Raw genomic sequence first — 54,064 nt, 5'->3', positions numbered from 1 at the left:
TACAGAAGCAGGTTCCCGGCGAGAGGATGCCGCAAAAAGGGATTGACTAACCAAGGCCCGTTACAGAAGCCCGGATGAAGCGAAGCGCAATCCGGGATAGCGCCGCAGCCGAGCGAGCGGCCCCGGATTACGCTTCGCTTCATCCAGGCTACCAGTCGTCAAAATTTCACTTAGCTAATTGGCTAACAATTGTTGACGCCAGACGGCGACAGGCCTATAGTTAGCTCCATGGCTAACCAATTATCCCGACTCGATCAGGTTTTCGCGGCCCTTGCCGATCCCACCCGGCGGGCGATCGTGATGCGGCTCTGCGCCGGCGAGGCGTCGGTCGGCGAGCTTGCCGATCCCTTCGAGATGGCGCTGCCGAGCTTCATGAAACACATCCACGTGCTGGAGACGAGCGGGCTGGTCCTGTCGGAGAAATCCGGCCGGGTGCGCACCTGCCGCCTCAGTCCTGACGCGCTCCTCAGCGCGGAGGACTGGTTCCAGCACCAGCGTGCGATCTGGGAGGCGCGGCTCGATCGCTTCGAAGCCTATGTGATGAAGCTGAAGAAAGAGCGGACGGCTGCCAAGCGGCCGTCCAAGACAAGTAACAAGACAACCAAACGGAAAGGTTCGGAGTGATGACGAATTCTGCCAATCCCGTCCTGTCGCAATGGTCGCTCGACCGCGAGATCGTGATGTCGCGCGTGATCGATGCGCCGCGCGATCTGGTGTTCGAAGCCTGGTCCGACCCGAAGCACCTGCCGCAATGGTTTGGGCCGAAGGGTTTCAAGCTCGAGACCTTCGAGATCGACGTGCGGGTCGGCGGCGTCTGGCGCTTCAACATGATCGGCCCGGACGGCACGGTCTACCCGAACCGCATGCGCTTCCGCCGCATCGAGCGACCGTCGCTGATGGAGATGGATCACGGCGACGACCAGGACGAGGATCCCGGAATGTTCCGTTTCACCGTCACCTTCGCCGAACAGAGCAACGGCAAGACGGTTCTGATGATGCGACAGCTGGCGTCGAGCACGGCGCAGCGCGACGGCATGATCAGCTTCGGTGCCGTCGAATACGGCTACCAGACGCTCGACAAGCTCGCGGCCTATGTGGGCGGAATGAAGAGGTAGGGCGAGCGGCCACCTTCCTCCCTCATGCCGGGGGAGGCCTCGGAGCGGCCGCCTCGGAGCACTAAGACTACCGGGGGGCCTGCATTCTTCATCCGCGCGCCCCTCAGGAAGAGGGGCGCTTCATTCCATCGCCTCGTCCGTGACGATATCGCCGAGTTTCTGCCAGCGCTGGCCGTCGAACTGTACCATCTGGAACTGCTTGTTGACGCGGTAGTCGGTCGGCGTCGTCGTCACCGAGATGCCCGGCAGCGTCAGGTCGAGTGTGATGTTGTTCAGGCTGGCGGCGTGGCGCATCACGTTCTCGCGCGTGAGATCGTCGCCGCATTGTTTCAGCACCTGCACCAGCAGCTGCGCGGTGATATAGCCGTAGACGTTCAGGTTCGAATCCTTGTCACCTTCCGGGTAGTATTTGGCCATGAAAGCGAGATATCGCTTCATGCCGGGATCGTCCTTCCATTCGGGATCGGCTGAATCCTTGACATAACCGACGCTGACGACGCCCTTGGCGTTGTCGAGTCCGGCGGGTCTCAGCACCGCGCTGACCGAGGAGGCGTTGATGTCGATGATGTGCAGCGGCTTCCAGCCGATCTCCGCGACCTTCTTGATCGCCTGCGCGGCCTGTTTCGGCGTCGTGGCGCTGAACAGCACGTCGGCACCTGCATCCTTCAGCCGCAGGATCTGCGAGTCGATGGTCGGCTCGGTGATCTCGTAGGACGTCTCGGCGACGATCATCTTCGCCTTGTCACCGAGGCCTGCCTTGAAGCCGGCGAGGTAGTCCTTGCCGAGATCGTCGTTCTGATAGAGTACGCCGATCCTGGCGTTCGGATGGTTCTTCAGAAGATATTGGGCGTAGATCCGGCCCTCGACGAGGTAGGACGGGTTGAAGCCCATGGTCCAGGGGAAGTTCTTCGGATCGGTGAAACGCGCCGCGCCCGTTGCCGCGAAGAGCTGCGGGACTTTCTTGGCGTTGAGATATTTTTGCACAGCGACGTTCGGCGCCGTGCCGATGATCTGGAAGGTCAGCAGCACCTCGTCGCTTTCGACCAGCTTGCGGGTCTGCTCAACCGTCTTCGGAGGCGAGTAGGCGTCGTCATACTGGATCAGATTGACCTTGCGGCCGTTGATGCCGCCCTGGTCGTTGATCATCTTCATGTAGGCGGCCTGGGTCTTGCCGATGACGGCATAGGCCGAGGCCGGCCCGCTGAGCGGGACGGTCTGGCCGACCTTGATCTCGGTATCGGACGCGCCGGGATCGTATTTCTTCTGCGCCTGTGCTGCCGGGATCGATAACGCGAGAGCGATCGCGCCTGCCGCGACACGTTTGAGAAGTATGTTTTTCATTTCCATTCCCTGTTCCGACTGTCACTCGCCCTTGAGGCCGGCCTCGCGGATTAGCCCAGTCCACTTTTTTGTCTCGTTGTCGATGAACTGGCCGAATTCGGCCGCGGTGCCGGCGCGCACTTCGAGGCCTTGGGCGGTCAGCTTGTCCTTGATCGCCGGCTCGGCTAGCGCGCGCAAGACTTCGGCCTGCAGCTTGTCGATGATGGCGCGCGGCGTCGTCGAAGGCGCCATGAAGCCGTACCAGCCGGCGGCGGCCACGTTGGGAAAACCCTGCTCGCGCAGGGTCGGCGCTTGCGGATAGAGCGCGCTGCGTTCGGCGGAAGCGACGCCGAGCACGATGAACTTGCCGCTCTGGATGTAGGGCAGTGCGGTCGGCAGCGCCGTCAGCGTGGCATCGACGCGGCCGGCGAGCAGCTCGGTATAGGACGCCGCATCGCCACGGAAGGGAATGTTGAGCCCCTTGACGCCGGCATCCCTGAACAGGAGTTCGCCGGCAAGATGCGGCTGCGAGCCGGCGCCGGGCGAGGCGAAGGTCAGGCCATCCGGCTTCGATTTGCCGTAGGCGATCAATTCGGGGAGCTTCTTGAACGGCGCGTCTGCGCTGATGATCAGGAACAGCGGCGCGATCACCGCCATCGCGACGGGCTGCAGATCCTTGCGCTCGTAGGTCAGCTTGCCGAACAGCGCTTCGGCGGTGGCGTAGGGGGCCGCGACATAGAGGAGTGTGTAGCCGTCGCCCGGCGCATGCGCGACCGTGTCGTTGGCGATGCGGGTGCCGGCGCCAGGCTTGTTCTCGACGATGAACTGCTGGTGCAGGTTGCGGCCGAACTCTTCGGCCAGCAGCCGCAGCGAGATGTCGTTAGAGCCGCCGGGCCCGTAAGGGGAGATCAGCCGCACCATGCGCGACGGCCAGGCGTCCTCAGCGCGTGCGGAGAATGGAAGTCCGGATAGCGAAAGGGCGAGGGTGCCCAGGAATGTTCGCCGTGTTACGGTCATGGTGGCCTCCCGGTGGCGGAGCGCCGATTGTCTTGTTCATCGCTTGGCGCTCTTCTTGTTTTGCTTTTGTGTTTCGGTGGCCGGCGCCGCCCCAATCATGGTGCGGATGCTGTCGGCAAGAGCGGCAATGCGCGGGCCGATCTCGCCCTCCAGCTGGCCGGGCTGGAGCCGGAATGCGGGAATACCGCAATTGATCGAAAAGGCCTGCTTCGCCTCACGCGCATGAAACAGCGGCGCGGCGACCGCATGGATCGAGGCGATGTACTCGCCGAAGCACGTGCAGAAGCCGCGGCTGGCGCATTGTGCGAGGCCGGCGCGGTAGGTCTCGCGGAACGCCGACCACAGCTCGGTGTCCTCGCCTGCAATGCGCTCTTCGAGCTGTGCGACATCGGCCTGCGGCAAGGTCGCCGCCGCGGCACGGCCCATCGCCGTCATCACCACGGAGATGGGCATGCCGATGTCGGGGACGTGTGGGCCGACGTCGCCGGAGCGCGCGGTCTCGACATAGATCATGGAGGTCGCATCGAGCAGGCCGATCGAGACCGTGCCGCGCACGCTTTGCGCCAGCTCCTGCATCATGGGACGCGCGACCTGGCGGAACTGCATGTCGGCGAGCAGCGGATGCGCCATGCGAAGTGCGCGCGCGCCGACGCGATATTTGGCGCGTTCGGAATCGTAGCGGAGGTAGCCGAGCTCGGCGAGCGTATGCGTCAGCCGCGCCACCGTCGGGCGCGGAATCCCGGTCAGCGTCGACAGCTCCATGTTGCCGAGCTGCGTTGCCCCCGCCTTGAACGCTTCGAGCACCACGAGGCCCTTTGCGAGCGTCGTCGCGAACGCCGCGTCGTCGACGCTGTCCGCCAGCACGGCGGCGGCGGACGAGGAGGCGCGGATCGGTTTGGCGGTGGTTCTGGCCATGCAGGATTAATGAACCCGGTCGAACCAGTTGTCCAATAGATTCAGGAAATGTACTTTCATGTCCACTATACGGACACGCGGCGGCTGCGCCGGTAGGGCAAAAATGTCCGCGAAGAGCCCCGCCGCACACAGATTTTCGTCGCGATTCCGTGGCTTGTTGTGACAGGATTATTACGACTGAATGTCATATCGATTACAGCGGAGCGATTCATGTTGCAGTGGCAGGCGCGGACAAATCCCCTCGCGTGGTGGTGGGGGTCCCTGACGCTGGTCAGTGCTGCCAACATTCTCGTCTGGTTCATGCTGTACCGCGAGTTCTACCCGACGCCCGCCGGCAGCATCAGCGGTGGCTCCGACATCGGGCTGATGTTCCTGCTCTGCGCCGGCTATGTCTTCGGCTGCGCCTTCCGCTCGTTCCTGCCGCGCGCCGACGTGCAGCGCATCTGCCTGTTCGACACCTGGCTCTCCAGCGTCTTCGTCGGCCGCACGGTCGCGACGATTGCCGAACTGTGCTTCGCCGCGCAATGGGCGGTCATTCTGCATCAGCTCGGGACTATGACGGGCGCCGAGACGGTCGTGAACATCGCCTGGGTGATCGTACCGATCATCATCATCGCGGAGTGCTTCTCCTGGTATGCGGTGGTGACGACCAACTTCCTCTTCAACGCGATCGAGAACTCGCTGTGGGCGGTGACGTTCTTCCTCGCGGGCATCGCGCTGTGCCGGCTCATGCCGGAATTCCAGGGACCAGTGCGTTGGGCGCTGATTGCCGGCATCGTCGGCATCGCCTGCTTTCTGGCCTTTCTCGTCACTGTCGACGTGCCGATGTATCTCAGCCGCTGGCGGGCAGGGCATGAAGAGGGCAACAGATTGCTCGGCTTCCTCGAAGGCCTGCATGACGTCTCGACCCGGTGGGTCGTGACCCACGACATCGCGCACTGGAAGGGCGAGCTGACCTGGATGTTCCTGTATTTCACCGCCGCCGTGTGGTCGAGCCTCGCGCTCTGTGCGCTCTACGCGATGGAAGGTTATCTCACGCGCTATCTGGCCTGAGCGATCAGGCCTCGCCGAGATCGACCTCCGTCAATATGCCCTGGCGCAGCGCCAGCCGGACCAGCTCGATGTCGGAGCCGACGCCGAGCTTGTCCTTGATCAGGGAATGCAGGTTCGCCACCGTCTTCGGGCTGACATGGAGCGTCTCGGCGATCTCCTCTGTCGTGTTCTCGGCGAGCAGCAGCCGCAGGACCTCGAACTCGCGCGGCGTGAGGACGTCGGCGGCCGAGCTTTCCCCGGCGAGCCGGCTCAGCGCGAGCTCATGGTCGATGTCGGGGCTGATCGCGATCTTGCCGGCAAGCACGTCCATCACGGCGCGCACCAGCGTCTCCGGGGGACTGGTCTTGGTGACGTAACCCCTGGCCCCGGCGCGGATCGCCTGCACGGCAAAGCCGGCATTCTCGTGCATGGTGAAGACGAGGATCCTCGCGCCCTTGTCCCATTGCCTGATGCGCCTGACCGCCTCGATGCCGCCGATACCGGGCATGCTCAGGTCCATGATGACGAGGTCGGGTGCCTCCGATTTGTAGAGACGGTAGGCCTCGGCGCCGTCGGCGGCTTCGGCGATGACGCGCAATCCCGGCTGCTTCTGGAGCACGGAGCGATAGCCCTCGCGGACGACGGAATGGTCGTCGACCAGCAGAATGGTCGCGTCGGCCGCGCTCATGCGGCATGCTCCAGCGACGGCCGATCGGCGGCTGCGAGCGGAATGACCACGCGCAGTGCGGAGCCGCCGTTCGGCGCGGCCTCGAAACTCAATTGGCCGCGCAGGGCTGCGACGCGCTCGCGCATGCCGAGCAGGCCCATTCCGGATTTCGCGACGGGATCGCTCGCGCGTCCGTCATCGTCGATCGCAAGCGCGATCTCGCTGGCCCTCATCGTCAGCTCAAGGCTGACCCGCGTGGCGACGGCATGCTTGGCGGCGTTGGTGAGCGCCTCCTGCACGATCCGGTAGAGGCTGGCGCTGATCGTGGCCGGCAGGGTCTCGAATGCGCCGTCGAACCGGATCGAGAAACGCGTCTCGCCGCGGCTGCGCCCGTTCCAGCCCGCGACGAGGCCTTCGAGGCTGGCGACGAGCCCGAGCTCCTCGACATCGGGCGGCCGCAGCCGGAACAATGTGCCGCGCAACGTCTCCATCATGCCGGTTGCGGTCCGCGCGATGCCGTCGCATTCGCCAAGCAGGGAAGGGCAGTCCTGCGCGGCGGTCTGGCGGGCAGAGGAGGCGAGCGCGCGGATTGCGGCGAGAGACTGGCCGAACTCGTCATGCAGCTCGCGCGCGAGATGGCGGCGCTCCTCGTCCTGGAGCGCGATCAGCTTCCGCGTCAGCTCGCTGCGTTCGGCAAGCGCGGTCTCGAGGCTTTCGGCGAGATGGTTGAAGCCGTCGCGGATCGCGGAGAGCTCGGCAAGGTCGAACGGCGGCAGCCGCGTGGTGAGATCGTTGGCGGCAATCCGCTCGAGGCCGGTGCGGATCATGCGGGTGGGGCGCAGCGCGCGTGCCAGCGCGGCGTAGACCAACGCGCAGAGCAGCGGTAGCGCGATCGCCAGCGCGAGCATCAGGCGGCCGGCCTCGTGCCAAGCCTCCGCGGTCTGCACGGCCGGCTCGACCGAGACGACGGCGTCGCCGAGCTTCGCTCCGCGCACGATCACAGGCCGCGCGGCTTCGCGGCCGGGGTCGAACAGGCTGCGATAGAAGGCCGTGAAGGCTTGCGGTGGCGGGTTCGCCGGGGCGGGCGCACCGCTGCAGAAACGCTGGAGGGTGTCGCCGCTCGTGCCGCGGAACGCCAGGCACAGGCCGGGCGTCATCACATAAGCCGAAACTGGGTCGAGATTGGGAAAGTCCGAGCGCGGGCTGGCCACCCACTGGATCTTGCCCTGCTGCAGCTCCAGCGTCTTGGCCACGATCGCGGCGATATCGTCGAGGCGCGCATGCGCCGCGCGGTCGGCCGTAATCAGGAAATAAGCGGAGATCGCGGTGAAGCAGGCGGCCGATATCGCGGCCACGCGCAACGTCAGACGGACTTTGAGATCGAACCTCGGGCGGTTCCACATCGGCAGGCACCTGGTGCGAACGGGTTTGTCGCGTCCGCATTAAACGGCAGATCGCATCCGGCGCAAAGCCGCCAGGCGTGAGTGCGGTGCACCGTCGTGAAATTTTCCCGGCCATCGCCGGGACCGGCGCCGCTGCATGGCCTCATTGCGCCGTCCAGATTGGCGCGCCGCTCCGTCATACGAGGCCCGCTCATGCACCTGCGCCGGTTGATCTTGTCTGCTTGTCTCCTCCTCCTTCTCCCGGCGTCTCATGCGCCGGCCGGCGCCGAGACCGCCATCGGCATCGCCATGGACGATTTCAGTTACACCGATACGTCGGCTGAACCCGCCAACCAGACCGCCGCCCACGAGCGACGGCTGGCGGCCTTCATGGCCGCGCTCCGGCAAGACATCGGCGGGGACCGGCGCTACCGGCTCGTGCCGTCGGCCCAGGACGGCGCGGCGTTCAAGGTCATCGGCGGCATCCAGAAGACGAGCACGCTGGTACAATGGGCCAAGGTCGCCGTGATCGATGTCGGCGCCAAAAAGGTCGTGATGGACAAGCTCTACACCTTCCGTGGCGACAATGATGAATCATGGCAGCGTGCCGAGATCTTCGTGTCGCGCGAGATCATGGCCGCACTCGGCACACCCGCGCCGATCGCACTCGCGGTGTTCGAATTCGAGCTCGACGTCAACACCGCGGCGCCGGCCGCCGGCCTCGCGGCCGCGGATGCATCCTATCTGGCCGAAGTGACCGGGAGTGTCCGCGACGCCCTCGGCCGATCCGGCCGCTACCGCCTCGTCGATGTCGGCAGCACGAACGAGAAGGCGGTGAAGGCACGCGCTTTACGCGACTGCGGCGGCTGCGAAGCGGCGATTGCGCAAGGGCTCGGTGCGGATCAGTCGCTGATCGGGGTGGTGCGGCGGGTCAGCCGTACCGAATATACGCTCGGCTTCCAGGTGCGCGATGCCAGGACCGGCGCGGTGCTGGCACGCGGCGACAGCGGCCTGCGCCTGGGCGCGGACTATTCCTGGAAACGGGGCGCGGTGCGGCTGGTCAGTGATCGCATGATCGAGAACCAGCCGCAGCAATAGGCCTCAGGCGCGGCCTCAGAACGTCAGCTGCACCTTCATCGACTGCGAGCGGTCGCTGGCGAGCTCGAACGCGGCGACCGCGTTCTCGAACGGCATGGTCGCCGTGATCAGCGGCTTGACGTCGATCAGGCCTTCCCCCATCAGCCGCACCGCCAGCTCGAATTCGGAGTCGAAGCGGAAGGTGCCGCGCAGCTGCAATTCCTTGGCGACGATGGAGTTGATCGGCAGCGTCATCTCGCCGCCGAGGCCGAGCTGCACCAGCGTGGCACCGGGCCTGAGCACGTCGAGCGCGGTGCGGAGTGCGGCCTGGTTGCCGGAGGCTTCGAACAGCGTGTCAAATACTCCCTTGCCCGTGCGCCAGGGATCGAGCGCCGTGGCATCGGCCGCGACATTGATGGCATGACTGGCCCCCAGCTTCCTGGCGACCGCAAGCGGCGCCTCCGCGACGTCGGTGACCACGATCTCGGCCGCGCCGCCGAAGCGCGAGACCAGAATCATCAGCGCGCCGATCGGGCCGCAGCCGGTGATCAGCACGCGCTTGCCGAGCAGGGGCCCGGCCTGGTTGCCGGCATGCAGGCACACCGCGAGCGGCTCGGCGACCGCGGCTTCCGCCAGCGACAGCTTGTCGGTGATCGGAACGGCCTGCGCCGCATCGACGGTGATGAATTCGCGAAAGCCGCCCTGCACATGGGGAAAGCGCATCGCGCTGCCGAGGAAGCGCATGTCGAGGCACTGGTTGCGCATGCCTTCCTGGCAATGCAGGCACTGGCCGCACGGCTTGCTCGGATTGACCGCGATCCGGGTGCCCGGCTTCACGTTGGCGACGCCGTCACCGACGGCTGCGACCACGCCGGCGATCTCGTGCCCCAGCGCCATCGGCTGCTGGATGCGCACGACGCCGAAGCCGCCGTGATGATAGTAGTGCAGATCGGAGCCGCAGATGCCGCCGTTCGCGATCTTGACGCGGACTTCACCCGGACCGGGCGCCGTGTCGGGATAGAGGTCGATCCGCAGATCTTTCGGTGCGTGGATGACGACGGCGCGCATGGTTGGCTCCCTCAGCGTTTCGCGGCTTACATCGCAGCGATCATGCCGCCATCGACATAGATGATCTGGCCGTTGACATAGGTCGAAGCATCCGACGCCAGGAAGATCGCAGCGCCCACCAGCTCGTCCGGTCGGCCCCAGCGCTTGGAGGGAACGCGGCCCATCAGCCAGGTGTTGAAATCGGTGTTGTTGACCAGGGCCTCGTTCATGTCGGTCAGCATATAGCCGGGACCGATCGCGTTGGCCTGGATGCCGTGCTGGGCCCATTCCACCGCCATCGAGCGGGTCAGGTTCTTGATGCCGCCCTTCGCCGCCGTGTAGGGCGCGATGGTGGGACGCGCGAGCTCGCTGCCGAGCGAGCCGATATTGATGATCTTGCCGTGCTTGCGCGGGATCATGCGCCTGGCCGCCTCGCGGCCGATCACGAAGGCACTGGTGAGGTTGGTCTCGATCACCTTGCGCCACTCGTCGGTGGTGAACTCCACCAGCGGCTTGCGGTGCTGGATGCCGGCATTGTTGACGAGGATGTCGACCGCGATGCCCTTGTTGTCGAAGTCGTTGAAGGCGGCGACGATCGCAGGCTCGTCGGTGACGTTGAAAGCAGCACCCTCCGCCTGGTGGCCGGCAGCGCGAAACTCGGCGACGGCCTGCTCGACGCGCTTGGGATCGACGCCGTTGATGATCAGCTTGGCGCCGGCCTTGGCCATGCCCTCGGCGATGGCGCGGCCGAGCCCGCGGGAGGAGCCGGTCACGAGCGCGGTGCGGCCGGAAAGGTCGAACAGGGCGGTGCTCATCTCAAAATATCCTTAAGAGTTGGAACGGCGCACGGTCAGATCGGACCGGTCGAATACGGCGGGCAGAAGGTCGACGCCGAGGCCGGGGCCTTCCATCGGATAGACAAAACCGTCCTTGATCGTGGGCATGGTGGTGACGAGCTCATTATACCAGCCCTTGTAGAAGGCGCGCACCGATTCCTGGATCAGCGTGTTGGGCTGGCTGAACGACATGTGGATGGCGGCGATGAAGCCGATCGGACCGATGCAGTCGTGCGGTGCGAAGGGCCGGTGATAGGTCTCGGCCATCGCCGCGATCTTTCGGCCTTCGGTGAGGCCGCCGGTCCAGCACAGATCCGCCATCACCACGTGCATGGCGTCGCGGTCGAGCATGTCCTTGTAGGGGAAGCGCGACCCCAGCGTCTCGCTGGCGCAGACCCAGACGTCGGTGCAGCGGGCGTATTCGGCCAGCGCTTGCGGCGAGTTCATCCGGATCGGGTCTTCGTACCAGGTCGGCTTGTAGGGCTCGAGCGCGCGCGCAATCTGTTTCGCGGTCGGCAGGTTCCAGAGCGAATGAAGCTCGACCATGATCTCCATCTTGTCGCCGACGGCCTTGCGGATTTTTTCAAACGGCTCGATCGCGTGCTTCATCTGGGCGGCGGTGATGTACAGGCCCTTGTTCTCCTGCGCCGCCGGATCGAACGGCCAGATCTTCATCGCCGAGATGCCGCTCTCCAGCAGGTTTTCGGCAAGCGCATCGGCGTTGTTCATGAAGCCGTCGAGGTCTTCGTAGGGCCCCTGGGAGCCACCGAGATTCCAATTCGCGACCGGGCTGATATTGGTGGAGCGGACATATTGGGTGCCGGCGCAGGTGTTGTAGATGCGCTGCTTGTCCCGGCAGAGGCCGCCGAGCATCTGGTGCACCGGCTGATTGCAGACCTTGCCGAACAGGTCCCATAGCGCAATGTCGATCGCCGAAGCCGCGCGATATTCGACGCCGGTGGACGACTGCGCCATCGGCAGGTTCAGCATGTCGCGATGGATCGCCTCGATGTGCAGCGGATTGCGGCCGAGCAGGCGGCCGGCAAAGGTGTCGTGGATCTGGGCCTCGACCGCGCCGGCGCCGTAGAAGGTTTCGCCGAGACCGATCATGCCCGTGTCGGTGTGGACGCGCACCCAGATGACGTTGGAGAATTCTTCGGTGCGCAGCGTCTCGATCGACGTGATCTTCACGGCAATACTCCTCCCATCGCAGGCGCGCGCAGCGCCGTTTTGTTGTCATTCCGCACCGCAACATGGTGCGGGCAGGGGTCAAGTCTTACGCTCGCTTGTAATATATCACAACATGTTTTAGGGATATCACCAACAAGGCGCCGCCCTGCAACGACGGCGCGGGCTGAGGGGAGAGACGACATGGCAACGCGCAAGCGCGCGCTCGAGGTGGTGAGGAACGACGACGGCGAGGGCAAGCCCTCCCGGCGCAACCGTCTCAACTTCTTCGAGCTGGCGTATCAAAGGATCGAAGAGCTGCTCGTCCATTGCGAGCTCAAGCCCGGCCAGTTCATGACGATGCTGGAATTGCAGCATATCACCGGCTTCGGCCGCACGCCGGTTCATCACGCCGTCAATCGTCTCTCCGCCGATACATTGATCATCATCCGTCCGCGCCACGGTCTGCGCATTGCGCCGATCGATCTGGCACGCGAGCGCATGCTGCTGGCCTTGCGCCGCGACATGGAGCGCTTCGTGATCCGGCTCGCGGCCGATCGCGCCAGCCTCTCGCACCGCAATCAGGCGCTGCACATCGAGCGACTCTTGCGCGAGCGCCGCGCCAATCTGACCCTCGACGAGTTCAATCATATCGACCGCCGCATCGACGCGCTGGTGCTGGAGGCGGCAGGCGAGCCGTTTCTGGTGCACACGCTGCGGCCATTGCACACGCTGTACCGGCGCATCGGCTACATCCACCACCGTTTCATGCCGGGGCAGGCCGAACTGTCAGGAACAATCGATCATCATCTGGCTATTCTTAATGCGGTTGCCAATCGTCGCGTCGAAGACGCGGTGAAGGCCAGCGATGCACTGATCGACTACATGGGCGAGATGTTCACCGGCATGGAGGTGGGGATCGACCCGCGCCTGCTCGATTGCAGCATCGAGCCGCTGCTCGGCACGTAAAAATTCAGGAGGACCAAAGATGTCGACGATGGCGATGCCACAACCGACCGCGAGCGAAGCCGCGGTCCGCTACCTCATCACGAACTACAGTCCCAAGGGCAACAAGGTCGGCTGGCTGATGATGGCCTCGATCCTGGTCGAAGCCTGGGACCTCTATTCGATCGCCTTCGTGCTGATCTTCATCAAGGAGCAGTTCAATCCCGATCCGCTAATGCTGGGCCTGGCCGCGGCCGGTACGCAGGGCGGCGCCATGATCGGCGCACTGCTCGGCGGCTGGCTCTCCGACAAGATCGGCCGCCGTGTCATGTTCCTGGTGACGATGGTGATGTTCATCGTGCTGGCGCTGGCACAGGCCTTCGTGCCCAGCGTCGGCTGGCTCGTCGTGATCCGCTTCCTGCTCGGCATACCGCTCGGTTCGGACATCTCGACCGGCTACACCTACATCATGGAATCCATGGCCAAGGGTGAGCGCGAGGTCATGGGTAACCGCTGGCAGTTCATGTTCGCGGTCGGCGAGGTCTTGACGATCGGCGTCATCGTGATCTTCCTGCTGTTCGACATTCACCACGAGACGCTGTGGCGGGTGACGCTCGGCCTCGGCGCGCTGCCGGCGCTGATTATCCTGATCATGCGGCACGACGTGCCTGAGACGGCGGTGTGGCTGGTGCAGAAGGGACGCTACCGCGAGGCCAAGCAGGTCGCGCGCGAGATGTTCAACGACGATCTCGCCATGCTGCCGGACCGTGACGTGGAGGTGCCCAAGGTCTCCACCCGTGCGTTCCTCGCCGACCTCAAGAAGGATCCGATCCGCTGGCGCGCCACGATCTACGGCTGGATCGCCTGCTTCGCGCAGGCCAGCGAGTTCTCGACCTTCGCGTTCTACCTGCCGGTGCTCTTTGTGATGGTCGGCGTGTCGAGCGTGCTCGGCATCAATCTGGTGACGATGGCGCTGTTCTCCTTCGCCGCCGTGTCGGGCTGGGTCGGTCCGCTGCTGACGCCGAAGATCGGCCACCGCGGCATCTCGATCGCGGGCTTCTCGATCGTGCTGGTCTCGCTGCTGGTCGCGGCCTTCGCGCTCTACACCGACAACAAGATCCTGCTGCCGTTCGCGGCTGCTGCGATGCTGTGGGGCCATTATTGGGATGCGTCGAACTGCATGACGATCCCGACCATGGTCGCAAAGCCGAAATATCGCGGCACCGCCAGCGGCTTCGCCTACATGTTCGTGAAGCTGCCGTCGTTCCTGGCGATATTCCTGTTCCCGACGGTGTTCGCTGCGATCGGGCAGGCCAATGCCACGCTGATGGTCGCGATCTTCCCGCTGATCGGATTGCTCGCCGCAATCTTCATCCTGCCGGAAGTCTACGGCTACGAGAACGATTGACGATGCGTGACCCCGGTCGCGGCCGCGATGGCCGCGATCGGGCTTTTCCTGTGGACGTGGCGCGCCAAGGGCTACGGGCTTAGGAAGATGGGATCGATCCCAGCACCGTGGCCGAGCAGGCCGATCACCTGAAGCTGTGCGCTGTGCAGGTCGATCTCCACGATGGCGAACAGGGTCAGCAGCACCACGACCGAAAAGACCAATAGCGGGTGGGATGCTTCACCCCGGCCTTGGTCCGCTGTGGTGAAGCCTTGAAACGTGCGGCGCAGGGAGAAGCTCTGCGGCAATGCCTTCGACTGGATCTGCATGATGAACCTTCCTTGCCGCGCGGTATCAGGCCGCGCGACAAGGTGCAGTATAGGCCCGGCGTCAGCGGCGACATTGATGCGCCGCAAACTGCGCGCGATTACCGGATCGCGGCCGCAAGCGCCGCGATCAAGGCGGGCGGCGTCACCATCACTCCGAGCTTCAGGAACGGCCAGGCGCCGACCTCGATCTTTTCCCGCCGCAACGCCACCAGCCACAGGATGGTGGCGAGCGAACCGGTCACCGACAGATTCGGCCCGAGATCGACGCCGATCAGGATGGCGCTCACGACCGGCGCGGGCAAGTGATCGCTGGCGGCGACCGAGCCGGCAACGAGGCCGACGGGAAGATTGTTGGCGATGTTGTCGGCGATCGCGGTGGCGATGCCGACGCTCCAGGCCGCCTTCGTCACGGATTGCCCGACAGCTTCATGCAGCAGCGCGCTGAGCTGCCCGATCACGCCGGTCTTGATCAGCGCTTCCACCATCACGAACAGCCCGCCGACCAGCGGCAGCACGCTCCAGGAGACGCCGCGCAGCACGGGGAGCGGCGATTGCCGGTTGAGCAGCAGCACGATTGCGGCTGTCACCACGCCGCAAACGAAGGTCGGCAGGCCCAATTGCTTGTCCAGCGCGGAGGCGGTGACCAGCACGATTCCGATCGCCACGATACCGATGGCCGTCAGCTTGCCGCCGCGGCCGAGCTTTGGATGCGGCACGCTGCGCGCGATCGTCTCTTCCTTCAAGGCGCGGTGCTGGGTCAGGCGCAGCACGACATAGGTCAGAAGGATCGAGGCCGCCGAGGGCAGGGCGAACAGGCGCAGCCATTCGGTGAGCGCAGGCATGTGGGCCCCGAACACGACGAGATTGGCCGGGTTGGAGATCGGCAGCACGAAGCTTGCGGCGTTGGCGATGAAGGCGCAGACGAAGAGATAAGGCAGCGGCTTGGCGCCGGCGGCGCGCGTCGCGGCATAGACGGCGGGCGTCAGCACGATCGCGGTGGCGTCGTTCGAGAGCAGGACGGTGACGAGCGTGCCGACGATGTAGATCAGCAGGAACAGCCGCTGCGGCGAGCCGCCGGCATATTCCACGGCGAGCGCCGCGAGATAGTCGAACAGGCCTTCGAGCCGCGCCAGTTCGGCGATCAGCATCATGCCGATCAGGAACAGATAGACATCCACGCCTTTTTCGATGCCGGTGAGCGCATCCCGCCACGGCAGCAGGCCGAGCAGCACCAGCGCACTGGCGCCGATGACGGCCCAGATCGCCTCCGGCAGGCGAAAGGGCCGGATGATGACGCCCGCGGTCGCGGCTGCGATGATGCTCCAGGCCAGGATGGCGTCAGACGGCACGTTCGATCCCTAGGATGTGTCGGTTCATTCGGCAGCGATAGCGGAAGCCGCCGCCGCTGTCTTCCCCCGCGGGCGCGGACCGCCGTCTGCGAATCGCCGCGGCTCGGTGCCGAGTTTCGGTCTATGATTTTGTTCAAAAGCCTGTCGGGTTGGAGCGGCGCGATAGCGCCGTCATTGCGAGGAGCTCTTGCGACGAAGCAATCCAAGCTGCGCCGCCGGATGATTCTGAATCGATTCGCCGCGCTCGAAATGACGCAGTCCGTGCCGCGTTCTCGCGATCGTCACACTCACCGCGCCATCGACGGCTTTGCCGTGATCGCCTTGCGCAAAATGCGCGACAGCGCTTCGACCGAATACGGCTTCTGGATCAGCTCGAAACCGCGATCGGCGTTCTCGGCGAGAACGTTGCTGTAACCAGAGGTGAGCACGACGGGCAGGCCCGGATAGCGTTCGCGGATGATGCCGGCGAGCTCGACGCCGTTCATGCCGGGCATGATGACGTCGGAGAAGACGAGATCGACGGCGAACTCGTTCTCGCCGAGGATGGCGAGCGCCGCATTGGCGTTGGCGGCGCGGCGAACGACATAGCCGAGGTCTTCCAGCAGCTCCGTGGAGAAGCGACCGACCTCGTCGTCGTCTTCCACCACGAGCACGCGATAGCCGCGCCCGGTGGCCGCGGCCTCATAGGTCAGCGCCGCGGCTTCCTGATCCGTCGCGGGGCTTTGCGCCCGCGGCAGATAGATGGTGAAGGTCGCACCTTCACCATGTGTGCTCGTCACGGCGATGTCGCCCTCGGACTGCTTTGCGAAGCCGAAGGCCTGGCTCAGGCCGAGGCCGGTGCCCTTGCCTACCTCCTTGGTGGTGAAGAACGGTTCGAAGATGGCCTCGATGTTTTCGGGCGCGATGCCGCTGCCGGTGTCGGCGACCGAGATCGCGACAAAGTCGCCGCCGCGCGCCGGTTGCGCGCGAAGGTTGGGGATGCCCTGAACTTTCCGGACCGCGATGGTGAGGCGGCCTTCGCCGTCCATGGCGTCGCGTGCGTTGATGGCGAGGTTGATCAGCGCGGTCTCGAATTGCGCGATATCGGCGACCGTGAAGCAGTCGCCATCGTGAACCTCCACCGCGATTTCGATGCGAGCACCGACCAGCGGCCGGACCAGTTGCGCGACGCCTTCAATCTGGCTGCCGACGTTGAATATCTGGGGTTTCAGTGGCTGCCGGCGCGCAAACGCCAGCAGCTGGGCGGTCAGCTTGGAGGCACGCTCGACAGTGTCGGAGATGGCATCGACATAGCGGCGGCGGCGCTCCTCCGGCAGCTCGCGGCGCCGCAGGAAATCGGTGGCCGAGCGGATGATGGTAAGCAGATTGTTGAAGTCGTGCGCGACGCCGCCGGTGAGCTGGCCGATCGCCTCCATCTTCTGCGATTGCCGCAGCGCTTCCTCGCCGCGGCGGCGCTCGGTGATGTCCACCGCCTCGGGCACCGCGCCGGTGATGTTGCCGTGGCGGTCGAGCACCGGGCGCATGCCGAACTCGAAATCACGCTCGCCGATGGGAAGGCGCAGGCGCATCTCCAGCCGCACGGCTTCGCCTTTCAGCACGGTGTCGAAGGCCTCGCGCACGCGCGCACTCATGCTCTCTGTCGTGCTGAACCAGGGCGTCTGCCATAACGGCTTTCCGATCACGTCCACAGGGCTCGCCTTGATGGCGTCGAGCACGGTCGTGTTGGCGTAAAGCAGCTCGCCCTTGAGATTGACGAGACCCTGATATTGGTTGCTGGTCTCCAGGATCGCGCGCAGCCGCGCCTCGTTGGATTCGAGCTCGGCGGTGCGCTCGGCGATGCGTTCTTCCAGCGTCTCATTGAGCTGCCGGAGCTCGATCTCGGCCTGCTTGGCCACCGTAATGTCATGGGCAACGCCGATGAAGCCGATATGCCTGCCGGTCGGGTCCCAGCGCGGCTGCGATTCCGAACGCAGCCAGCGCCATTCACCGGCGGCGTTCTTGTAGCGGGCTTCCAGCACGAACGGTTTGAGCGATGCTTCACCCTGAACCGACTGCTGCAGCACATGCGGCAGGTCGTCCGGATGGAGCACCTTGCGCCAGGCGAAGGAGATGGCCTGGTCATAGGGCAGGCCGACGAAATCGACATAGGCCTGGTTGGCGAAGGACCGTGTGCGGTCGAGTTTCGTGACCCAGATCGGCACCGGGGCGCTGTCGGCGATCAGCCGGAAGCGCTCCTCGCTCTCGCGCAGGGTCTCGCGCACCAGCATCTGGTCGGTGACGTCGATATGGGCGCCGACGAGGCGGAGGGCACGGCCGCCACCGTCGCGCTCGATTTTGGCAACGACGCGGATCCAGCGGGTCTCGCCGTCGCTCGGGCGGATGATGCGGTATTCGGCGGTATAGTCCTCGCTGGTGCCGGACAGCGCGTCGATGAAATGCTTCACCGTAGCGTCCCGGTCGTCGGGATGAATGCGGTTGATCCAGTCCTCGTGCGACTCGTCGGCGGCTTCCGGCGGCAGGCCGTGGAGCATCAGATATTCCGGCGAACGGCGGTTCTTGAAGCCTTCGCGGAAGTCGACTTCGAGACCGCCGACCTTGCCGATGCGCTGGATGCGCGCAAGCTCGGCTTCGCGCTCCTGGAGCGCGCGATAGGCGTTGTCGCGCTCGCGTGCGACGTCTTCCAGGTGCTGGCGCAGCCTTTCGGCGGCGAAGGTCTCGGGCAAAGGATCGTTCAAGGCGGTGGCCGTTGTGATGCGGGAGCGCACGTGGCCGACCGATATTCACACAGACGAAGCGTGATGGCCATTGCTCAAAGGAAATATGGAAAGAAAGACGTCGCCGAATGCAGTGTGGTGGGCATGAACGAACGCCGAGTCTGGCTATTTGTTCCGAACCTTGGAACGATGAGCCTTCCGGGCGCGTATCTCCGGGGCGCCACAACTTTCATTCCCAAAAGCTCCCTTTCCGAAGAGGCTAAATCTTGAAGCTTTTTGTCTGCCAGGCCTGCGGCAACGTCCTCTATTTCGAGAACCGCGCCTGCGAACGCTGCGGGCATCGCGTCGCGTTCTTGCCCGAGAAGGAGACGATGTCGGCGATCGAGCCCGACGGGGAGGCTCAAGGTGGGGTCTGGCGGACGCTGGCTACCAAGGGCGAAAGTCGCATGCTGTGCAGCAATGCCGAGCATGATGCGTGCAACTGGCTGACGGATGCGGGCGATACCACCGGCTATTGCCGCGCCTGCCGCCATAACGGCGTCGTCCCGGACCTGTCGGATCCGGCGCAACTCGCCGGCTGGCGGGAGCTGGAAATGGCGAAGCACCGGCTGTTCTATTCCCTGATCCGCTGGAAGCTGCCGCTCCAGACCCGGCAGGACAATCCCGAACATGGCCTGATCTTCAATTTCCTCGCCGACGATCCGCAGAGCGGGCAGAAGGTCCTGACCGGCCACGACAACGGCCTGATCACGATCGCGCTGACCGAGGCCGACGACATCGAGCGCGAGCGGCGCAGGCTGGAGATGGGCGAGCCCTACCGGACGCTGCTCGGGCATTTCCGCCACGAGGTCGGGCACTATTTCTGGGACGTGCTGGTGCGCGACGGCGGCAAGCTCGACGAATGCCGCGCCGTGTTCGGCGACGATTCCGCCGATTACGGCCAGGCCCTGCAGCGCCACTATGCCGATGGCGCCCCGCCGGACTGGCAGCAGAACTACGTTTCGGCCTACGCGACGACGCATCCGTGGGAGGATTTCGCCGAAACCTGGGCGCACTATCTTCACATCGTCGACACCCTGGAGATGGCCAGCGAGTTCGGCATGGAGGTGCGCCCCAAGGTCGATCGCGACGGGGAGTTGACGGCGCGCATCCGCTTCAACCCTTACGAAGCGAGGGACGTCGAGGCGATCGTCAACGCATGGCTGCCCTTCACCTTCGCCATGAACAGCGTCAACCGCGCCATGGGCATGCGCGACCTCTATCCGTTCATCCTCTCGCCGGTCGTCGTCGAGAAGCTCGGCTTCATTCACGGCCTGGTCCGGGACGTGGGCAAAGCCGGGAAGCCGTAGGCCCTTCGGGGCCTGCCAGGCCCGTTTCGGTCTTGCTTTGGTCTTGCGCTGGTACGCCAGAGGACCCGGATTTTGACCGTTGCCTCCGGCCTATTTTGATGTACCACGGGAGCCACACGGCCCTCCCATAGGCTCCAACGGCCAGGGAAGGGTCCCGCCCAAGGTCGAGACTCAAGAAAAGCATGTTCAAACGCATTCTGATCGCCAATCGCGGCGAAATCGCCTGCCGGGTCATCAAGACCGCTCGCCGCATGGGAGTTCAGACGGTCGCGGTGTATTCCGAGGCCGACCGCGACGCCCTCCATGTCGAGATGGCCGACGAGGCCGTGCTGATCGGCCCGCCGGCTGCGGCCGAGAGTTATCTGGTGATCGAGAAGATCGTGGAGGCCTGCCGCAAGACCGGCGCCGAGGCCGTGCATCCCGGTTACGGCTTCCTGTCTGAGCGCGAGGCGTTTCCGCGCGCGCTCGAGGCGGCCGGTATCGTCTTCATCGGCCCCAACCCGGGTGCGATTGCGGCGATGGGCGACAAGATCGAATCCAAGAGGGCTGCCGCGAAGGCAAAAGTCTCGACCGTGCCCGGCTATCTCGGCGTCATCGAGGACGCCACGCACGCGGTCAAGATCGCCGACGAGATCGGTTATCCCGTGATGATCAAGGCCTCGGCCGGCGGTGGCGGCAAGGGCATGCGCATCGCGCATTCGACCTCCGAGGTCGCCGAAGGATTCAACCTCGCCAAGGCCGAGGCCAAGGCCTCGTTCGGCGACGACCGGGTCTTCATCGAGAAGTTCATCGTCGACCCCCGCCACATCGAGATCCAGCTGCTCGGCGACAAGCACGGCAACGTGATCTATCTCGGCGAGCGCGAATGCTCGATCCAGCGCCGCAACCAGAAGGTCATCGAGGAAGCGCCGTCGCCGCTGCTCGACGAAGCCACTCGCCGCAAGATGGGCGAGCAGGCAGTCGCACTCGCCAAGGCCGTGAATTACGACTCTGCCGGCACCGTCGAATTCGTCGCGGGGCAGGACAAGAGCTTCTACTTCCTGGAGATGAACACGCGCCTCCAGGTCGAGCATCCCGTCACCGAGCTTGTCACCGGCGTCGACCTCGTCGAGCAGATGCTCCGCGTTGCCGCCGGCGAGAAGCTCGCCATTGCGCAGAAGGACGTCACGCTCACGGGCTGGGCAGTGGAGTCGCGTCTCTACGCCGAAGACCCGTTCCGCAACTTCCTGCCCTCGATCGGGCGCCTCGTGAAATACCGTCCGCCGGCGGAAGCGAGCCAGGACGGCGTCACCGTGCGCAACGACACCGGCGTGCAGGAGGGCGGCGAGATCTCGATCCATTACGATCCGATGATCGCCAAGCTCGTCACCCACGCGCCGTCGCGCGCGGCCGCGATCGAGGCGCAGGCCACCGCGCTGGACTCATTCTATGTGGACGGCATCCGTCACAACATCCCGTTCCTGTCGGCGCTGATGCATCATCCGCGCTGGCGCGAAGGCCGGCTCTCCACCGGCTTCATCGCCGAGGAATTCCCCAAGGGCTTTGCCGTGCGCGTGCCGGAAGGCGAGGTCGCACGGCGGCTTGCCGCGGTCGGCGCCGCCATCGATCACGTGCTCGGCGAGCGCAAGCGGCAGATCTCGGGTCAGATGGGCGGCCGCATCGTGCAGCGCGAGCGGCGCCGTGCGGTCTGGCTCGAGCGCCAGGAGATCCTGCTGGAGATCGCGCGCGAGGGCGAGGCGGTCGCGGTGCGTTTCCTCGATGCCGACGGCAAGGCCGGCAATGCGCATCTGTTGCAATCGCCGTGGAAGCCGGGCGATCCGGTCTGGCAGGGCACCATCGACGGGCACCTCGTGGCGGTGCAGGTGCGCCCGATCGCGAACGGCATCCGCCTCGCGCATCAGGGCGTCGAGGTGCCGGTCTATGTCTGGACCGAAGCGGAAGCTGCCTCGGCGCGGCTGATGCCGGTGACCACGGCTGCCGACACCGGCAAGAAACTGCTTTGTCCAATGCCCGGTCTCGTGGTCTCGATCGCGGTCACCGAAGGGCAGGAGGTCAAGGCCGGCGAGACGCTCGCGGTGGTTGAAGCCATGAAGATGCAGAACGTGCTGCGCGCCGAGCAGGACGGCACCGTAAAGAAGATCCACGCCACCGCCGGCGCGACGCTTGCGGTGGACGCGCTGATTTTGGAGTTTGCGTAGGGGCCCAATGTCGTCCTGGCGAAAGCCAGGACCCATTACCCCAGGGAGTAGTTGTTGATGGCGATGGTGGCCGTCATTTTCTGCCACCATATCCAATTGTGGTAATGGGTCCTGGCTTTCGCCAGGACGACGGCGGGGACGCAATTCGCACTAACCGAGACATCACCATGGCCTTTCGTTCCCGCCGCGAAAAACTGCGAGCGATCCTGTCGGGCGGGACGTGCGTCCATCCCGGCTCGGTCTACGACGCCATCTCGATCCGCATCGCCGAGGATCTCGGTTTCCCGCTCGGCATGTTCGGCGGCTCGGTGGCTTCGCTCGCGGTGCTCGGCGACCCCGACATCACGCTGATCACGCTCACCGAGCTTGCCGAGCAGATGCGGCGGATGTCGCGTGCGGCAGCGCTTCCGGTGCTGGTCGATGCCGATCACGGCTATGGCAACGCGCTCAACGTGCGCCGCACGGTGCAGGAGCTGGAGACGGCGGGCGCCGCCGGCCTCACCATAGAGGACACGCTGCTGCCGGCTGGGTTCGGCGAGGCGAAGACGCAGCTGATCTCGCTGGAGGAGGGCGTCGGCAAGATGAAGGCGGCACTCGACGGCCGCGGCGATCCCTCGCTCGTCATCATGGGCCGCACCGGTGCGGCCGCGATCACCTCGATCGACGATGCGATCCGCCGCGCCAGGGCCTATGAGGCTACCGGCGTCGACGCCCTGTTCTTCACCGGCATCAAGTCGCGTGCCGAGCTCGAAGCCATCGCATCTGCGACGCGCCTGCCGATCGTGCTCGGCGGCGCGCCGGAGGAGCTGAACGTGCTCGAATACCTCGCGGGCCAGCGCGTGCGCATCGCGCTTCAGGGCCATGCGCCGATCGCGGCCGCAACACAGGCCGTTTACGAGACGCAGAAGGCGCTACGCGACGGCACTGCGCCGAAGAATCTCAAAGGCCTCCCGTCATCGGACCTGACCAGCCGCGTCACGCGCGAGGGCGACGTCAAGGCGCGTAGCGCCGATGTCCTTGGACTGAAACAATGAGCCGGGCGATCCTCCAGGTCATGATCCGCGGCCGTGTACAGGGCGTCGGCTACCGGGCTTGGCTCGAGCATCAGGCGACGACGTGCGGTCTCGAAGGCTGGGTCCGCAACCGCCGCGACGGCAGCGTCGAAGCGCTGTTCGCAGGACCGCCGAAGCACGTCGCCGACATGGTGGCGCTGTGCCGCCACGGCCCACCGTCATCGCGTGTCGACAGCGTCACCAGCGAGACGGCCGACGTCGATGAGCTGAACTTGCGCCGGGCAGGCGAGGCGTTTTCGGTGTTGCCGACGGTGTAGCTGAAGAATTACCGCGGCAGCTTGGCGATCGCTTCGCTCAATTCGTGGATCTCGTAGGGCTTGCGCAGGATCGGGAAATCGCCGCGCACGCCTGCGGCGACTTCGCTGTAGCCGGTGGCGAGCAGAATCGGCAGGCCGGGGCGGATCTGGCGGAGGTGATGGGCTAGGCTGAGCCCGTCCATCTTGCCGGGCATGACGATATCCGAGAACACGAAGTCGACCCCGTTCTTCTCGATCTCGCTCAAGGCGGCTTCGGCGTCCGCGACCCGGCGCACCTGATAGCCGAGCTGCTCCAGGAGACCGATGCTTACGGCGGCGACGTCCGGATTGTCCTCGACCAGCAGCACCGTGCCGCTGCCTTGGAACGCCGGTTCTCCCGCCGCCTCGCGCGATGGTTCGTCTTCTCCGCGCGGCAGGAGGATGGTGAAAGTGGTGCCCTTGCCGAGCGCGCTCGCGACCCGGATCGTGCCGCCGGCCTGATGGGCGAAGCCGTGCACCTGGGAGAGACCGAGGCCGGTGCCCTTTCCGATCGGTTTGGTCGTGAAGAACGGCTCGAAGATCTTGTCGAGAACGTCGGAGGGAATGCCGAGGCCGGTATCGCTGACGTCGATCGCGATGAATTCGCCGACGAGGGGGTCCTCGTCGAGCACGAGATTGCGCGCTGCGATCGTTACCGTGCCTCCGTCGGGCATCGCGTCGCGCGCATTGATGACGAGGTTGAGCAGCGCGGTCTCGAGCTCGGAGACGTCGGTCCTGATCGGCCAGACGTCGCCGCTGACGTCGAAAGCCAGCCGCACGGAGCTGCCGACGCCGGCATCGAGCACCTCGCGGATCGCCGCGATGCGGTCGGCGAAGTCGATCGCCTGCGGATTGACGCTCTGCCGCCGCGCGAAGGTGAGGAGCTGGTTGGTCAGCGCCGCGCCGCGCCTGGTGGCGGTCTCGATGGCCGAGATCGCGCGCTGAAGCTTGGCTTCGTCGTCGGCCCCTCGCTTCAGCATGTGGAGGCTGCCGCTGATGATCATCAGGAGGTTATTGAAGTCGTGGGCGACCCCGCCGGTGAGCTGGCCGAGCGCATCGAATTTCTGGGATTCGGCGAGCTGCTTCTGCATCGCCTCGAGCTTGAGCTGGGTATTGCGGCGCTCGGTGATGTCGCGCGTGATCTTGGCGAAGCCGACCAGCTCGCCGGCCTCGTAGATCGGATCGATCACGACGCTGGCCCAGAAGAAAGTGCCGTCCTTGCGGACGCGCCAGCCTTCCTCCTCGTAACGGCCCTTTTCCCGCGCAATCCCGAGCGCACGGGCGGGCTTGCCGTTGGCGCGGTCGGTCTCGGTGTAGAAACGGGAAAAGTGCTGGCCGAGGATCTCCCCGGGGGAATAGCCCTTGATGCGCTCGCCGCCGATGTTCCAGCTGGTGATTCTTCCGGTGGGATCGAGCATGTAGAGCGCGTAGTCCGCAACTCCTTCAACTAACAGGCGGAAACTGCGTTCGCTTTCGAACAAGTCCCTCTGCTGACTAGACTTCTCGACCATTCCCGGACCCTGCCTCAACGGGGGCAAACGCAGCACGTGGCGGATTGTTCCCGCGGGTTTGGAACCTTTTTAGGCAATATTGCGAGCCCGTATGCAGGACGCAGTCTAGCAGACACACGCAGCGCATTCGAGCCGGAAAGCCGTCCAGAGTCAGACCGCCGCCGCGCTCCGAAACGTCGCGGCCACCGCGCGCAATGCCGCGAGCTTGGCGGGATCGCTGACCTTCGAATGCAGCATCACTTTGGAGTTGCCGAGTTTCGGCAGCTTATGGGTCGGCCCGATATCGACCAACCCGGGAGGCGCGATCCGTCGCGCCAGCGGCGCGATTGCAAGTCCGGCAAGTGCGGCCGCGACCACCGCCGTGACGCCGCCGCCGACAAAACGCTCGCGCCAGGCGAGGCCGGCCTTGTCGAGCGCGCGCACCGCGATCGCACGGACCCCGCAGGGCGGGGCGAGGGTTGCGAGCGGCAGCGCTTCGCCCTTGGGCACGGTGAAGCGTCTTGACGCGAACCAGCCGAACTCGTCCTCGGCCAGCTTCTCGCCGCCGCGGCGGCTGCCTTCCTGGCGCACGATCACCGCATCCAGTTCGCCCGCATCATAGGCCTCCTGCATCTCGCGCGAGAAGCCGATGGTGACAGCGAGCGTGAGGTTCGACGACATCGCATGCAGGCGTTCGAGCAGGGGTACCAGCTCCGGCCCCGCGGCGTGGTCGGAGATGCCGAGCGAGAGCGACTGCGCGACCGAGGCCTCGCCCGACAGCGCGCAGTCATGTGCCGCGATCAGCGCGCGGGCGCGCTCAAGGAACGCCGCACCGTCCGCCGTGAGCCGGACCGCGCGCGGCGAGCGCTCGACGAGGCGTTTTCCCAGCAGCGTTTCCAGCCGTTGCAGCTTCAGACTGACCGCCGCCTGCGTCGTGCCGAGCGCTTCGGCGGTGCGGGTGAAGCTCTGGAGGTCGGCGACCAGCAGGAAGGCCTGGACGGTGGCGATATCGAGCGTTGCTGTCATTATGATATGTTATCACTGCTATCAATGGAGATAAGATACCAAAATGTCGAGGGCCGGTCTAGCTTCTTACCAACGCCGCGCGAACCGCGCGACATGATGAGGAGAACGACCATGCCGCTGATCACCGTGTCCTACACCACCTCCCGCCAGTCGCCCTCACTGAAGGCCGACATCGCGAGCGCCGTGTCCGAGCTCACTGCAAAAATCCTGCACAAGGATCCTGAGGTCACCGCCATCATCGTGAAGTCGGTGGAAGCGGGTGACTGGTTCGCCGGTGGCAAGTCGCTCGCAGAGCAAAAGCTGGCGAGCTATTGGATCGACATCCACGTCAGCGAAGGCACCAACACCAAGGACGAGAAGGCCGCCTATCTCGCCGCGATGTTCCAGCGCATGGCCGGGATCCTGGGCCCGCTGCATCACGAGACCTATCTGCATGTCGACGAGGTCAAGGGCGACGCCTATGGCTTTGGCGGCCTCACCCAGGAACGGCGCTACATCGCCGGCAAGCTCGAGGTCTCGCCGGAGAAGGCATGAGGAGAGGGGCCGCGGGTGAACCACCGCACCCGCGGCCTGAACCGGTTGCCAGAGATCGTCAGCTCGCTATGCCAAACTGCACCTCGGAATTGTTTAGGAAACAGGTCTTGTCGAACAACTTCAAATCGAGCGGGTTCGGCAGCCTGACATCGTCCAGGTCAGGGCAGGGTTTGAGCGCGGGATCATAGGAGCGGTCGATCTGCGAGATGAAGACGACGATCAATCCCTTGTCGCGCGCGAATGATTTCAACGCGCGCACCTGAACGGTGAGGTCGGGATTTTCCCGCCGCTGGTCGAGCAGTTGCAGATAGTCGATCACCACGACCGTACCGCGCGGTGCCGCGGCCATCTGCTTGACGACGTAATCGGCACTGATGGCGTCGGAGCAATCGATCTCGAAGAGTTTTTCGAATTGCGCCAGGTCCACGCCGATCGCCCGAAAGCGATCCAGAACGTCTTTCTCGGTGTATTCGAGCGAGAAGAACGCCGCGCGATGGCCCGACCGCATCGCCTCCACGGCAAGCTCGAGGCTCATCAGGGTCTTGCCCTGGCCGGGACGCGCGCCCACCAGCACCAGGTCACCCGGTTGAAATTGCGGGAAAAGCCGGTTGGCCGGCGTCGCTGCGGCCGCTTTCGCCGCGAGCATGCTCCATGCGGAAAAGCCTTCCCTCGCGGCGATGCGGTCGAGCGCATCGTGCAGCGGGATGCCTTCCTCGCGGGACAGGCGCTTCGCTCTTCGCTTCAGATGATAGATGGGTGCAGACAGTCTCATCGCAAAAACCTCCCATTGCGAGCTGAAACGCAACCCCTCCTTATGCCTGGCGCTCGAACAGTCGGTCCGAAGATCAAATCGCCCGGCATGACATCTGCTTTCCCGGCGGAGGGGGGAGGCGTGGGCGACACCGGAATCGAGCGTAGCCGATTCCGCATTGGCGGAAAACGATAGAGGCGGGGCGCTCTACAGAAAGCGTTAGACGGCTTCCGGCATCAGCGCCCGGGTCGGCCCGAAGAGTTCCTCGAAGGCCTGCCGGAGCGCGACGTCGACATCGGCCATCGTCACGAGCTGACCGAGATCGACCAGCGAGGTGACGCCGTAGCGGGGATCGGCGACGCCGCAGGGCACGATGCCGGCGAAATGCGACAGCTCCGGCTCGACATTGATGGCGATGCCGTGAAACGAGACCCAGCGCTTCAGCCGGACGCCGATTGCCGCGATCTTGTCCTCGTGCTCGGGTCCCTTGTCGGGCCGCTTCACCCAGACGCCGACCCGGTCCTCGCGCCGCTCGCCACGGATGTTGAAGGCGGCGAGCGTCCGCAGAATCAGCTCCTCCAGGCTCGCGACATAGGCCCGCACGTCCGGCCGGCGACGCTTGAGGTCGAGCATGACATAGGCCACGCGCTGGCCGGGCCCGTGATAGGTGAGCTGGCCCCCGCGCCCGGTGGCAAAAGTCGGGAATCGGGCATCGAGCAGGTCGGTGGCCTTGCCCGAGGTGCCGGAGGTGTAGAGCGGGGGATGCTCCAGCAGCCAGACCAGCTCCGGAGCTTCACCCGCTGCGATCGACGCGACGCGCGCCTCCATTTCGGCGACGGCCTCCGGATAGGGCACCGGCGCGTCCGAAATCCGCCACTCCACCGGCTCGCCGGAGGAGCCGGAAAACGGCGTCAAATCGAGCTCTTGGCGCTGGTTTTGGCGGGGGTTTCGAGGTGAATTAACCATTGGCTAACCATAACCGGGTGATGATCGCAGGCGCAAATTCCAAGTCGTTGGTCCCAAGTCCCAAGTCCTAGTCCCAAGTTGCGGTGGTCCTGAAGTGCCTACTCTCGACAAAGTCACCGTGGATCTCATGGTCGTCCTCGGGACGACCACCATGCCGATCCATCAGGTATTACGTCTTTCCCGCGGCGCCATCATCGAGCTGGACGCAACCGAGGCCGACGAGGTCAAGGTTTTGGCCAATAATTTGCCGGTCGCCTCCGGCGTCGTGCTGGTCGACCGCAACCGGATCGCGGTCGAGGTCAAGCAGATGCTGCCACGTATCCCCGGCACGCGGTAGCGGCTCGGGCACGCGGTAGCGGCCTGGGCACGCGGTAGCGGCTCGGGCAGGCGGAAAAGGCCGATCTGGGCGCAAGGAGCCGGAACTTTCCTGCCAAGCTTGTGGAATTCAGGGCTTTTGGAGGCTTGTACCCCTCTGACGGATTTGTTAGATCGGCGCCGTTGATCCGGTTGGCCTTCAAGCCTCAAGCCGGCATCCCCAAAAGCGCTCGTGGCGGAATTGGTAGACGCGCTGCCTTGAGGTGGCAGTGAGTAAAATCGTGGGGGTTCGAGTCCCTCCGAGCGCACCAGTGGGTCCGAACGGCGCTGCCGACGTGAGCCGGGTCCCAAGCACCGTTCCGATTAAAAGCGACGATCGTCCTCATTCCATGGCGCCGGCATTGTTCGATTCGGCGCTGCCACTGGATTGCGCGTGATGAGGAACGATGATCGTCGGGATCGCATTGCAGTCGGTGAGGTCGCTGCGCAAATGCCGGCTGCGGCGCGTGGCTGTGGTTCGACGGTGAAGGACGATGAAAGACAGCGCGTCGGAAGTGACCGACATCAGCGACGCCGTTCACTTGTGCATCGACATGCAGAATATCTTTGCTCCTGGCGGTCTCTGGGAGACGCCCTGGATGGCGAGAGTCTTGCCGACGATCGCATCGATCGTTTCGCGCCATCAGGCCAGAACGATCTTCACGCGCTTCATCACGCCCGAGGACCCGGAAGATCGTCCGGGGCAATGGCAGAGCTATTTTCGTCGCTGGCGACAGGCGACCCGCAAGCATCTTCCGCCATCCGGTCTCGAACTCGTGCCGGCCCTGAGCCGCTTCGTTCCGCCGGCTGCCGTCATCGACAAGCCGGCCTATTCGGCGTTCAGCAATCCCGGCCTGGCGAGCTTGCTGATCGAGAAGAATGTCGGCACGGTCATCATCACCGGGGCGGAGACGGACGTCTGCGTGCTCTCGACGGTCCTGAGCGCCGTCGATCTCGGCTTTCGGGTCGTCATCGTCGAAGATGCGCTGTGCAGCTCGTCCGACGTCGGCCACGATGCACTCATGACGATGTACCGCACCCGCTTTCACGGCCAGGTCGATTTGATGACCGCGGAGGAGTTGGCGGAGTTCTGGCGGGAGTAGGGGACGATCCGCTCAATTGACACTGTCGCCGAGCATGTTGCGGAAGGCGGTGGCGACGGCGCCAATGCCGCTGGCGCCGTGCATCAGCGCGATCTCGCCCTGCTGCTCGTGGCGGATGGCGTGGGCCATCACACGCAGGCGCAGATCGCCGCCGCTATGCCACATCTGGTCGGCCATCCTGACCGCGCCGGCGTGATGCTTGCTCATGGTCTCGACGAACAACGTGTCGAATAGATCCGCCGGCGCGGCCTTGACCTGTCGCATCTCGGCCTGTGTCAGGAAGCCCGGCATGGCGGCACGTTCGTCCGAGCTGCAATCGGGCATCTCGGCGTCGAACCAGCTCAGCCACCACGTCTCGAAAATCCGGTTCTCGCCGGTCTGGCTTGCGACCATCAGCATCGCCAGCTTTCGCAGATGCGGGTCCTGCGCGCGCTCGGCGGCGATCCGCGCCAGCTCGATGCCCTGGGCGTGATGCGCTGTCATGTGACGGATATAAGTCTGGTCCGCGTCCCTGTCGCGGCCGGCCCACGGCGGCTCGTAACCATGGCTGCCGAACAACGCGGTCGCGCCGAGCAGTGCGATCACAACCAGCGCGCCGGTGGTCCAGGCATTGGTGAAGCGAACATCGCGCGCGGGTGCCGCGCCTCGTCTCCAGCGCAACCGGGCGAACAGGGGATACATCACGGCTGAGGAGCCGTGGACGAGCAGGCCGATCCAGTACGGCTGCTGCAGCGTGAACAGCGGCTGCCAGAACGGAAACAGCGGCACCAGCACGAACCATTCCATGCTTGACGAGAACACGGCCCAGGGCAGGGCGAGCAGCAGGATCGTCAGCGGCCGCAGGTCGGCGGTCCAGCGCCCGAGCACGCCGAAGAACACCAGCGCCCAGGAGAAGTCCGCCCATTGGTGGAAGGCGATCCCTGCAAGGATCGCGCTCCACGACGGCTCTGCGCTGATCGCCCAATCGCGTGCGGGGATGGCGGCCACCGTCATCCAGTCGACGGCGGCATCGCGTCCGATGCGCGCGGCGAAGAGCTGGCTGACGATGGTCGAGAAGGTGCTGCTGATCAGGCCCAGTTCGGCAGCGGCGACCCAGCGTGAGCGCCGCCGTGAGGCGCCTTCATCACCGGGGCGAATTGAACTGGAAATGGCTGACGGCGCGGGGGCGTTCACGTCAGCTGATTGAGCTTCTTCAACGGATTGAGCTCGCTCGGCTTGCCTTGTTCGTCCCGGCCGCGCTCCGCTTGCTCCTTGCCTTCCTCATGGAGATCCTGATCGCCGACGATCTCGCCGACGGCCTGTTTCGCCTTGCCAGCGATCCGCTGACCGAGGCCCTTGGTCTTGCTCATGGTCTGCCTCCAGGCTCACGCCGCTACCCCGGCGCTTGAAGGGGGATGAGCGCCAGGGCCGCGGTTTCGTCTATTCAGCCTCCGGCAGGGGGACGTCGGAAGCGTTGAATGAGACTCTCTGGTGCGCGGATGGTTCCTCGGCCGTCATCTTGGCTCGAGTTCGATGATCACGCCTTCATTGCCGCGGAGCAGGATGGAGGCGCCCGGCAACGGCTCGGACGGTAGGTCGAGATGCGTCGACATCAGCAGGCGGCCGCGACCTTGCCAGTGCCATTTCCGCGGCTCGCCGGCGATGTTGAGCGCGACCAGAATGTCGCTGCCGCCATCCGTCCGCCTGTAGGCAAGGACGTCGTTCTGCGCGCGTAGCGGCGCGTAGCCGCCGTGGCGCAGGCACGCGTGCTCGCGCCGCAGTCCCATCAGCGCGCGAAACAGCGCCAGGATCGAACGTGGGTCGCGCTGCTGCGCGGCGACGTTGGCCGCGCCTCCGGGCGGCTCGAGCGGCAGCCATGGATCGCCGGTTGTAAAGCCGCCGTTGCGGCTGTCATCCCATCGCATCGGCGCGCGTTCGGGATCGCGGCAAAGGCCATACCCTGGCACGAGCTTCTCGAAGGGATCGCGGACGCGGTCGGGCGGAATCGGAACGCGCTTGCGGCCGATCTCGTCGCCCATGAAGAAGAACGGCGTTCCCCGCAGCGTCAGCAGCAGCATCGCCAGCACGCGCATTTGCGCCTCGCCGATCTTGCTCGCGATCCGCTGCTTGTCGTGACCACCGATCACCCAGACCGGCCAAGCATGATCCGGGATGGCGTTGAAATACGCGTCGATCGTCGCTTGCAGCGAGAACGCGTCCCATTGCGAGTCCAGCAGCGCGAAATTGAGCGGCAGATGCAGGCGCGGTCGGTCGTTGCCGTAGAAGTGACCGATGCGGTCGGTCTTGCCCTGGACTTCGCCGCACAACATCCGCCCTGGATACCCGTCGATCACCTCGCGGATGAATTCGATGCAATCCATCGTCTCCGGCCGGTCGTCGGTAAAGACGGGCGTCTGGCGCTGCGGCGGCGGCTTGCCCTTCGCTTGCGGGTTATGTGGATTGTCGCGCAGCAGCGCGTCCTTGATCAGGACGGCGCTGGCATCGACGCGAAAGCCGTCGACGCCGCGATCGAGCCAGAAGCGCATGACCTCGGCAATCGCGGCGCGCAGCTGCGGGTTGCGCCAGTTCAGATCGGGCTGCTCGACCAGGAATGAATGGTAGTAATATTGCCGCCGCGCCTCGCACCATTCCCAGCCGCTGCCGCCAAAGCGGCTCAGCCAGTTGTTGGGCGGGCCGCCGTTCTCGGCCGCGTCGGCCCAGATGTACCAATCGGCCTTCGCGCTGTTCCGTGAGCTGCTGCTCTCGACGAACCATGCGTGATCGTTCGCGGTATGGTTGGGCACGAGATCGAGGATCACGCGGATCCCCGCCGCGTGCAGGGCCTTGAGCAGGCTGTCGAACGCCTCGAGGCTGCCGAACGCAGGGTCGATCGAGCAATAGTCGGAAATATCGTAGCCGAGGTCGCGAAAAGGGCTCTTGTAGATCGGCGTCAGCCACACCGCGTCGACGCCGAGCCATTTCAGATAGTCGATGCGCGATGCCAGGCCGGCGAGGTCGCCCTTGCCGTCGCCGTCCGAGTCCTGGAACGAGATCAGTGCGATTTCGTAGATGACGGCGGATTCCCACCACGCACCTTCGTTACGGGACGCCTCGCTCATTGTCTTGCATCACCTCGTCGTGCGTCCTCAGGTCCGGCCCGCCGTGGCGTGCGCTGCGATCTGCTTGGCCGCGGTTCGAGCGCTCTCGATGCCCTTGGGATAGCCGCTGCGGTTCGGATACAGCTTGCGCCGTGCGTCGCGCGGCGGCCGCCGCGGCTTGGTGTCCTGCGCCGCGCGGTAGTCGAGCATCGCGATGCCGCCGACCATCAGCAGCGCCAGCGCGATATTGCCCTTTTTGGGATTGTCCGCGGTCAGCCCCGAGAGCAGCGCGGCGGCATCGAGGCCGTCGCCGCCGACGCGGGCCCACAGGCCGGCGTTCTTCTCGACCGAGAGCGTCGTGATCCCGGCCAGGATCTCGCGCACGCCGAAGGCGCGGACCAGCGTCTCGCTACCTTCCATGCCCAGCGTTTCCGTGACGCGCCGCGGCGCGAAGAATTCGACGACGCCGAGGCCGATGCTGAACCAGCCGAGCGCACGGGCGAGCTGGTCTTCGGGCCGCTTCAGGCTCGGGCCGCCCTCGACGATCTTCGGATCGCCCTTGGTGCGAACGATGTTGGAGAAATGAAACATGTGTCTTGCTCCTCAGGGCTTCAACACGACCTTGACGCAGGAGTCGCGCTTGTCGCGAAACACCTGATACATCTCAGGGCCTTGGCTGAGCGGGACGGTGTGGGTGATGACGAAGGACGGATCGATCTGGCCTTCCTCGATGCGATGGAGCAGGTCGTCGGTCCAGCGGTTGACGTGGGTCTGGCCGGTGCGCATCTGCAGGCCCTTGTTCATGAAGGCGCCCATCGGAAGCATGTCGGAGAATCCGCTATACACGCCCGGCACCGAGATGATGCCGCCGGGGCGGCAGACATAGATCATCTCGCGCAGCACGTGCGGCCGGTCGCTCTCCACCATGACCATCTGCTTGGCGCGGTCGAGCAGCGTGTCGGGCAGGGAGGCCATCACATGCGACTCCATCCCGACGCAATCGATACATTTTTCGGGGCCTCTGCCGTCGGTGAGCTCCTCGAGCCGCTCCAGGACGCTTTCGGTTTCGAAGTTGATGGTGGTGGCGCCGCCGGCTTCCGCCATGCTGAGCCGCTCGGGCAGGCAGTCGATCGCGATCACCTGGTTTGCGCCGAGCAAAATGGCACTGCGGATCGCCATCTGTCCCACGGGCCCGCAGCCCCAGATCGCGACCGTGTCGGTCGGCTCGATGTCGCATTGCGCGGCGGCCTGCCAGCCGGTCGGGAAGATGTCGCTGAGAAACAGCAATTGCTCGTCGGGTATGCCGTCGGGCACCTTGATATGGGTGGCGTCGGCGAACGGCACGCGTAGATATTCGGCCTGGCCGCCGGGATATCCGCCGGTCAGATGCGTGTAGCCGAACAGGCCGGCTGTCGTGTGTCCGAACGCCTTGTCTGCCAAATGGCGCTTGCGATTGGTGGTTTCGCAGACCGAGAAATTGCCGCGTTTGCACTGATCGCATTCGCCGCAAATGATCGTGAAGGGCACGACGATGCGGTCGCCCTTCTTCAGCTTGCCGTCGACGCCGGAGCCGACCTCGACCACTTCACCCATGGTCTCGTGGCCCATGATGTCGCCGGGCAGCATGCCCGGAATGTAGTTGTGAAAGAGGTGCAGGTCCGAGCCGCAGATGGCGCAACTCGTGACTTTAATGATGGCGTCGCGCGGGTCCTGAATCTCAGGATCGGTGACGGTGTCGCAGCGTATGTCTTCCTTGCCGTGCCAAACTAGCGCCTTCATCTCAGTTCTCCCGCGAGCTACGAGGCATCCAAGTCGAACATCGAACGATGGTTGCTATCGCACGGTGCAAAATCTTTGCGCCGCACCAGCGTGGGTCCCGATAGGAACGAGCGGCCATTGCGGTGATTGGAGCGTCATCAATCCCATCTCAAGGACACGCGAAGGATACGCTCATGGCCGCTAACCAACTCGCCGTCGTCACCGGCGCCTCCACCGGCATCGGCCTGGAACTCGCCAGATGTTGTGCCCAAGGAGGCTTCAACCTTGTCATCGCGGCGGACGAGCCCGAGATCGAGAGGGTGGCCGTCGATCTCCGCAGGCTCGGCACCAGCGTCGAGGCGGTGCAGGCTGATCTCGCCACCACCGAAGGCGTCGACAAGCTCTGCGCGGCCGTCGGCGACCGGCCGATCGACGCGCTGCTCGCCAATGCCGGCGTCGGCCTCGGCAAGGCCTTCCTCGACCAGGATTTTGCCAGGATCAAACACCTCGTCGACACCAACATCACCGGTACGCTGTATCTGATCCATCGCGCCGGCAACGAGATGGTCCGCCGCAATTCGGGCCGTATCCTGATCACGGGCTCGATCGCCGGCTTCACGCCGGGCAGTTTTCAGGCGGTGTACAACGCCAGCAAGGCCTTCCTCGATTCATTCTCGTTCGCGCTCCGCGAGGAGATGCGCGACAGCGGCGTCACCGTCACCTGTCTGATGCCGGGCGCCACCGAAACCGAGTTCTTCCGCCGCGCCGACATGATGGACACCAAGGTCGGCACCGAGAAGAAGGATGACGCGGCCGAGGTCGCGAAGGCCGGCTTCGACGCCATGTTGCGCGGGGAGTCCGATATCGTGACAGGAATGAAGAACAAGATCCAGACCACGGTTGCCAACGTCACGCCGAACGAGATGTTGGCCAAGCAGCATCGCAAAATGGCCGAGCCGGGCACGGCGAAGTCGTAGGACAATGACCTCGCAATCTCTGCTGGGCGGTGCGGCCGATCTCGCGGACGACAAAGGAGCACGCCGATTCACATAGCCTAATGCGCAAAGCTCCTCGAGCCCTCAGACTGGTTCGGCTGGAAAAAGGGGGCTTGTGATGCCGATGGATCGCGTCGAACAGGCCTTTGTCGCAACGGCGATCGCGGGCTTTCTGGTGATGATGGCGGCGATCGTCTGGATGATGATGGGCTAATGCCGGGAGGGCTGCTGATGCGCATCGCGTTGCCCTATGCTGCGGTGCTCCTGTGCTTGGCGGTGACCGCCTGGCTCGCTTTCGCGCATTTGCTCTGATCGCCGTTCGGCTCAACCATGCGGATCGGCGATCAGCGCGGCCAGCGTGTGGGCCATCGCCGGCAGATCGATCGGTTTCTCCAGGATCAGCACGTCGTGGAATTCCGGACTGATCGTGACCTTGTCGTATCCGGTCGTGAAGAGGAAGGGTATGTTCCGTGCCTTCAGTTCGCGCGCGACAGGAAAGATCATCTCGCTGCGGATGTTCACGTCGAGGACGGCGGCATCCAGGACTGCGCCGTCGTGCAGGATCCTGAGTGCGTCGTCGAGATCACCGACTGGCCCCGCGACCTCTGCACCGAGCGCCTGACATGCCTTGCCAATGTCATCGGCGAGAAAATATTCGTCCTCGACAATGAAGATGCGCCGCCCGCTGAGCGGCGACTGTGGACCTGACGATCCAGGCGAAATCGCCATGGTTCCTTCCATCCCTTGCCTTCCATAGGAACATAGGGCGGTCACCCGCCTTGGTATAACGATACAACCGAAAGTGGGTTCCATGAGCAACCGCGATATCATCGTCATAGGGGGCTCGGCCGGCGCGACCGCACCCCTGAAGCAGATCCTGGGCCGGCTGCCGCCGGATCTGCCGGCGGCGGTGTTCATCGTGCTGCACATCCCGGCGCAGGGCATCGGCATTCTCTCGACGGTCGCCAGCCACGCCGGCCCGCTTCCGGTCCGGCAGGCCGAAAACGGCATGAAGATCGAGCCCGGCAAGGTTTATCTGGCTGCACCGGACCATCATCTGCTGCTGTCCGAGGATCACCTGTTCCTCGGGCGCGGTCCGCGCGAGAACATGGTCCGGCCGGCCATCGACGCCTTGTTTCGCTCGGCCGCCATCAATTACGGCCCGCGCGTGATCGGTGTGCTCCTCAGCGGCCTGCTGTCCGACGGTGCGGCCGGCCTCAACGCCATCAAGCGTTGCGGCGGGATTTCGGTGGTACAGGACCCCTCGGACGCCATCGCCGATGAAATGCCAAGGAGCGCCCTGGAGGCGACCATCATCGATCTTTGTGTCCCCGGCGCCGGAATGGGCGACGTTCTGTCCGATCTCGCCAGGGAGGTTGCGGGTGCCGCGCTGCCGATCCCGCCGGAGATCCGGCTCGAGGTCGAGATCGCGGCCGGCGAGCGGATCGGCAGTGACAGTCTCGTGTCGATGGCCGATCCGGTTGCGCTGACCTGTCCGGCCTGCGGGGGCGTGCTGTCCGAGATGAAGGACTCGCACCCCATGCGCTTCCGGTGCCAGGTCGGACACGCCTTCGGCGCCGACATCCTCGCAAAAGAGCAGGAGGGGCAAGTGGATGAAGCCCTGCGGGTCGCGCTGCGCATCATCGAGGAGCGGGCTGAGCTGGTGCAGCGCATGGCCGCCGACGGTCGGCGCAGCGGCCGGCCCGCGGTTGCCGAGATGTACCAGGCGCGGGCTGCCGAATATCGCGAATATGCCGACATGATCCGACGGGTCGTGCTAAAGTCGCTCGATCCTCCGGCTCGCAAGCGGGAGGCTTGAGGTCGCCATGACCATTTCCCTCGCCGAATGGACCGAGCAGCTCGACACCGAGCGCCGCCACCTGATCAAGGCCGATCGGGATATCGAGGAGGGTTGCCAGCGCATCCGCGATCAGGAGGATCGGATCCGTGGACTCAGTGCCGGTGGCCACGACGCCGGCCAGGCGGAGCGGTTGGCCGAGGTGCTGAAGCAGACCCTGACGGAATGGCTCCGGCATCGCGTCCTGATCGAGCAGCGGATTAGCTATCTCCGGCAGCAAGTCGGTCCGGAGTGATCCGGGCGCGTTGGCAGGCCGCCTGAGCTCCATGCCGAGCGCGAACATCTCTGGTCGGCAATTGACAACGATGTTCGCCGTATGGAACGCAGCGCGACGTTTCCGCCTTCCACCTATTGGGATAACATCATTTCTGCTATTTGCGGCGAGCGGGCGTCCCGCTGGTTCCCGTCATTGAATGAGGCTACCGAGACGATGCATGAAATCGGCGACCAGCCGGTCGAAAGAGAGCGCCAGACCAGGTCTCCGCTGATCATCGGGGTGGGCGCCGCGCCGACAGCTCTGGATAGTGTCGAGCGGTTCTTGTCCAAGCTGACCGTGAGCGCCGACCAGGCCGTCGTGCTGGCGCTGCAACATCACGAGGCGCTCGACGAGCCGCGGCTGCGTCGGATCGTGCAGGATACCACCCGCGGCAAGATCGCCGACATCAGTGACGGCCAGACCATCGAGGGCGGCACGATCTATCTGTGCCCGCCGGCGATGATCACGACGATCCATGGCGGTCGCTTCGCGGTCCGCCCGGCCGAGCAGGCCCCCGGCGAGCGGGCCACGATCGACAGCTTCCTGGTGTCTCTGGCGGAAGAACGCGCCGAGCAATCGATCGGCGTGATCCTGTCCGGCGTCGGCGGCGATGGCACGCTGGGTACCGCGACTCTGAAGGATCACGGTGGTCTCGCCATCGCCGAGAAGGGCGCGAGCGACGAGGCTGATCATCTGAAAGAAGCCAACACGCCGGCGGCGATCGCCGACTACGTGCTCTCTCCGGAAGAGATTGCCGAGCACATCCAGGTCTATGCCCGTCACCTGCGGCGGCTGGAGGAGAAGCAGGGGTTCGACGAGGTGTTGGCCGCTGCGGCGGCCTCGCTGTCGCGCATCGCCGACATCCTGCGCAGCAAGACCGGTAATGATTTTCACGGCTACAAGCAGAACACCTTCCTGCGTCGCGTGCAGCGACGGATGCAGGTGGTCCAGATCGCCGACATCGCCGCCTATGTCGATTTCCTGCGCAACGACCAGGACGAGGCGCAGCATCTGTTCAACGATCTCTTGATCGGTGTCACCGAATTCTTCCGCGACAAGCGCGAATTCGATGTGCTCGAGAGTCAGATCGTCCCGAAGCTCTTCGAAGGCAAGGACGCGCGCCAGCAGGTTCGCGTCTGGGTGCTCGGATGCGCCACCGGAGAGGAGGCCTATTCCATAGCTATCCTCCTGCGCGAGCACATGGCCAAGATGGACTCGCCACCGCAGGTTCAGATCTTCGCGACCGACATCGACGGACGGGCTCTGGCGACCGCACGCGTCGGCCGCTACCGCACCAATATCGAGGCGGACATGACCAGCGAGCGTCTGGCGCGCTGGTTCGTGCGGGAAGGCGATACCTATTGCGTGGTCAAGGAGCTGCGCGAGATGTGCATCTTCTCGCAGCATAACGTGATCAAGGACGCGCCGTTCTCGAAGCTCGATCTCGTCTCCTGCCGCAATCTGCTGATCTATCTCAATGCCGAATTGCAGAATCGGGTGATCCCGCTATTCCACTTCGCGCTTCTGCCGGATCGATTCCTGTTTCTCGGCAATTCCGAGAACGTCACGCGGCATCCAATACTTTTCGTGCCGATCGACCGCCGCGCCCGCATCTTCAAGAAGCTGGAGACCGGAACACGGCTGCCACCGGAATTTCCAATCACGACCGCTGCCGGGAGGGCGCCCGCCGAGGTGCCGCCGCTGCGCTCGTTCCGCCCCGACATCGGCCTGGAGCGCCGCGCACAGCGGATCGCCGAGCGCTACGCGCCCGCTTATGTCATCACTGACGGCAACTTTCAGGTCCTGCACTTCTCCGGGCGCACCGGCCGCTACATCGAGCCGACGGCAGGCGCCGCCACGCTCGATTTACTCCAACTCGTCCACCGCGATCTCCGCCTGGACCTGCGCACGGTGCTGAGCCGCGCGGCGGAGACCAACGAGCCCGCCCATGCCGAGCAGGTGCAGCTCGGTGCCAACGGCCATCGCGTTCTCGTCGACATCATGGTTGAGCCGATCCAGGATGGCGGCAGCGAGCACCGCAATTTCGTCGTTCTGTTCAAGGACGGGCCGGTGCGCAACACCGATGCCGGCGAGAGCAGGCCCAGCGCGCTGGTGCAGACCGAGCATGTCGAGCGTATCGAAGGCGAGCTGCGGGCGACGCGGGAGCGCCTTCAGGCAACCATCGAAGAGCTCGAAAGCACCAACGAGGAGCTGAAGTCCTCCAACGAGGAATACCAGTCGCTCAATGAAGAGCTTCAGTCGGCAAACGAAGAGCTCGAAACCTCACGCGAGGAATTGCAGTCGGTCAATGAGGAGCTGACCACCGTGAACGGCGAGCTGGCCCACCGCGTCCAGGAATTGACGCGCGCCACCAGCGACCTCGAGAATTTCCTGGAGAGCACGCAGATTGCCACCGTGTTCCTCGATAACGATTTGCGCGTGATGAACTTCACGCCGGCGATCACGCAGGTTCTGCATCTCGTCGAGACCGACACGGGGCGCCCCATCGCGCACATCAAGGCGCGCATCCCGATCGAGGAGCTCTATGACGACATTCGCGGCGTGCTGCGGACGCTTGCCACCGCTGAGCGCGAGCTCAGGGATCCGGACACCGGCACGCGCTACATCGTGCGCATCCTGCCCTATCGCAGCATCGACAATTTCATCGCGGGGGTCGTGATCACGTTCGTCGACGTCACCGCGATTACCCGCGCCGAGGAGCGGCAGCGCCTGCTTCTGGCCGAGCTCCAGCATCGGGTCCGCAACACGCTGGGCGTGGTGCGCTCGATCGCCCGTCGCACGGCTGATAGCAGTTCGACGGTCGAGGAATTTGCTTCCCATCTCGATGGCCGGCTCAACGCATTCGCTCGAACCCAGGCGCTGGTGACGCGCGATCCCGAGGGCGGCGTAGACCTCGAATACCTCGCGGTCGAAGAGCTGCTGGCCTATAATGCCAGGGAAGGAGAGCAGGTACGGGTCAGCGGCCCCACCGTGCGTTTTCAGTCGAAGGCCGCGGAAACCTTTGCCCTTGCCATTCACGAACTCGCAACCAACGCGCTGAAATACGGCGCCCTGAGCCGGCCGACCGGTCGCATCGAAATTTCCTGGCGCCTCGAGCAGGGCACCAACCCGGCGGAGCTGGTGTTCGAGTGGCGGGAGCGCGGCGGGCCGCCGGTTGCGCCGCCGCCGCATAAAGGATTTGGGACCGAGCTCCTGGAGCGCACACTCGCGTTCGAGTTCAAGGGGCAGACCACGATGGCATTCAATCCGAGGGGGCTGGAATGCACGATCACAATTCCTCTTAGCAAGCGAGCGTTTCATACACCGGCGGTGGCCAACTGATGCCCTTGTCGACGCTCGATCGCAGCCAGGTGGACCCGGTCATTCGCCGGCTGAACGTGCTGAGGCCGTTGTCGACGGACGCCCGCACCTCGCTCGAATACGCGATGCTCGAGGGAATCCAGCGCGCAGGGGCGGGCGAGGATCTGATCTCGGAGGGCGATCCGGTCGACAGCGTTCGCCTCGTGCTGTCGGGCTGGCTCTGCCGCTACAAGACGCTCGAGGATGGCCGGCGCCAGATCGTCAATTTTCTTTTTCCCGGCGAGAGTTGCGATGCGCACGCGTTCCTGCTGCCGGTGATGGATCATTCCATCGCGGCGATGACGCCGGTCGTCTACACCGAAATCAAGCGCGCGCGGTTCGAGAGTCTGGTGGCTGCCGACCGCTCGCTGACGGAAGCTTTCTTGTGCGAGACTCTCATCAACAGCGCCATCCAGCGCGAATGGGCCATCAATCTCGGCCGCCGGGTGGCCTTCGAGCGCGTGGCCCATTTGTTCTGCGAGATCATCGAGCGGCTGCGTCCAGTCGGCTTGGTCGAAGGCAATTCCTGCGTGATGCCGGTGACGCAAATGGATCTTGCGGACGCCACCGGCCTGTCGGTGGTTCATCTCAACCGCACGGTTCAGGAGTTGCGCGCCTCCGGCCTGATCGTGCTGCGCGATCGCACGTTGACCATCACCGATCTCGATGCGCTCAAGGACGCGGCGCTGTTCTCGCCGAGCTATCTGCAACTCTATCGACGGGCCTAAGCGTCTTCTCGGCTGTTCCGAGAGACTTGACCCAGGTTAGTGCTCGCGAATGTTTTTGAGCGGATGGCTGGTTTTGAGTAATCGACGTAACTTACGTAAAGGCAATTTCGTCCCGAATCTTCTATTGTCGTTCCATGATCGACGTCCTGCTTGCCCGCGCTGAGCGCGCGATCGAAGCAAGCCGCGCCCTCCGGGCGCAGCGCAGAGCGGTCGCGGATCAGCTTGATGACGCCACGCGCGAGGTGCGCCGGGTGGTGATGGAAAGCGCGATGCTGCGCTCGGAGCTCAAGGCCCTCCGCGACAACCGGGAAGAGCAGGACCTCAGATACGGCGCGCCGCCGGAATAGGGGCCGACGACGCCAAACGTGCAGCGCGCGCCGGGACGGCACCCCACTCAACGCCGCTTCGCTGCTTTGGAGCACCTGTTGTAAGGCGAGCGGTTGACGGGCTTCAGCGAAATGCCTTCGTGCCGCGCCTTGCTGCGAATGGCGGCGACCGGGTGATGCTCCGCCGCTTCGTTTCGCATCGGCAAAATCACGCACCGTTAACTTATTGAAATGCCGGAACCTGCGGTTGCGGCCGAAGCTGCCAACACTGCCGGGCTGGGCCGCCCCAACCGGCATGAACTGTGGCCCCGGCGCCGACCTCCCGCCGGGGCCAATTCCTCCCATCCCAATTCCTTCCATCTGAAGGGCTTTGTGAAAGTACAATGACCGCGAAACGCAACCGCAGGAAACAGACCCAATCGCTCCAGGAGCGGTTGGCGGCATTCGCCCAAACCGCTCGCGAGCGCGCGCGCAGCCTGCCACCCGGCAAGGAGCGCGACATGCTGCTTCAGCGCGCCAAGCAGAACGAGGTGACCTCGAACCTGACGGACTGGCTAAGCGAACCCGTCTACCCGAGACGGGGAGGATGACGATGCGGAGCATCAAGCACTACCGCGCGTTCCAGATCGATCCGGACGGGCGTGTGTTTGGATGCATCAACCTGGTCTGCGACGATGATGAGCAGGCCAAGCGCGAGGCCGCCTCGCTCGTGCTGGTGCACCGCATCGAATTGTGGCGGCTGGACCAGCGCATCGCGCAATTCGATGTGCCGCCGGAAGTTGTCCGCCAGTAGAGCAGCGAGACGAGAGCGAGAAGGAACCGCGCGCGGCGCCCCGGGTTGGTCGGACTGTACCGACCTCGCGAGGAGCCAGCATGACGGAAGCCGACATTCGCAAGGGGATGCCGCCCGTCAAGCTCTCGCGCGAGGCCTTCGAGCGCCGCTACAGGAGCCGGTTCGTCGATCCCGCCTTTGCACCGCTCCAGCGCGAGCTCGACGCCATCGTCGGTGCGGCCTGGGATGCCTACAGCAATTCACGCAAGGCCCCGCTGACACGAAAGGCGGGCACTGGATTCTCCGATCCCGATTACGACATCGCCGTCGACTGGCTCGACGCGCGCGCGAAGATTCTGGCAGCGCAGCGGCGCCATGACGACGCGGACGAGACGCCGCGCATCCTCATCATCAACGGCTCGGCCCGCAGCGAGCACACCTGTCCCGGCGAGATGTCCAAGACCTGGCGCCTGGTCGAGCTCGCCGAGCCTGTCTTTGCCGAGCTTGGATTTGCCGTCGACATCCTCGATCTGTCGCGTCTGGCTTCGGAGTTCGGCAAGACGATCCATCCCTGCAAATCCTGCGTCGGAACCGCGATGCCGCTCTGCCACTGGCCGTGCAGCTGCTATCCGAACTATTCGCTGGGGCAGACCGACGACTGGATGAACGATATCTATCCGCTGTGGGTCGCGGCCCACGGCATCCTGATCGTGACGCCGGTGAACTGGTATCACGTGCCCGCCGGACTGAAGGCGATGATGGATCGCATGGTCTGCGCCGACGGCGGCAATCCCGATCCGACTTCGACCCACGGCAAGAAGGCTGCCGAGGCGAAGGCGCTGGAGCTGAAGGGCTGGCCCTATCCGCGCCATCTCGCCGGCCGTCATTTCGGCCTTGTCGTTCACGGCGATGCGGTCGGTGCCGAGGGCGTGCGCCGGGCCTTGTCGGATTGGTTGACCGATATGCAGTTGATCTCGGCGGGCCGCTTCGCCGAGCTCGATGGCTATGTCGGCTACATGGAGCCATACGCCACCTCGCACCGCGACCTCGATGACGACAGGGCATTCCAGACGGAGGTGCAGAACGTCGCGCGCGCGCTCGGCAATGCGGTCCGCCTGGCGCGGAGCGGACAGCTTCGCGAGCCCGGTGCGGGCCTGTCGGATCCAAACCCCAAATGAAGCCAAACTCCAGATGACTCGGAATGGTCAGCCGTATGATTGCCTGATCGTCGGCGGCGGCCCCGCCGGGCTGATGGCCGCGATCTACCTCGCGCGATTTCGGCGCCACGTCTGTGTCGTGGACGCGGGCGCGAGCCGGGCGGCGCTGATCCCGCGCAGTCACAATGTGCCGGGCTTCGTCCATGGCCTGTCCGGTACCGACCTGCTCGCGCGCATGTCCGCGCAACTGGGCGAGCTCGCGGTCACGCGCGTTGATGCCGAGGTCACAGCCTTGCGGCGACACGAGCGAGGTTTTCAGGCGATCTGGAACGGCGGCGCGCATACGGCCGCCACCGTCATCCTTGCCAGCGGCATCGTCGACGCCCATCCGCCGTTCGACGAATGGCGCGCGGCGGTCGCGGATGGGCTGTTGCGCTACTGCCCCGTCTGCGATGCCTTCGAGGCGATCGACCGCCGTATCGGCATCGTCGGTCCGCTTCACCGGGCCGCCGGCAAGGCGCTCTTCATGCGCGGCTACTCCCGCGACGTGACGCTGCTGGCTACGGGCGAGGAGGATGGGAAGGTCGCGGCACCGGAGCTGAATGAAGCGGGTGTCGAGATCGTCGTCGCGCCCGGCCTGCGCCTGAGGCGGAGAGACGACGGCGTCGAAGCCGTCTTCGCCGACGGCCGGACGGCGCAATTCGACATGGTCTATCCCGTGATGGGTGCGGAGGTGCGCTCGCATCTCGCGACGAATCTGGGGGCCGAACATACCGGGGAGGGTTACCTGAAAGTCGACGACCATCAGCGCACCTCGGTCGACGGGCTCTACGGCATCGGCGACGTCGTCACCGACCTGCACCAGATCTCGGTCGCGTTCGGCCACGCCGCGCTCGCCGCCTGCACGATCCACAACAGCCTGCCGCGGCGGCTGGCATGAGGAACGGGGTATCGGACATTGGCAACAGAATCATCCTCGAAGACCGCGGTCTATGCGGCGCTGTTCGGCAATGTCCTGGTCGCGGTCACGAAGATCGGCGCCGCCGCGTGGACGGGAAGTTCGGCCATGACGAGCGAAGCAGTGCATTCGCTCGTCGACACGACCAACGAGATCCTGCTGCTCTACGGCTACCGGCGCGCGAGCCGTTCGCCCGACGAATCCCATCCGCTCGGCTATGGGCGCGAGCTGTATTTCTGGAGCTTCATCGTTGCGTTGCTGATCTTCGCCCTGGGCGCCGGGGTCTCGCTGTATCAGGGCATTCTGCATGTCGCCGCACCCGAGCCGATCGAAAGTCCGATCGTCAGCTTCGTGGTGCTCGGGCTGTCGTTCCTGTTTGAAGGCGGCTCCTGGCTGGTTGCGCTGCGGCGCTTCCGGTCGGACGGCCGACGGTTCGGATATTACCAGGCTTTCGTTCGCAGCAAGGATCCTCCGGCATTCATGGTGCTGCTCGAGGACAGCGCGGCGCTGGTCGGCATCGCCATTGCCGCGGCGGCCACTGCAGCGGCCGTATGGCTGAGCCAGCCGGTCTGGGACGGGATCGGTTCGATCCTGATCGGGATATTGCTGGCGATCGTGTCGATCGGTCTCGCGCGCGAGAGCAAGAGCCTGCTGATCGGCGAGCCCGCCGATCCGGAGCTTGCGCGATCGGTCCTCGACATCGCAAGGCGTTCGCCCGGGGTGCTCAGGGCCAATGGCCTCCTGACGGTGCAGCTGTCGCCGGTCGAAATCGTTGCGGCGCTGAGCATCGAATTTGCGGATGACAAGCGCGCCGACGATATCGAGCGATGCGTCATTTCGATCGAGACCGAGATACGAAAGCGCCATCCGAGTGTGGCGGCGCTGTTCATCAAGCCGCAGACCGACGCCCGCTACCGGGCGGTGCACGCGAGGCGTTACGGCTAGCTCTTTGCGAGGTTCCCTGGACGTCACAATCGGCACGACGGCAGGAACGATCACAACATCCCCCTGGTTGACCGGGGCAGGGGGCGAGCATTGGAGACACCGGATGGCTCAATCCGAAGACATGACGCGCTGCATCGCGCTCTGCATGAGCTGCTACCAGACCTGCCTCGGCACCGCGATGAACCATTGCCTCGAGACCGGCGGCAAGCACGTCGAGCCCAAGCATTTCCGCCTGATGATGGCATGCGCCGAAATGTGCCGGACGGCGGCGCATTTCATGCTGATCAATACGCCGCATCACCGGCATACGTGCGGCGAATGCGCCGAAATCTGCAGCGAATGCGCCGAGGATTGCGAGCGGGTCGGTGGCATGGACGAGTGCGTCGCCATGTGCCGCTCCTGCGCACAATCCTGCCGTGCGATGGCGGCCTGAGGACAAGCCCATGCTGGAAGAGAAACTCACGGAAGCCATCGTCGAGGAGCTGAAGCGGCAGGCGGCCAACCGACCGCAATCGCTGAAGATCGAACGCGCGGAGGATGCCAAAGCCTCGGAGGAGCTGATCGTCAACGGCAAGATCGACTTGGCCGCGCTGGTCATGGTGATCGCAGGATCGGTCGCCGGCGGACCTTAGGTCCGGCCGGTCAACGGCGCCCTCAGCCATATTCCTCGCCGATACCGTATTCCCGGTAGATCTCCAGCGGATCGAGGTCGGGAAACAGCCGGCATTTGGCCTGGGCGAGATGCAGGGTCACAGCCGCCGGCTCCTTGCCGTTCGCGAGCATCTTGCGGATGTCGTCCATATGCGCGCTCGGCTGGTGCTTGGTGTCGAGCTGCTCCAGCGCGACCAGCGCAGTCGCCAGCGCCTCGGTCAGAACCCAGTCGTCGTGGCCGGTGATTCCCTTCTTCGGCATCGGCAGACCCCACATGTGGCGGCCCAGTCTATCGGCAGTTCGGCCAAATCTCCAAGGAGCCGTTGCAGCCAGGGCACGCGGAAGGCACCGGCGGCCGTGCTCCGGCTTGCATTATGGCCGGGCGTGGCTAAAAGGCGGCATTGCCGGGGCAATAGTATCTTTGTCGAAACAAAGTTGGCGTAGACGGGCCTGCGTTGGCATTCGGGCCGGCTGTTCCGGTTTGGGCTCCTGATCCCCGCATTCGCAACACGGTCCGGTTGCGCCACCCTTCAAGGCTTGAGCCCGCATGGTCTTTCTAAGCTTCGTCTATCGCTTCGTGACCAACTTCGCATTCATGGCGATGGTCTATTTCAGTCTGAATCTCATGGAGAAATACCAGAACCGGGCGATCATCGCGATCCTCGTGCTGGTCTATACCGGCATGCGTGCAGCTTCGACGCTGCGGGCGTTCTACTTCTACCAGAAGATCGAGAAGCTGGAAGCCGAGACCAAGCGCCTTCAGGCCCCGCTCAATGACGGCGCGGGCGGAACGAGTGTGCGCAAGCAGGTCGTGGTTGACGTCGCCCGGCTCAGGCGCGACGGCGAGGTCAAGTCCTATATGGACCTGTTCTTCTTGGCGTTGATCGTGTTGCTCTGCGTCGCCAACATCATGCGACAGTAGGCTCTACTGCGCGCGCTTCTTCAGGCTCGCCACACGGGTCGGGCGCGGCGCAGTGCTCTTAGGCGTAATGCTCTTGGGCGCAGTGCTCTTGGCTGCAGTGCCCTCGGCCTCTGCGGCATGCTTCGGTGTGCCACGAACAGCGTGCGCGGTGCGGGCAGCGCGCGACTTGCCGGCTTTGCCCTTGGCCGCACGGGGCGTCTCGGCCGCCATTGCCAGGCGCGTCGCGGCACGCCGCGACAAGGTCGTCGACAGCAGCACCTCGACCGAGCCCTCGGGGATCGCAAAGAGATCGCGGCCGGGCACGGGCAGGGTGGCCGCGACATTGGCGAGCGCCATGGTCTTGCGCGGCAGCAGCGGTTGATGCGCGGTCTGCGCGTTGAGGTCGGCCAGCGCGGGCGCCGCAAGCGTCTCGGTCTGCGCGAACACGAAGATCGGCACGGCGGGCCAGCGCGCGATCGGCGTGGTCTCGGTCGGCGGATGCAGCAGCCATTCCACCGGCGTTGTCGGCGTTGCCGGCTGCTCGGCGGTCGCGGGCACCACGTGCACGATGCGATAGCCGCGCGCCTTGAGGTCGCGGATGATCTTCGGCAGCGCCGCCACCGTGCGGGCCTGGATGTCGTGCAGCAGCAGGATGCCCTTGCCCTTGGCCTCAAGCCGCTGCATCGCGAGCTGATAGACGCGATCGGACGACACATGGCGCCAGTCGTCGGCCGGGAAATCGGCGCTCCAGACCTGGATGCCGCGCGAGATCAGAAGGTTCTCGACGCCGTCGGCGCGCATCAGGCCGGGAATGCGGAAGAACGGCGCGAGCTTGGACGGATCGGTCATTGCGGCCGATGTCCACTCGATGCCGCCATTGATCTGCGCCTCGGCCTTGTCGAGCGGCATCCGGTCCATTGTGAGCGGATGCGTCATGCTGTGCGTGCCGACGGTGTGGCCCGCCGCGACCAGCTTGCGCACGCCTTCCGGGTTCGCCTTGGCCTGCTCGCCGATGATGAAGAAGGTCGCCTTGATGCACTCGTCGGAGAGGATCTGCAGCACCTGGTTGGAATATTTCGGCAACGGACCGTCGTCGAAGGTCAGGACGACTTCATGGTCCTTCAGCGGCAGCGTCTCGCGGTACTGCATGGTGCCGATGCGGGGATGCTCGTGCGGATCGACCACGAGGGTGCGGGAGGTCCCGAGCGCGTCCGGATGGCCGGCGCAGTCGGCCGCAATCGCCGGCGAGCCGATGGTCAGGACACCCAAAAATCCGCCGAGGAATCCGCCAAAGCAAAGGACGATCCACGATCGCGTCCGGGCAACAAGGCTACTTCCGATCATGAACCCGGTCTGCCCTCTTACGCGATTGCCGCCATAGTAGGTCGGAGACATCGGCAAACGGTTCAGGCGCAAGAACCCCGACCCAGAACCCCGCCGCGACACGTCCCCTCGATACTTGCATGGCGTAGCATGAACAGACTGTTAATAGGGCCCAAATCACCCCATTTTGCGCCGGCGTGACATTCCGGCATCAACGTGCGTCGGCATTCTTCTGTGATGTGCCCGCCGGCACGACGTGAACCACCCGATAGCCGTTCTCCCTCAGATACCGCAGGAAGGCCGGCATGATCGCAGCCGTGCGCGCCTTGGGATCGTGGAACAGGATGATACCCTTGCCGGCGGCGGCGAGCCGCTCGGTGACGAGCTTCAATTCCTGCTCCGGCGTCATCTCGTTCCAGTCGCTGGCCCACAGGTCAGCCCCGAACACCACGATGCCGCGGGACTGGAGGAGGTCGAGCTCGGCTTGCGTCGCCTCGAAATAAGGAAACCGGAAAAACGGCGTCGACGGTGTCGTCGTCGGCGTGCCGTGCAGCGCCATCTCGTCGGCGGCAATGCCGCGGTCGATCTCGCTCTTCGCCTTGTCGAGCGGGATCCGCGCCATGAACGGATGCGAGAACGTGTGGTGGCCGATGCTGTGGCCCTCGCCGGCGATGCGCTTGACCATCTCGGGGTATTCGGAGGCGTGCAGGCCGATCAGGAAGAAGGTCGCGCGCACGCATTCCTGGGCCAGCGCCGCCAGCACCTTGGACGTCGTCGGCGGATACGGTCCGTCGTCGAAGGTCAGCACGACCTCGTGATCGGCGAGTGGCAAGGTCTGCGGAAAGCTCTTCAGGCCCACGCGCGGCGTGGTCTTGGCGTCGACGCTCAGAATGCGGGAGGTGCCGAGCGCGTCCTTGCGCGGGCACTCGGCGGCTTCGGTCGAGACGATGCCGCTGAGGGCCGCGAGGGCTGCGCCTGCCGCCATCGAGGTCCGCCTCAGTCGAAGCATCTTTGTCATTGCGCTCAGAGTTGCCTTGTGGGTATTGCCTGAACCAACAGCTCAGACCACTCGTTCCAACCTGTCGGACGGCGAGGCGCGCCATGGATGAACATCTGGACGGTGCCGCGTCTGCCGCGGAATCGGTACTCGACCACGTGCCGATGCGCAATGAAGACGGCGAAATTCGTCACGAATTCGTCGCGGAAATTGCCCATGCGATCGAGGCCGGCGACAGCGCCGCGTTGCGCGCTTGCGTTGCCGAGCTGCACGAGGCCGATCTCGGCGATCTCATTGGGGCTCTCGAGCCCGACGATCGGGTCCGCCTGGTCGAACTGACGGGGCGCGATTTCGACTTCTCCGCGCTGAACGAGCTCGATGAGGGCGTGCGCGAGGAGATCCTCGAGGAACTGCCGCCGCAGACGGTCGCCGAAGGTGTGCTCGAGCTCGAATCCGACGACGCGGTCGAGCTGCTGGAAACGCTCGATCAGGCCGATCAGGAGGAGATCCTCGAGAAGCTGCCGCTCAGGGAGCGCGTCGTGCTCGAGCGCAGCCTGCTTTATCCGGAAAATTCCGCCGGTCGCCGGATGCAGACCGAGTTCATCGCGGTGCCGCAGGATTTCACCGTGGGACAGGCGATCGACTACATGCGCGAGACGCCGGATTTGCCTGACCGCTTCTACGAGATCTACGTCGTCGACAAGGAGCAGCACTGGCAGGGCGCGGTCTCGCTCGACGTCCTGCTGCGCGCCCGCCGCCCGGTGGCGCTTGCCGAGCTGACCGACGAGGATCGCCGCCGCGTCTCCGTCCTGGAGGACCAGGAGGAGGTGGCGCGCATGTTCGGCAAGTACAATCTCGTCGCGGCCCCGGTGCTCGACACCCAGGACCGCCTCGTCGGCGTCATCACCGTCGATGACGTCGTCGACGTCATCGAGGAAGAGGCGGATGAGGACCTCAAGGCGCTCGGCGGCGTCAACAGCGACGAAGAACTATCCGATACCGTGTTCACCATTGCACGCGCGCGGTTCAACTGGCTGCTGGTCAATCTCGCCACCGCCTTCCTGGCGTCCTCCGTGCTCGGCCTGTTCGAGGGACAGCTCGAGAAGATGGTGGCGCTCGCCGTGCTGGCGCCGATCGTCGCAAGCCAAGGCGGCAATGCCGCGACCCAGACCATGACGGTCGCGGTGCGGGCGCTGGCGACGCGCGAGCTCGGCTCCTCCAATGCCTGGCGCGTGGTGGTCCGCGAGGGCCTGGTCGGCCTCGTCAACGGTCTCGCCTTTGCCGTGATCACGGGCGTCGCCGCGGTGGCCTGGTTCAGAATCCCGGGTCTCGGCATGGTCATCGGGCTCGCCATCATCGTGAACCTGTTCGCCGGCGCGCTCGGGGGCATCCTGATCCCGATGGCGCTCGAACGTGTGCGAGCCGATCCGGCGGTGGCGTCAGGCACGTTCGTGACAACGGTCACCGACGTTGTCGGCTTCTTCTCCTTCCTGGGAATTGCGACGCTGTGGTTCGGGTTGAGGTAGGAGCTGTTGAAGTCCCTAGCCTGGATGGAGCGAAGCGTAATCCCGGGCCGCTGCGTCGGCTCGATAGACGCCGCGGATTGCGCTGCGCTCCATCCGGGCTACTGGCCATCATCTTTAATCCGAACTTAAGCGAGCTGCCGCATCATCGTTCCCGCTTGGGGGAATGAGCATGCGTCTGCGGCTGAAGGCGGACGGACGGATCGTCGAGTTGCGGGACGGGCAGGAGTTTCCGGTCCAGCCGTTTCCAATCCAGCCGGTATCTAACGCAGCGCCGGCCGAAGCCAGCTCGCTCGCCGTGCGCGATTTGCGCCGCCGCGCCTGCCTGACCCAGATGGAGTTCGCGGCCAAGCTCGGCGTTCCCGTCGAGACCATCCGCAACTGGGAGCAGGGCAAGCGGGCCCCGCGGGGACCCGCCCGCGCGCTGCTCGCCGTGATCGCGCATGCGCCCGATACCGTGTTCCAGGCGCTCGCCAAAGCCTGAGCTCAAGGCCTGACGTCAAGGTCTGACGTCAAGGCTGTGCGCGAACCTCCCGTTAGCATTGCGCGCAAGATCCGGCCCGGCGGCCGGCGTCGTCCGTTGGCAGTGTCGCCCGCCGGGTTCATAATGACGCCGAGATCATGATTTGGGGCGACCGCGACAGAGAGGATTCCTCATGCTGTTCGTCGAGACCAAGGGCGCAAGAATACCGGCGATTGGGCTCGGGACCTGGGAGCTGAGCGGGCGCATGTGCGCCCGTGTGGTCGAGCAGGCGCTGCGGCTCGGCTATCGCCACATCGATACCGCACAGGTCTACGAGAATGAACGCGAGGTCGGCGACGGCTTGCGCGCCTCCGGCGTGCGCCGCGACGACATCTTCCTGACCACAAAAGTCTGGACCAACCATTTCGCGCCCCACGATCTCGAGCGCTCGGTCAAGGAGAGCCTGGCGCGCATGCGACTTCCCTCCGTTGATCTCCTGCTGCTGCACTGGCCCAATTCGCACGTGCCGCTGGAGGAGACGCTGGGCGCACTGTCGCATGCCAAGCGCATGGGCCTGACCCGCCACATCGGCGTCTCCAATTTCACCGTCGCGCTGATCGAGCAGGCGGTGGCGTTGTCGCCGGAGCCGCTGGCCTGCAACCAGGTCGAATACCATCCTTATCTCGACCAGGCGAAGGTGCGGGCGGCCTGCGATCAGCACGGGCTCGCCCTGGTCGCCTACAGCCCGATCGCCAAGGGGCGGATCAAGACCGACCAGACGCTTGCGGAGATCGGGCGGCTCCATCGCAAGACGCCGGCGCAGGTCTGCCTGCGCTGGCTGGTGCAACAGAATGTCGCTGCAATCCCGCGCACCTCGCGCGTCGAACGCCTGTCGGAAAACATCGAGATCTTCGATTTCGAGCTTTCCGACGACGAGATGGCCCAGATCGCCGCGCTGGCCAGTCCCAGGGGCCGCCTGACCGATTTCGGCTTCGCGCCAAAATGGGATTGAGAGGGGGCTGCCGTATGCTAGGACCAGCTTGGCAACCTGAAGTCAGGCGATGGAACTGCGGAAGATCATACGGACGGACATTGCAGCGTCGGCGATCGCCCATCTGACGCTGGTCGCGCTGATCATCGTGATCAGCGAAGTCCGTCCGTTTCACGCCAGCCCGCCCGAATCGGTTTCCGTCAGCATCGTGACGCCGGAGCAAGTGAAGCAGGAGGAGGCCAAGGCCGAGGAGAAGGCCGAAGAAAAGCTCAAGGCAAAGCCGCCGGAGCCGATCCCTGACCTGAAACTGCCGAAGCTGGATTTCACCGACAAGGACAAGGCGGCGGCCGCGCCGAAGCCCGAGACAAAGCAACAGGCCGCGGCACAGTCCTCGAAGCAGCAGGCTTCGAAGCAGCAGGCCTCGCCTGAACCGCCGCAGCAGAAACAGCCGCAGGCCCAGCCTTCGCAGACGCCGCCGCAGCAGCAGCGCGAGGCAAATGCGCAGACGCAACCGCAGCCTCAACAGCCACAGCCATCGCAGTCGCCGCCGCCTCAGGCGACGCCGCAGCCCCCGACCCCGCAGCCCCCGGCGCCACAGCTACTGCCACAAGCGATGCAGCAGCCGGAGGCCGCGCCGCCGCCGTCCTATCAGGCGCCGGAGCCCGACGTCACCGTCAAATACGGTGTCATGCTCGGCCTGCCGCCGGAATTGCCGACGGAGCTGCCGAAAGACCCCCCCAAGGACGATGGCGGCGATGCCAAGGATTCAATCGCGGCGAAGCTGCCGGCCGAAATCATCGCCGAACTGCGTCGTCACTTGCGAAGCTGCGCCAAGCTGCCGGCGGGCGTCGCGCCGACCGACAACGTCAACATCAAGCTGCGCACGGTGCTCGCGACCGACGGCACGCTGGCGCGCGAGCCGATCCTGATCGAAGCCCCGCCGTCCGCAAAGGGCGTGGCGCTCGTGAAGTCCGCCATGAGCGCGCTTCAGGCCTGCCAGCCCTACAAGATGCTGCCGGCCGACAAATACGGGGAATGGAAGGTGATGGACCTGCCGTTCAGCCCGCGGGATTTTGGCGGATAGCAGGTCATCGGGCTACGGACCGCCACTGTGTGTCGTCTCTGTCAATCCGCTGCCGCAAAAATATTCCACTTTACCGAAATTCGGTTTTGACGTATGTGTCGGTCATCCCGGCTCATCCTTGAGGGGCGATCTCGTTGTCGTCTTGATTGCGAGCCGGGCTTGCGGTGGACGCGGCAGCGTCGGCACGAGATGGTGCGGGCAGGGCGGGTAGTCCCTGTGAGCCCGAAAACCGCGTGCGGACGAGCGGCGCTGCTAGGCTTCGTCTCGCCTGCAAGTTTCCGGCTTCGTCGACACGGCCGGGAAAACTGCGGCGAAATGGCGGGCCGTGCGTACGGCAAAACCGTGTGGTCCTGGCCGTCGTTGCTACGGTCAAGTTTTCGCGGAGGTGTGTGCGAGCCCAACCGGGCGGACAGCATCATCCAAATTCGCGAGGCGAGGGAGGCCAAAAGGAAAGTTCGGCTCCCGGGAGAGCACGGCATAAGCCGTCCGACCATCGCGCAGGGAAGGCCGAGTGATTGGCACC

The 54,064-nt window shown here is 64.9% G+C and carries 56 protein-coding genes and 1 tRNA gene; 32 read left to right on the top strand and 25 right to left on the bottom strand.

Annotated features, from left to right (window positions below; all coding sequences use genetic code 11):
- Nucleotides 1–228 precede the first annotated feature (228 nt).
- Nucleotides 229–624 (top strand): ArsR/SmtB family transcription factor, encoded by a 396-nt coding sequence (locus AC0L3S_RS32865; RefSeq protein ID WP_473283829.1) that lies wholly within the window; start codon nucleotides 229–231, stop codon nucleotides 622–624.
- Nucleotides 624–1,115 (top strand): SRPBCC family protein, encoded by a 492-nt coding sequence (locus AC0L3S_RS32860; RefSeq protein WP_473283825.1) that lies wholly within the window; start codon nucleotides 624–626, stop codon nucleotides 1,113–1,115. The genes AC0L3S_RS32865 and AC0L3S_RS32860 overlap by 1 nt, the downstream gene beginning before the upstream one ends.
- 120 nt (nucleotides 1,116–1,235) lie before the next feature.
- Here the strand turns inward: AC0L3S_RS32860 and AC0L3S_RS32855 are convergent, their stop codons facing one another.
- Genes AC0L3S_RS32855 through AC0L3S_RS32845 form a run of 3 tightly spaced genes read right to left on the bottom strand, consistent with a single transcriptional unit; the run spans nucleotide 1,236 to nucleotide 4,367 of the window.
- Complete coding sequence (locus tag AC0L3S_RS32855) at nucleotides 1,236–2,456, bottom strand: ABC transporter substrate-binding protein (protein ID WP_473283823.1); 1,221 nt, start codon at nucleotides 2,454–2,456, stop codon at nucleotides 1,236–1,238.
- A 21-nt stretch (nucleotides 2,457–2,477) separates the two neighbouring features.
- On the bottom strand, nucleotides 2,478–3,452 hold the full coding sequence (locus AC0L3S_RS32850) for a Bug family tripartite tricarboxylate transporter substrate binding protein (protein ID WP_473283820.1): 975 nt from the start codon (nucleotides 3,450–3,452) through the stop codon (nucleotides 2,478–2,480).
- Nucleotides 3,453–3,488: 36 nt separating this feature from the next.
- Entirely contained in the window at nucleotides 3,489–4,367 is an 879-nt protein-coding gene (locus tag AC0L3S_RS32845; protein ID WP_473283817.1) for an IclR family transcriptional regulator, read from the bottom strand.
- Between the two features lie 210 nt (nucleotides 4,368–4,577).
- On the opposite strand from AC0L3S_RS32845, the gene AC0L3S_RS32840 reads away from it, so the two are divergent.
- Complete coding sequence (locus AC0L3S_RS32840) at nucleotides 4,578–5,420, top strand: hypothetical protein (RefSeq protein ID WP_473283814.1); 843 nt, start codon at nucleotides 4,578–4,580, stop codon at nucleotides 5,418–5,420.
- Between the two features lie 4 nt (nucleotides 5,421–5,424).
- Here the strand turns inward: AC0L3S_RS32840 and AC0L3S_RS32835 are convergent, their stop codons facing one another.
- Together AC0L3S_RS32835 and AC0L3S_RS32830 are read right to left on the bottom strand one after the other, a co-directional pair.
- Complete coding sequence (locus tag AC0L3S_RS32835) at nucleotides 5,425–6,087, bottom strand: response regulator (RefSeq protein WP_027518509.1); 663 nt, start codon at nucleotides 6,085–6,087, stop codon at nucleotides 5,425–5,427.
- A complete protein-coding gene (locus AC0L3S_RS32830) occupies nucleotides 6,084–7,469 on the bottom strand; it encodes a HAMP domain-containing sensor histidine kinase (protein WP_473283811.1) in 1,386 nt (461 codons plus the stop codon). Before AC0L3S_RS32830 ends, AC0L3S_RS32835 begins: the two co-directional genes overlap by 4 nt.
- A 192-nt stretch (nucleotides 7,470–7,661) precedes the next feature.
- On the opposite strand from AC0L3S_RS32830, the gene AC0L3S_RS32825 reads away from it, so the two are divergent.
- Nucleotides 7,662–8,546, top strand: a complete 885-nt coding sequence (locus tag AC0L3S_RS32825) for a DUF3280 domain-containing protein (RefSeq protein WP_473283809.1) — start codon at nucleotides 7,662–7,664, stop codon at nucleotides 8,544–8,546.
- 15 nt (nucleotides 8,547–8,561) lie between these two features.
- Here the strand turns inward: AC0L3S_RS32825 and AC0L3S_RS32820 are convergent, their stop codons facing one another.
- The 3 genes from AC0L3S_RS32820 to AC0L3S_RS32810 are packed head-to-tail and all read right to left on the bottom strand — an operon-like array spanning nucleotide 8,562 to nucleotide 11,599.
- Complete coding sequence (locus AC0L3S_RS32820; RefSeq protein WP_473283807.1) at nucleotides 8,562–9,593, bottom strand: L-idonate 5-dehydrogenase; 1,032 nt, start codon at nucleotides 9,591–9,593, stop codon at nucleotides 8,562–8,564.
- A gap of 26 nt (nucleotides 9,594–9,619) precedes the next feature.
- Complete coding sequence (locus tag AC0L3S_RS32815) at nucleotides 9,620–10,387, bottom strand: SDR family oxidoreductase (RefSeq protein WP_473283804.1); 768 nt, start codon at nucleotides 10,385–10,387, stop codon at nucleotides 9,620–9,622.
- A 12-nt stretch (nucleotides 10,388–10,399) separates the two neighbouring features.
- On the bottom strand, nucleotides 10,400–11,599 hold the full coding sequence (locus tag AC0L3S_RS32810) for a mandelate racemase/muconate lactonizing enzyme family protein (protein ID WP_473283801.1): 1,200 nt from the start codon (nucleotides 11,597–11,599) through the stop codon (nucleotides 10,400–10,402).
- 180 nt (nucleotides 11,600–11,779) lie between these two features.
- Here AC0L3S_RS32810 and AC0L3S_RS32805 point away from each other — a divergent pair, with 180 nt between their 5' ends.
- Nucleotides 11,780–12,544 (top strand): GntR family transcriptional regulator, encoded by a 765-nt coding sequence (locus tag AC0L3S_RS32805; protein ID WP_473263890.1) that lies wholly within the window; start codon nucleotides 11,780–11,782, stop codon nucleotides 12,542–12,544.
- A 19-nt stretch (nucleotides 12,545–12,563) separates the two neighbouring features.
- Nucleotides 12,564–13,928, top strand: a complete 1,365-nt coding sequence (locus AC0L3S_RS32800) for an MFS transporter (RefSeq protein WP_473263889.1) — start codon at nucleotides 12,564–12,566, stop codon at nucleotides 13,926–13,928.
- Between the two features lie 71 nt (nucleotides 13,929–13,999).
- Here the strand turns inward: AC0L3S_RS32800 and AC0L3S_RS32795 are convergent, their stop codons facing one another.
- The 3 genes from AC0L3S_RS32795 to AC0L3S_RS32785 all read right to left on the bottom strand — a co-directional run bounded on the left by AC0L3S_RS32795 (nucleotide 14,000) and on the right by AC0L3S_RS32785 (nucleotide 18,350).
- Nucleotides 14,000–14,236: a hypothetical protein gene (locus AC0L3S_RS32795; RefSeq protein ID WP_473263888.1), complete on the bottom strand. Its 237-nt coding sequence runs from the start codon at nucleotides 14,234–14,236 to the stop codon at nucleotides 14,000–14,002.
- A gap of 98 nt (nucleotides 14,237–14,334) precedes the next feature.
- On the bottom strand, nucleotides 14,335–15,585 hold the full coding sequence (locus AC0L3S_RS32790; RefSeq protein WP_473283799.1) for an arsenic transporter: 1,251 nt from the start codon (nucleotides 15,583–15,585) through the stop codon (nucleotides 14,335–14,337).
- 287 nt (nucleotides 15,586–15,872) lie between these two features.
- Nucleotides 15,873–18,350 (bottom strand): PAS domain-containing hybrid sensor histidine kinase/response regulator, encoded by a 2,478-nt coding sequence (locus AC0L3S_RS32785; protein ID WP_473283796.1) that lies wholly within the window; start codon nucleotides 18,348–18,350, stop codon nucleotides 15,873–15,875.
- Between the two features lie 215 nt (nucleotides 18,351–18,565).
- Here AC0L3S_RS32785 and AC0L3S_RS32780 point away from each other — a divergent pair, with 215 nt between their 5' ends.
- The 4 genes from AC0L3S_RS32780 (at nucleotide 18,566) to AC0L3S_RS32765 (ending at nucleotide 23,176) form a co-directional block, all read left to right on the top strand.
- Nucleotides 18,566–19,648, top strand: coding sequence for a zinc-binding metallopeptidase family protein (locus AC0L3S_RS32780; RefSeq protein WP_473283794.1), 1,083 nt, complete (start codon nucleotides 18,566–18,568; stop codon nucleotides 19,646–19,648).
- 182 nt (nucleotides 19,649–19,830) lie between these two features.
- Nucleotides 19,831–21,846, top strand: a complete 2,016-nt coding sequence (locus tag AC0L3S_RS32775; protein ID WP_473283792.1) for an acetyl-CoA carboxylase biotin carboxylase subunit — start codon at nucleotides 19,831–19,833, stop codon at nucleotides 21,844–21,846.
- Between the two features lie 167 nt (nucleotides 21,847–22,013).
- The gene (locus AC0L3S_RS32770; protein ID WP_473283789.1) at nucleotides 22,014–22,880 is read left to right on the top strand and encodes an isocitrate lyase/PEP mutase family protein; all 867 of its coding nucleotides are present in this window, start codon (nucleotides 22,014–22,016) and stop codon (nucleotides 22,878–22,880) included.
- Entirely contained in the window at nucleotides 22,877–23,176 is a 300-nt protein-coding gene (locus AC0L3S_RS32765) for an acylphosphatase (RefSeq protein WP_027518495.1), read from the top strand. The genes AC0L3S_RS32770 and AC0L3S_RS32765 overlap by 4 nt, the downstream gene beginning before the upstream one ends.
- An 8-nt stretch (nucleotides 23,177–23,184) precedes the next feature.
- On the opposite strand, the gene AC0L3S_RS32760 is transcribed toward AC0L3S_RS32765, so the two are convergent.
- Nucleotides 23,185–24,705, bottom strand: a complete 1,521-nt coding sequence (locus AC0L3S_RS32760) for an ATP-binding protein (protein ID WP_473283786.1) — start codon at nucleotides 24,703–24,705, stop codon at nucleotides 23,185–23,187.
- 150 nt (nucleotides 24,706–24,855) lie between these two features.
- Entirely contained in the window at nucleotides 24,856–25,710 is an 855-nt protein-coding gene (locus tag AC0L3S_RS32755) for a LysR family transcriptional regulator (protein ID WP_473283784.1), read from the bottom strand.
- A 111-nt stretch (nucleotides 25,711–25,821) separates the two neighbouring features.
- Between AC0L3S_RS32755 and AC0L3S_RS32750 the strand changes: the two genes are divergently transcribed.
- On the top strand, nucleotides 25,822–26,244 hold the full coding sequence (locus tag AC0L3S_RS32750) for a tautomerase family protein (RefSeq protein ID WP_007603164.1): 423 nt from the start codon (nucleotides 25,822–25,824) through the stop codon (nucleotides 26,242–26,244).
- Nucleotides 26,245–26,302: 58 nt separating this feature from the next.
- Here the strand turns inward: AC0L3S_RS32750 and AC0L3S_RS32745 are convergent, their stop codons facing one another.
- A complete protein-coding gene (locus AC0L3S_RS32745) occupies nucleotides 26,303–27,016 on the bottom strand; it encodes a DNA helicase (RefSeq protein ID WP_473283781.1) in 714 nt (237 codons plus the stop codon).
- 198 nt (nucleotides 27,017–27,214) lie between these two features.
- Nucleotides 27,215–27,961, bottom strand: a complete 747-nt coding sequence (lipB, locus tag AC0L3S_RS32740) for a lipoyl(octanoyl) transferase LipB (RefSeq protein ID WP_473283778.1) — start codon at nucleotides 27,959–27,961, stop codon at nucleotides 27,215–27,217.
- A gap of 94 nt (nucleotides 27,962–28,055) precedes the next feature.
- Here lipB and AC0L3S_RS32735 point away from each other — a divergent pair, with 94 nt between their 5' ends.
- Both AC0L3S_RS32735 and AC0L3S_RS32730 read left to right on the top strand, forming a co-directional pair.
- Nucleotides 28,056–28,298, top strand: a complete 243-nt coding sequence (locus tag AC0L3S_RS32735; RefSeq protein ID WP_007603171.1) for a FliM/FliN family flagellar motor switch protein — start codon at nucleotides 28,056–28,058, stop codon at nucleotides 28,296–28,298.
- A gap of 204 nt (nucleotides 28,299–28,502) precedes the next feature.
- A tRNA-Leu gene (locus AC0L3S_RS32730) sits at nucleotides 28,503–28,587 on the top strand.
- A gap of 71 nt (nucleotides 28,588–28,658) precedes the next feature.
- On the opposite strand, the gene AC0L3S_RS32725 is transcribed toward AC0L3S_RS32730, so the two are convergent.
- Nucleotides 28,659–28,841 (bottom strand): hypothetical protein, encoded by a 183-nt coding sequence (locus AC0L3S_RS32725; RefSeq protein ID WP_473266580.1) that lies wholly within the window; start codon nucleotides 28,839–28,841, stop codon nucleotides 28,659–28,661.
- Between AC0L3S_RS32725 and AC0L3S_RS32720 the strand changes: the two genes are divergently transcribed.
- Nucleotides 28,810–29,418: a cysteine hydrolase family protein gene (locus AC0L3S_RS32720; RefSeq protein WP_473283775.1), complete on the top strand. Its 609-nt coding sequence runs from the start codon at nucleotides 28,810–28,812 to the stop codon at nucleotides 29,416–29,418. The genes AC0L3S_RS32725 and AC0L3S_RS32720 overlap by 32 nt on opposite strands.
- Nucleotides 29,419–29,430: 12 nt before the next feature.
- Here AC0L3S_RS32720 and AC0L3S_RS32715 read toward each other — a convergent pair whose 3' ends face one another.
- The 5 genes from AC0L3S_RS32715 to AC0L3S_RS32695 form a co-directional block, all read right to left on the bottom strand.
- Nucleotides 29,431–30,591 (bottom strand): DUF305 domain-containing protein, encoded by a 1,161-nt coding sequence (locus AC0L3S_RS32715; protein WP_473283772.1) that lies wholly within the window; start codon nucleotides 30,589–30,591, stop codon nucleotides 29,431–29,433.
- Nucleotides 30,588–30,767 carry a hypothetical protein gene (locus AC0L3S_RS32710; RefSeq protein ID WP_027518469.1) on the bottom strand — a complete coding sequence of 60 codons (180 nt, stop codon included), beginning with the start codon at nucleotides 30,765–30,767 and terminating at the stop codon, nucleotides 30,588–30,590. Before AC0L3S_RS32710 ends, AC0L3S_RS32715 begins: the two co-directional genes overlap by 4 nt.
- Before the next feature lie 144 nt (nucleotides 30,768–30,911).
- Nucleotides 30,912–32,516, bottom strand: coding sequence for an alpha-amylase family glycosyl hydrolase (locus AC0L3S_RS32705; protein WP_473283770.1), 1,605 nt, complete (start codon nucleotides 32,514–32,516; stop codon nucleotides 30,912–30,914).
- A 27-nt stretch (nucleotides 32,517–32,543) separates the two neighbouring features.
- Complete coding sequence (locus AC0L3S_RS32700; protein ID WP_473283767.1) at nucleotides 32,544–33,086, bottom strand: hypothetical protein; 543 nt, start codon at nucleotides 33,084–33,086, stop codon at nucleotides 32,544–32,546.
- 12 nt (nucleotides 33,087–33,098) lie between these two features.
- Nucleotides 33,099–34,274, bottom strand: a complete 1,176-nt coding sequence (locus AC0L3S_RS32695) for a zinc-dependent alcohol dehydrogenase (RefSeq protein WP_473266555.1) — start codon at nucleotides 34,272–34,274, stop codon at nucleotides 33,099–33,101.
- 173 nt (nucleotides 34,275–34,447) lie between these two features.
- On the opposite strand from AC0L3S_RS32695, the gene AC0L3S_RS32690 reads away from it, so the two are divergent.
- Complete coding sequence (locus AC0L3S_RS32690; protein WP_473266553.1) at nucleotides 34,448–35,230, top strand: SDR family NAD(P)-dependent oxidoreductase; 783 nt, start codon at nucleotides 34,448–34,450, stop codon at nucleotides 35,228–35,230.
- Between the two features lie 342 nt (nucleotides 35,231–35,572).
- On the opposite strand, the gene AC0L3S_RS32685 is transcribed toward AC0L3S_RS32690, so the two are convergent.
- Nucleotides 35,573–35,977: a response regulator gene (locus AC0L3S_RS32685; protein WP_473266551.1), complete on the bottom strand. Its 405-nt coding sequence runs from the start codon at nucleotides 35,975–35,977 to the stop codon at nucleotides 35,573–35,575.
- An 82-nt stretch (nucleotides 35,978–36,059) separates the two neighbouring features.
- Here AC0L3S_RS32685 and AC0L3S_RS32680 point away from each other — a divergent pair, with 82 nt between their 5' ends.
- From AC0L3S_RS32680 to AC0L3S_RS32625, 12 genes are all read left to right on the top strand, one after another.
- Nucleotides 36,060–37,067, top strand: coding sequence for a chemotaxis protein CheB (locus AC0L3S_RS32680; RefSeq protein ID WP_473283764.1), 1,008 nt, complete (start codon nucleotides 36,060–36,062; stop codon nucleotides 37,065–37,067).
- 7 nt (nucleotides 37,068–37,074) lie between these two features.
- Complete coding sequence (locus tag AC0L3S_RS32675; protein WP_473266547.1) at nucleotides 37,075–37,341, top strand: hypothetical protein; 267 nt, start codon at nucleotides 37,075–37,077, stop codon at nucleotides 37,339–37,341.
- 195 nt (nucleotides 37,342–37,536) lie between these two features.
- Nucleotides 37,537–40,704 carry a CheR family methyltransferase gene (locus AC0L3S_RS32670; RefSeq protein WP_473283761.1) on the top strand — a complete coding sequence of 1,056 codons (3,168 nt, stop codon included), beginning with the start codon at nucleotides 37,537–37,539 and terminating at the stop codon, nucleotides 40,702–40,704.
- Nucleotides 40,704–41,450 (top strand): Crp/Fnr family transcriptional regulator, encoded by a 747-nt coding sequence (locus tag AC0L3S_RS32665; protein WP_473266544.1) that lies wholly within the window; start codon nucleotides 40,704–40,706, stop codon nucleotides 41,448–41,450. Before AC0L3S_RS32670 ends, AC0L3S_RS32665 begins: the two co-directional genes overlap by 1 nt.
- Before the next feature lie 134 nt (nucleotides 41,451–41,584).
- Nucleotides 41,585–41,797: a hypothetical protein gene (locus tag AC0L3S_RS32660; protein ID WP_473266541.1), complete on the top strand. Its 213-nt coding sequence runs from the start codon at nucleotides 41,585–41,587 to the stop codon at nucleotides 41,795–41,797.
- Between the two features lie 362 nt (nucleotides 41,798–42,159).
- On the top strand, nucleotides 42,160–42,366 hold the full coding sequence (locus tag AC0L3S_RS32655) for a hypothetical protein (RefSeq protein ID WP_018455208.1): 207 nt from the start codon (nucleotides 42,160–42,162) through the stop codon (nucleotides 42,364–42,366).
- A gap of 2 nt (nucleotides 42,367–42,368) precedes the next feature.
- The gene (locus AC0L3S_RS32650; protein ID WP_473266539.1) at nucleotides 42,369–42,569 is read left to right on the top strand and encodes a hypothetical protein; all 201 of its coding nucleotides are present in this window, start codon (nucleotides 42,369–42,371) and stop codon (nucleotides 42,567–42,569) included.
- Between the two features lie 80 nt (nucleotides 42,570–42,649).
- Nucleotides 42,650–43,726 carry a flavodoxin family protein gene (locus AC0L3S_RS32645; RefSeq protein ID WP_473283758.1) on the top strand — a complete coding sequence of 359 codons (1,077 nt, stop codon included), beginning with the start codon at nucleotides 42,650–42,652 and terminating at the stop codon, nucleotides 43,724–43,726.
- Nucleotides 43,727–43,739: 13 nt separating this feature from the next.
- Nucleotides 43,740–44,645 (top strand): NAD(P)/FAD-dependent oxidoreductase, encoded by a 906-nt coding sequence (locus tag AC0L3S_RS32640; RefSeq protein WP_473283756.1) that lies wholly within the window; start codon nucleotides 43,740–43,742, stop codon nucleotides 44,643–44,645.
- A gap of 18 nt (nucleotides 44,646–44,663) precedes the next feature.
- Nucleotides 44,664–45,608: a cation diffusion facilitator family transporter gene (locus AC0L3S_RS32635; protein WP_473283750.1), complete on the top strand. Its 945-nt coding sequence runs from the start codon at nucleotides 44,664–44,666 to the stop codon at nucleotides 45,606–45,608.
- A 103-nt stretch (nucleotides 45,609–45,711) separates the two neighbouring features.
- Nucleotides 45,712–46,041, top strand: coding sequence for a four-helix bundle copper-binding protein (locus AC0L3S_RS32630; RefSeq protein ID WP_007611368.1), 330 nt, complete (start codon nucleotides 45,712–45,714; stop codon nucleotides 46,039–46,041).
- A 10-nt stretch (nucleotides 46,042–46,051) separates the two neighbouring features.
- Entirely contained in the window at nucleotides 46,052–46,240 is a 189-nt protein-coding gene (locus AC0L3S_RS32625) for a hypothetical protein (RefSeq protein WP_473283748.1), read from the top strand.
- Between the two features lie 22 nt (nucleotides 46,241–46,262).
- On the opposite strand, the gene AC0L3S_RS32620 is transcribed toward AC0L3S_RS32625, so the two are convergent.
- Nucleotides 46,263–46,520 carry a hypothetical protein gene (locus AC0L3S_RS32620; RefSeq protein ID WP_240543306.1) on the bottom strand — a complete coding sequence of 86 codons (258 nt, stop codon included), beginning with the start codon at nucleotides 46,518–46,520 and terminating at the stop codon, nucleotides 46,263–46,265.
- A 286-nt stretch (nucleotides 46,521–46,806) separates the two neighbouring features.
- On the opposite strand from AC0L3S_RS32620, the gene AC0L3S_RS32615 reads away from it, so the two are divergent.
- Nucleotides 46,807–47,181, top strand: a complete 375-nt coding sequence (locus AC0L3S_RS32615) for a hypothetical protein (RefSeq protein WP_473283746.1) — start codon at nucleotides 46,807–46,809, stop codon at nucleotides 47,179–47,181.
- Nucleotides 47,182–47,184: 3 nt separating this feature from the next.
- Here AC0L3S_RS32615 and AC0L3S_RS32610 read toward each other — a convergent pair whose 3' ends face one another.
- On the bottom strand, nucleotides 47,185–48,504 hold the full coding sequence (locus AC0L3S_RS32610) for a polysaccharide deacetylase family protein (protein ID WP_473283744.1): 1,320 nt from the start codon (nucleotides 48,502–48,504) through the stop codon (nucleotides 47,185–47,187).
- Nucleotides 48,505–48,694: 190 nt separating this feature from the next.
- A complete protein-coding gene (locus AC0L3S_RS32605; RefSeq protein WP_473283741.1) occupies nucleotides 48,695–49,468 on the bottom strand; it encodes a polysaccharide deacetylase family protein in 774 nt (257 codons plus the stop codon).
- Between the two features lie 116 nt (nucleotides 49,469–49,584).
- On the opposite strand from AC0L3S_RS32605, the gene mgtE reads away from it, so the two are divergent.
- The 4 genes from mgtE (at nucleotide 49,585) to AC0L3S_RS32585 (ending at nucleotide 53,541) form a co-directional block, all read left to right on the top strand.
- Nucleotides 49,585–51,006 carry a magnesium transporter gene (gene mgtE / locus AC0L3S_RS32600; protein WP_473266525.1) on the top strand — a complete coding sequence of 474 codons (1,422 nt, stop codon included), beginning with the start codon at nucleotides 49,585–49,587 and terminating at the stop codon, nucleotides 51,004–51,006.
- A gap of 163 nt (nucleotides 51,007–51,169) precedes the next feature.
- A complete protein-coding gene (locus tag AC0L3S_RS32595) occupies nucleotides 51,170–51,487 on the top strand; it encodes a helix-turn-helix domain-containing protein (RefSeq protein WP_473283739.1) in 318 nt (105 codons plus the stop codon).
- Nucleotides 51,488–51,659: 172 nt separating this feature from the next.
- Complete coding sequence (locus tag AC0L3S_RS32590) at nucleotides 51,660–52,478, top strand: aldo/keto reductase (RefSeq protein ID WP_473266521.1); 819 nt, start codon at nucleotides 51,660–51,662, stop codon at nucleotides 52,476–52,478.
- Nucleotides 52,479–52,527: 49 nt separating this feature from the next.
- Entirely contained in the window at nucleotides 52,528–53,541 is a 1,014-nt protein-coding gene (locus AC0L3S_RS32585) for a hypothetical protein (protein ID WP_473283737.1), read from the top strand.
- Nucleotides 53,542–54,064: the final 523 nt, after the last annotated feature.

Source organism: Bradyrhizobium sp. Ken01 (assembly GCF_055807355.1).
Note: the sequence above shows the minus strand (reverse complement) of the source record. Positions and strands in the feature narration are given on the sequence as shown.

What these genes read in the sequence shown, in the direction of transcription:
- AC0L3S_RS32865 (WP_473283829.1), top strand. Translation starts at nt 229, where the DNA reads ATGGCTAACCAATTATCCCGACTCGATCAGGTTTTCGCGGCCCTTGCC.
- AC0L3S_RS32860 (WP_473283825.1), top strand. Translation starts at nt 624, where the DNA reads ATGACGAATTCTGCCAATCCCGTCCTGTCGCAATGGTCGCTCGACCGC.
- AC0L3S_RS32855 (WP_473283823.1), bottom strand. Translation starts at nt 2,456, where the DNA reads ATGAAAAACATACTTCTCAAACGTGTCGCGGCAGGCGCGATCGCTCTC.
- AC0L3S_RS32850 (WP_473283820.1), bottom strand. Translation starts at nt 3,452, where the DNA reads ATGACCGTAACACGGCGAACATTCCTGGGCACCCTCGCCCTTTCGCTA.
- AC0L3S_RS32845 (WP_473283817.1), bottom strand. Translation starts at nt 4,367, where the DNA reads ATGGCCAGAACCACCGCCAAACCGATCCGCGCCTCCTCGTCCGCCGCC.
- AC0L3S_RS32840 (WP_473283814.1), top strand. Translation starts at nt 4,578, where the DNA reads ATGTTGCAGTGGCAGGCGCGGACAAATCCCCTCGCGTGGTGGTGGGGG.
- AC0L3S_RS32835 (WP_027518509.1), bottom strand. Translation starts at nt 6,087, where the DNA reads ATGAGCGCGGCCGACGCGACCATTCTGCTGGTCGACGACCATTCCGTC.
- AC0L3S_RS32830 (WP_473283811.1), bottom strand. Translation starts at nt 7,469, where the DNA reads ATGTGGAACCGCCCGAGGTTCGATCTCAAAGTCCGTCTGACGTTGCGC.
- AC0L3S_RS32825 (WP_473283809.1), top strand. Translation starts at nt 7,662, where the DNA reads ATGCACCTGCGCCGGTTGATCTTGTCTGCTTGTCTCCTCCTCCTTCTC.
- AC0L3S_RS32820 (WP_473283807.1), bottom strand. Translation starts at nt 9,593, where the DNA reads ATGCGCGCCGTCGTCATCCACGCACCGAAAGATCTGCGGATCGACCTC.
- AC0L3S_RS32815 (WP_473283804.1), bottom strand. Translation starts at nt 10,387, where the DNA reads ATGAGCACCGCCCTGTTCGACCTTTCCGGCCGCACCGCGCTCGTGACC.
- AC0L3S_RS32805 (WP_473263890.1), top strand. Translation starts at nt 11,780, where the DNA reads ATGGCAACGCGCAAGCGCGCGCTCGAGGTGGTGAGGAACGACGACGGC.
- AC0L3S_RS32800 (WP_473263889.1), top strand. Translation starts at nt 12,564, where the DNA reads ATGTCGACGATGGCGATGCCACAACCGACCGCGAGCGAAGCCGCGGTC.
- AC0L3S_RS32795 (WP_473263888.1), bottom strand. Translation starts at nt 14,236, where the DNA reads ATGCAGATCCAGTCGAAGGCATTGCCGCAGAGCTTCTCCCTGCGCCGC.
- AC0L3S_RS32775 (WP_473283792.1), top strand. Translation starts at nt 19,831, where the DNA reads ATGTTCAAACGCATTCTGATCGCCAATCGCGGCGAAATCGCCTGCCGG.
- AC0L3S_RS32770 (WP_473283789.1), top strand. Translation starts at nt 22,014, where the DNA reads ATGGCCTTTCGTTCCCGCCGCGAAAAACTGCGAGCGATCCTGTCGGGC.
- AC0L3S_RS32765 (WP_027518495.1), top strand. Translation starts at nt 22,877, where the DNA reads ATGAGCCGGGCGATCCTCCAGGTCATGATCCGCGGCCGTGTACAGGGC.
- AC0L3S_RS32760 (WP_473283786.1), bottom strand. Translation starts at nt 24,705, where the DNA reads ATGGTCGAGAAGTCTAGTCAGCAGAGGGACTTGTTCGAAAGCGAACGC.
- AC0L3S_RS32755 (WP_473283784.1), bottom strand. Translation starts at nt 25,710, where the DNA reads ATGACAGCAACGCTCGATATCGCCACCGTCCAGGCCTTCCTGCTGGTC.
- AC0L3S_RS32750 (WP_007603164.1), top strand. Translation starts at nt 25,822, where the DNA reads ATGCCGCTGATCACCGTGTCCTACACCACCTCCCGCCAGTCGCCCTCA.
- AC0L3S_RS32745 (WP_473283781.1), bottom strand. Translation starts at nt 27,016, where the DNA reads ATGAGACTGTCTGCACCCATCTATCATCTGAAGCGAAGAGCGAAGCGC.
- lipB (WP_473283778.1), bottom strand. Translation starts at nt 27,961, where the DNA reads ATGGTTAATTCACCTCGAAACCCCCGCCAAAACCAGCGCCAAGAGCTC.
- AC0L3S_RS32720 (WP_473283775.1), top strand. Translation starts at nt 28,810, where the DNA reads ATGAAAGACAGCGCGTCGGAAGTGACCGACATCAGCGACGCCGTTCAC.
- AC0L3S_RS32725 (WP_473266580.1), bottom strand. Translation starts at nt 28,841, where the DNA reads ATGTCGGTCACTTCCGACGCGCTGTCTTTCATCGTCCTTCACCGTCGA.
- AC0L3S_RS32710 (WP_027518469.1), bottom strand. Translation starts at nt 30,767, where the DNA reads ATGAGCAAGACCAAGGGCCTCGGTCAGCGGATCGCTGGCAAGGCGAAA.
- AC0L3S_RS32705 (WP_473283770.1), bottom strand. Translation starts at nt 32,516, where the DNA reads ATGAGCGAGGCGTCCCGTAACGAAGGTGCGTGGTGGGAATCCGCCGTC.
- AC0L3S_RS32700 (WP_473283767.1), bottom strand. Translation starts at nt 33,086, where the DNA reads ATGTTTCATTTCTCCAACATCGTTCGCACCAAGGGCGATCCGAAGATC.
- AC0L3S_RS32695 (WP_473266555.1), bottom strand. Translation starts at nt 34,274, where the DNA reads ATGAAGGCGCTAGTTTGGCACGGCAAGGAAGACATACGCTGCGACACC.
- AC0L3S_RS32690 (WP_473266553.1), top strand. Translation starts at nt 34,448, where the DNA reads ATGGCCGCTAACCAACTCGCCGTCGTCACCGGCGCCTCCACCGGCATC.
- AC0L3S_RS32685 (WP_473266551.1), bottom strand. Translation starts at nt 35,977, where the DNA reads ATGGCGATTTCGCCTGGATCGTCAGGTCCACAGTCGCCGCTCAGCGGG.
- AC0L3S_RS32680 (WP_473283764.1), top strand. Translation starts at nt 36,060, where the DNA reads ATGAGCAACCGCGATATCATCGTCATAGGGGGCTCGGCCGGCGCGACC.
- AC0L3S_RS32675 (WP_473266547.1), top strand. Translation starts at nt 37,075, where the DNA reads ATGACCATTTCCCTCGCCGAATGGACCGAGCAGCTCGACACCGAGCGC.
- AC0L3S_RS32670 (WP_473283761.1), top strand. Translation starts at nt 37,537, where the DNA reads ATGCATGAAATCGGCGACCAGCCGGTCGAAAGAGAGCGCCAGACCAGG.
- AC0L3S_RS32665 (WP_473266544.1), top strand. Translation starts at nt 40,704, where the DNA reads ATGCCCTTGTCGACGCTCGATCGCAGCCAGGTGGACCCGGTCATTCGC.
- AC0L3S_RS32660 (WP_473266541.1), top strand. Translation starts at nt 41,585, where the DNA reads ATGATCGACGTCCTGCTTGCCCGCGCTGAGCGCGCGATCGAAGCAAGC.
- AC0L3S_RS32655 (WP_018455208.1), top strand. Translation starts at nt 42,160, where the DNA reads ATGACCGCGAAACGCAACCGCAGGAAACAGACCCAATCGCTCCAGGAG.
- AC0L3S_RS32650 (WP_473266539.1), top strand. Translation starts at nt 42,369, where the DNA reads ATGCGGAGCATCAAGCACTACCGCGCGTTCCAGATCGATCCGGACGGG.
- AC0L3S_RS32645 (WP_473283758.1), top strand. Translation starts at nt 42,650, where the DNA reads ATGACGGAAGCCGACATTCGCAAGGGGATGCCGCCCGTCAAGCTCTCG.
- AC0L3S_RS32640 (WP_473283756.1), top strand. Translation starts at nt 43,740, where the DNA reads ATGACTCGGAATGGTCAGCCGTATGATTGCCTGATCGTCGGCGGCGGC.
- AC0L3S_RS32630 (WP_007611368.1), top strand. Translation starts at nt 45,712, where the DNA reads ATGGCTCAATCCGAAGACATGACGCGCTGCATCGCGCTCTGCATGAGC.
- AC0L3S_RS32625 (WP_473283748.1), top strand. Translation starts at nt 46,052, where the DNA reads ATGCTGGAAGAGAAACTCACGGAAGCCATCGTCGAGGAGCTGAAGCGG.
- AC0L3S_RS32620 (WP_240543306.1), bottom strand. Translation starts at nt 46,520, where the DNA reads ATGCCGAAGAAGGGAATCACCGGCCACGACGACTGGGTTCTGACCGAG.
- AC0L3S_RS32615 (WP_473283746.1), top strand. Translation starts at nt 46,807, where the DNA reads ATGGTCTTTCTAAGCTTCGTCTATCGCTTCGTGACCAACTTCGCATTC.
- AC0L3S_RS32610 (WP_473283744.1), bottom strand. Translation starts at nt 48,504, where the DNA reads ATGATCGGAAGTAGCCTTGTTGCCCGGACGCGATCGTGGATCGTCCTT.
- AC0L3S_RS32605 (WP_473283741.1), bottom strand. Translation starts at nt 49,468, where the DNA reads ATGGCGGCAGGCGCAGCCCTCGCGGCCCTCAGCGGCATCGTCTCGACC.
- mgtE (WP_473266525.1), top strand. Translation starts at nt 49,585, where the DNA reads ATGGATGAACATCTGGACGGTGCCGCGTCTGCCGCGGAATCGGTACTC.
- AC0L3S_RS32595 (WP_473283739.1), top strand. Translation starts at nt 51,170, where the DNA reads ATGAGCATGCGTCTGCGGCTGAAGGCGGACGGACGGATCGTCGAGTTG.
- AC0L3S_RS32590 (WP_473266521.1), top strand. Translation starts at nt 51,660, where the DNA reads ATGCTGTTCGTCGAGACCAAGGGCGCAAGAATACCGGCGATTGGGCTC.
- AC0L3S_RS32585 (WP_473283737.1), top strand. Translation starts at nt 52,528, where the DNA reads ATGGAACTGCGGAAGATCATACGGACGGACATTGCAGCGTCGGCGATC.